Origin of the sequence: Achromobacter sp. UMC71 (assembly GCF_014170305.1) — a bacterium.
Lineage (GTDB): Bacteria > Pseudomonadota > Gammaproteobacteria > Burkholderiales > Burkholderiaceae_B > Achromobacter.
The window spans coordinates 1-57,671 of the sequence record NZ_LZZT01000050.1 but is presented as its reverse complement, the minus strand read 5'-3'; the positions used below and the strand labels follow the sequence as shown (position 1 = coordinate 57,671).

The 57,671-nt window shown below is 66.6% G+C and carries 47 protein-coding genes (1 of these 47 running past the window's edge); 14 read left to right on the top strand and 33 right to left on the bottom strand.

All coding sequences use genetic code 11. The features are described 5' to 3' along the window. From nuoL to A9974_RS25260, 13 genes are all read right to left on the bottom strand, one after another. Positions 1-1,488: the 5' portion of an NADH-quinone oxidoreductase subunit L gene (gene nuoL, locus A9974_RS25320; RefSeq protein WP_183006933.1), read on the bottom strand. It extends 534 nt beyond the left edge of the window; 1,488 of the gene's 2,022 nt are visible here — the first part of the coding sequence; the start codon lies at positions 1,486-1,488; its stop codon lies off the left edge, out of view. Between the two features lie 17 nt (positions 1,489-1,505). Beyond that, on the bottom strand, positions 1,506-1,814 hold the full coding sequence (gene nuoK / locus A9974_RS25315) for an NADH-quinone oxidoreductase subunit NuoK (protein ID WP_025137065.1): 309 nt from the start codon (positions 1,812-1,814) through the stop codon (positions 1,506-1,508). Then, entirely contained in the window at positions 1,811-2,470 is a 660-nt protein-coding gene (locus tag A9974_RS25310; RefSeq protein ID WP_183006932.1) for an NADH-quinone oxidoreductase subunit J, read from the bottom strand. Before A9974_RS25310 ends, nuoK begins: the two co-directional genes overlap by 4 nt. Before the next feature lie 17 nt (positions 2,471-2,487). Further along, positions 2,488-2,976, bottom strand: a complete 489-nt coding sequence (nuoI, locus tag A9974_RS25305; protein ID WP_025137063.1) for an NADH-quinone oxidoreductase subunit NuoI — start codon at positions 2,974-2,976, stop codon at positions 2,488-2,490. 21 nt (positions 2,977-2,997) lie between these two features. After that, entirely contained in the window at positions 2,998-4,071 is a 1,074-nt protein-coding gene (nuoH, locus tag A9974_RS25300; protein ID WP_183006931.1) for an NADH-quinone oxidoreductase subunit NuoH, read from the bottom strand. Further along, on the bottom strand, positions 4,071-6,398 hold the full coding sequence (nuoG, locus tag A9974_RS25295; protein ID WP_183006930.1) for an NADH-quinone oxidoreductase subunit NuoG: 2,328 nt from the start codon (positions 6,396-6,398) through the stop codon (positions 4,071-4,073). The genes nuoH and nuoG overlap by 1 nt, the downstream gene beginning before the upstream one ends. 15 nt (positions 6,399-6,413) lie before the next feature. Next, positions 6,414-7,781, bottom strand: a complete 1,368-nt coding sequence (gene nuoF / locus A9974_RS25290; protein ID WP_183006929.1) for an NADH-quinone oxidoreductase subunit NuoF — start codon at positions 7,779-7,781, stop codon at positions 6,414-6,416. After that, positions 7,778-8,272 carry an NADH-quinone oxidoreductase subunit NuoE gene (gene nuoE, locus A9974_RS25285; RefSeq protein ID WP_183006928.1) on the bottom strand — a complete coding sequence of 165 codons (495 nt, stop codon included), beginning with the start codon at positions 8,270-8,272 and terminating at the stop codon, positions 7,778-7,780. Before nuoE ends, nuoF begins: the two co-directional genes overlap by 4 nt. Before the next feature lie 46 nt (positions 8,273-8,318). Continuing rightward, positions 8,319-9,575: an NADH-quinone oxidoreductase subunit D gene (locus A9974_RS25280; protein ID WP_054429653.1), complete on the bottom strand. Its 1,257-nt coding sequence runs from the start codon at positions 9,573-9,575 to the stop codon at positions 8,319-8,321. A 3-nt stretch (positions 9,576-9,578) separates the two neighbouring features. After that, positions 9,579-10,205 carry an NADH-quinone oxidoreductase subunit C gene (locus A9974_RS25275; protein WP_183006927.1) on the bottom strand — a complete coding sequence of 209 codons (627 nt, stop codon included), beginning with the start codon at positions 10,203-10,205 and terminating at the stop codon, positions 9,579-9,581. A gap of 79 nt (positions 10,206-10,284) precedes the next feature. Then, on the bottom strand, positions 10,285-10,761 hold the full coding sequence (locus A9974_RS25270; protein ID WP_006217960.1) for an NADH-quinone oxidoreductase subunit B family protein: 477 nt from the start codon (positions 10,759-10,761) through the stop codon (positions 10,285-10,287). A gap of 51 nt (positions 10,762-10,812) precedes the next feature. Beyond that, on the bottom strand, positions 10,813-11,172 hold the full coding sequence (locus tag A9974_RS25265; protein WP_006217959.1) for an NADH-quinone oxidoreductase subunit A: 360 nt from the start codon (positions 11,170-11,172) through the stop codon (positions 10,813-10,815). A 314-nt stretch (positions 11,173-11,486) separates the two neighbouring features. Beyond that, on the bottom strand, positions 11,487-12,599 hold the full coding sequence (locus A9974_RS25260; RefSeq protein WP_183006926.1) for a porin: 1,113 nt from the start codon (positions 12,597-12,599) through the stop codon (positions 11,487-11,489). Positions 12,600-13,052: 453 nt separating this feature from the next. Between A9974_RS25260 and A9974_RS25255 the strand changes: the two genes are divergently transcribed. From A9974_RS25255 to A9974_RS25245, 3 genes are read left to right on the top strand one after another with little or no spacing between them, the layout of a single operon-like run. Beyond that, the gene (locus tag A9974_RS25255; protein WP_183006925.1) at positions 13,053-13,667 is read left to right on the top strand and encodes a TetR/AcrR family transcriptional regulator; all 615 of its coding nucleotides are present in this window, start codon (positions 13,053-13,055) and stop codon (positions 13,665-13,667) included. Then, positions 13,664-14,110: a PaaI family thioesterase gene (locus A9974_RS25250; protein ID WP_183006924.1), complete on the top strand. Its 447-nt coding sequence runs from the start codon at positions 13,664-13,666 to the stop codon at positions 14,108-14,110. Before A9974_RS25255 ends, A9974_RS25250 begins: the two co-directional genes overlap by 4 nt. Continuing rightward, positions 14,107-14,541, top strand: a complete 435-nt coding sequence (locus A9974_RS25245; protein ID WP_255468321.1) for an NAD(P)-binding domain-containing protein — start codon at positions 14,107-14,109, stop codon at positions 14,539-14,541. The genes A9974_RS25250 and A9974_RS25245 overlap by 4 nt, the downstream gene beginning before the upstream one ends. On the opposite strand, the gene A9974_RS25240 is transcribed toward A9974_RS25245, so the two are convergent. The 7 genes from A9974_RS25240 to axyZ all read right to left on the bottom strand — a co-directional run bounded on the left by A9974_RS25240 (position 14,512) and on the right by axyZ (position 22,430). Further along, entirely contained in the window at positions 14,512-15,279 is a 768-nt protein-coding gene (locus tag A9974_RS25240; protein ID WP_183006923.1) for a phosphatase PAP2 family protein, read from the bottom strand. The genes A9974_RS25245 and A9974_RS25240 overlap by 30 nt on opposite strands. Before the next feature lie 79 nt (positions 15,280-15,358). Beyond that, a complete protein-coding gene (locus A9974_RS25235; RefSeq protein ID WP_183006922.1) occupies positions 15,359-16,159 on the bottom strand; it encodes a metallophosphoesterase in 801 nt (266 codons plus the stop codon). Beyond that, complete coding sequence (locus A9974_RS25230) at positions 16,156-17,148, bottom strand: diacylglycerol kinase family protein (protein ID WP_255468320.1); 993 nt, start codon at positions 17,146-17,148, stop codon at positions 16,156-16,158. Before A9974_RS25230 ends, A9974_RS25235 begins: the two co-directional genes overlap by 4 nt. Before the next feature lie 58 nt (positions 17,149-17,206). Then, positions 17,207-19,006 carry a gamma-glutamyltransferase family protein gene (locus A9974_RS25225; protein WP_183006921.1) on the bottom strand — a complete coding sequence of 600 codons (1,800 nt, stop codon included), beginning with the start codon at positions 19,004-19,006 and terminating at the stop codon, positions 17,207-17,209. Positions 19,007-19,093: 87 nt separating this feature from the next. Continuing rightward, the gene (locus A9974_RS25220; RefSeq protein ID WP_183006920.1) at positions 19,094-20,596 is read right to left on the bottom strand and encodes an ABC transporter substrate-binding protein; all 1,503 of its coding nucleotides are present in this window, start codon (positions 20,594-20,596) and stop codon (positions 19,094-19,096) included. A 231-nt stretch (positions 20,597-20,827) separates the two neighbouring features. Continuing rightward, on the bottom strand, positions 20,828-21,724 hold the full coding sequence (locus A9974_RS25215; RefSeq protein WP_183006919.1) for a LysR family transcriptional regulator: 897 nt from the start codon (positions 21,722-21,724) through the stop codon (positions 20,828-20,830). 67 nt (positions 21,725-21,791) lie between these two features. Continuing rightward, complete coding sequence (axyZ, locus tag A9974_RS25210) at positions 21,792-22,430, bottom strand: multidrug efflux transcriptional repressor AxyZ (RefSeq protein WP_183006918.1); 639 nt, start codon at positions 22,428-22,430, stop codon at positions 21,792-21,794. A 230-nt stretch (positions 22,431-22,660) separates the two neighbouring features. On the opposite strand from axyZ, the gene A9974_RS25205 reads away from it, so the two are divergent. Genes A9974_RS25205 through oprZ form a run of 3 tightly spaced genes read left to right on the top strand, consistent with a single transcriptional unit; the run spans position 22,661 to position 28,365 of the window. Further along, positions 22,661-23,836, top strand: a complete 1,176-nt coding sequence (locus A9974_RS25205; RefSeq protein ID WP_183006917.1) for a MexX/AxyX family multidrug efflux RND transporter periplasmic adaptor subunit — start codon at positions 22,661-22,663, stop codon at positions 23,834-23,836. 6 nt (positions 23,837-23,842) lie between these two features. Then, entirely contained in the window at positions 23,843-26,980 is a 3,138-nt protein-coding gene (axyY, locus tag A9974_RS25200; RefSeq protein ID WP_183006916.1) for a multidrug efflux RND transporter permease subunit AxyY, read from the top strand. Beyond that, positions 26,977-28,365 carry a multidrug efflux RND transporter outer membrane subunit OprZ gene (oprZ, locus tag A9974_RS25195; RefSeq protein ID WP_183006915.1) on the top strand — a complete coding sequence of 463 codons (1,389 nt, stop codon included), beginning with the start codon at positions 26,977-26,979 and terminating at the stop codon, positions 28,363-28,365. Before axyY ends, oprZ begins: the two co-directional genes overlap by 4 nt. Positions 28,366-28,420: 55 nt before the next feature. Here oprZ and A9974_RS25190 read toward each other — a convergent pair whose 3' ends face one another. From A9974_RS25190 to A9974_RS25165, 6 genes are all read right to left on the bottom strand, one after another. Further along, positions 28,421-29,080 (bottom strand): metalloregulator ArsR/SmtB family transcription factor, encoded by a 660-nt coding sequence (locus tag A9974_RS25190; protein WP_183006914.1) that lies wholly within the window; start codon positions 29,078-29,080, stop codon positions 28,421-28,423. A gap of 53 nt (positions 29,081-29,133) precedes the next feature. Then, complete coding sequence (locus A9974_RS25185; RefSeq protein WP_183006913.1) at positions 29,134-30,603, bottom strand: efflux transporter outer membrane subunit; 1,470 nt, start codon at positions 30,601-30,603, stop codon at positions 29,134-29,136. A gap of 10 nt (positions 30,604-30,613) precedes the next feature. Then, positions 30,614-33,724, bottom strand: a complete 3,111-nt coding sequence (locus A9974_RS25180) for a MexW/MexI family multidrug efflux RND transporter permease subunit (protein WP_183006912.1) — start codon at positions 33,722-33,724, stop codon at positions 30,614-30,616. A gap of 16 nt (positions 33,725-33,740) precedes the next feature. Further along, positions 33,741-34,877: an efflux RND transporter periplasmic adaptor subunit gene (locus tag A9974_RS25175; protein WP_183006911.1), complete on the bottom strand. Its 1,137-nt coding sequence runs from the start codon at positions 34,875-34,877 to the stop codon at positions 33,741-33,743. A 169-nt stretch (positions 34,878-35,046) separates the two neighbouring features. Beyond that, positions 35,047-37,017 (bottom strand): choline BCCT transporter BetT, encoded by a 1,971-nt coding sequence (locus A9974_RS25170; RefSeq protein ID WP_183006910.1) that lies wholly within the window; start codon positions 37,015-37,017, stop codon positions 35,047-35,049. Between the two features lie 128 nt (positions 37,018-37,145). Next, the gene (locus A9974_RS25165) at positions 37,146-37,769 is read right to left on the bottom strand and encodes a TetR/AcrR family transcriptional regulator (RefSeq protein ID WP_183006909.1); all 624 of its coding nucleotides are present in this window, start codon (positions 37,767-37,769) and stop codon (positions 37,146-37,148) included. A 169-nt stretch (positions 37,770-37,938) separates the two neighbouring features. On the opposite strand from A9974_RS25165, the gene A9974_RS25160 reads away from it, so the two are divergent. The 3 genes from A9974_RS25160 to A9974_RS25150 are packed head-to-tail and all read left to right on the top strand — an operon-like array spanning position 37,939 to position 43,681. Further along, positions 37,939-39,045 (top strand): efflux RND transporter periplasmic adaptor subunit, encoded by a 1,107-nt coding sequence (locus tag A9974_RS25160; RefSeq protein ID WP_183006908.1) that lies wholly within the window; start codon positions 37,939-37,941, stop codon positions 39,043-39,045. After that, on the top strand, positions 39,042-42,215 hold the full coding sequence (locus A9974_RS25155; protein ID WP_183006907.1) for an efflux RND transporter permease subunit: 3,174 nt from the start codon (positions 39,042-39,044) through the stop codon (positions 42,213-42,215). The genes A9974_RS25160 and A9974_RS25155 overlap by 4 nt, the downstream gene beginning before the upstream one ends. 2 nt (positions 42,216-42,217) lie before the next feature. Next, positions 42,218-43,681, top strand: coding sequence for an efflux transporter outer membrane subunit (locus A9974_RS25150; RefSeq protein ID WP_183006906.1), 1,464 nt, complete (start codon positions 42,218-42,220; stop codon positions 43,679-43,681). Here A9974_RS25150 and A9974_RS25145 read toward each other — a convergent pair. Continuing rightward, complete coding sequence (locus A9974_RS25145) at positions 43,656-44,426, bottom strand: IclR family transcriptional regulator (protein ID WP_183006905.1); 771 nt, start codon at positions 44,424-44,426, stop codon at positions 43,656-43,658. The genes A9974_RS25150 and A9974_RS25145 overlap by 26 nt on opposite strands. 263 nt (positions 44,427-44,689) lie before the next feature. Here A9974_RS25145 and A9974_RS25140 point away from each other — a divergent pair, with 263 nt between their 5' ends. From A9974_RS25140 to A9974_RS25120, 5 genes are all read left to right on the top strand, one after another. Then, positions 44,690-45,703 carry a tripartite tricarboxylate transporter substrate binding protein gene (locus A9974_RS25140; protein WP_183006904.1) on the top strand — a complete coding sequence of 338 codons (1,014 nt, stop codon included), beginning with the start codon at positions 44,690-44,692 and terminating at the stop codon, positions 45,701-45,703. Next, entirely contained in the window at positions 45,703-46,593 is an 891-nt protein-coding gene (locus A9974_RS25135) for a polysaccharide deacetylase family protein (RefSeq protein ID WP_183006903.1), read from the top strand. Before A9974_RS25140 ends, A9974_RS25135 begins: the two co-directional genes overlap by 1 nt. After that, positions 46,590-47,435, top strand: coding sequence for a polysaccharide deacetylase family protein (locus A9974_RS25130; RefSeq protein ID WP_255468318.1), 846 nt, complete (start codon positions 46,590-46,592; stop codon positions 47,433-47,435). The genes A9974_RS25135 and A9974_RS25130 overlap by 4 nt, the downstream gene beginning before the upstream one ends. A 141-nt stretch (positions 47,436-47,576) precedes the next feature. After that, the gene (locus tag A9974_RS25125) at positions 47,577-48,713 is read left to right on the top strand and encodes a C45 family peptidase (RefSeq protein WP_183006902.1); all 1,137 of its coding nucleotides are present in this window, start codon (positions 47,577-47,579) and stop codon (positions 48,711-48,713) included. Between the two features lie 37 nt (positions 48,714-48,750). Further along, a complete protein-coding gene (locus A9974_RS25120) occupies positions 48,751-50,313 on the top strand; it encodes an ABC transporter substrate-binding protein (protein ID WP_183006901.1) in 1,563 nt (520 codons plus the stop codon). Between the two features lie 459 nt (positions 50,314-50,772). On the opposite strand, the gene A9974_RS25115 is transcribed toward A9974_RS25120, so the two are convergent. From A9974_RS25115 to A9974_RS25090, 6 genes are all read right to left on the bottom strand, one after another. Continuing rightward, positions 50,773-52,332 carry an ABC transporter substrate-binding protein gene (locus A9974_RS25115; RefSeq protein ID WP_183006900.1) on the bottom strand — a complete coding sequence of 520 codons (1,560 nt, stop codon included), beginning with the start codon at positions 52,330-52,332 and terminating at the stop codon, positions 50,773-50,775. A gap of 202 nt (positions 52,333-52,534) precedes the next feature. Continuing rightward, positions 52,535-53,155 carry a GntR family transcriptional regulator gene (locus A9974_RS25110; protein WP_183006899.1) on the bottom strand — a complete coding sequence of 207 codons (621 nt, stop codon included), beginning with the start codon at positions 53,153-53,155 and terminating at the stop codon, positions 52,535-52,537. Positions 53,156-53,246: 91 nt separating this feature from the next. After that, positions 53,247-54,902 (bottom strand): ABC transporter ATP-binding protein, encoded by a 1,656-nt coding sequence (locus tag A9974_RS25105; protein WP_183006898.1) that lies wholly within the window; start codon positions 54,900-54,902, stop codon positions 53,247-53,249. Then, complete coding sequence (locus A9974_RS25100) at positions 54,899-55,720, bottom strand: ABC transporter permease (RefSeq protein WP_183006897.1); 822 nt, start codon at positions 55,718-55,720, stop codon at positions 54,899-54,901. The genes A9974_RS25105 and A9974_RS25100 overlap by 4 nt, the downstream gene beginning before the upstream one ends. Continuing rightward, positions 55,717-56,661 carry an ABC transporter permease gene (locus A9974_RS25095; RefSeq protein WP_183006896.1) on the bottom strand — a complete coding sequence of 315 codons (945 nt, stop codon included), beginning with the start codon at positions 56,659-56,661 and terminating at the stop codon, positions 55,717-55,719. Before A9974_RS25095 ends, A9974_RS25100 begins: the two co-directional genes overlap by 4 nt. A gap of 61 nt (positions 56,662-56,722) precedes the next feature. Next, positions 56,723-57,583, bottom strand: a complete 861-nt coding sequence (locus A9974_RS25090) for an alpha/beta hydrolase (RefSeq protein ID WP_183006895.1) — start codon at positions 57,581-57,583, stop codon at positions 56,723-56,725. Positions 57,584-57,671 lie beyond the last annotated feature (88 nt).

Below are 57,671 nucleotides of genomic sequence, written 5' to 3'. Positions count from 1 at the left end.
CAGGATGAGCGGCAGGGTCACGACCCAGGGCGACTCATGCGGCTTACCGCCGTGATGGCCGTGGTCGTCATGACCGTGGTCGTCGTGGCCGTGGCCATGGCCGTGGTCGCTGGTGTCGAAGCGTTCCTTGCCGTGGAAGACCAGGAAGTAGACGCGGAACGAGTACAGCGAGGTCACGAACACGCCGATCAGCGTGGCGTAGTAAGCGAAGCTTGCGCCCCAGACGTGGGCGGCGCCGGCGGCCTCGATGATGTGTTCCTTCGAGTAAAAACCCGAGAAGAACGGCGTACCGACCAGGGCCAGCGTACCCAGCAGGAAGGTGATCCAGGTGATGGGCATGTACTTGCGCAGGCCGCCCATGTTGCGGATGTCCTGGTCGTGGTGCATGCCGATGATGACCGACCCGGCGCCCAGGAACAGCAGCGCCTTGAAGAACGCATGGGTCATCAGGTGGAAGATCGCCACCGAGTAGGCCGACGCGCCCAGGGCGACAGTCATGTAGCCCAGTTGCGAGAGCGTGGAATACGCGACCACGCGCTTGATGTCGGTCTGGATGATGCCTAGGATGCCCAGGAACAGCGCGCCGATGGCGCCGATCACGATGATGAAGGACAGCGCCACGTCCGACAGTTCAAACAGCGGCGAGAAACGGGCGACCATGAAGATGCCGGCCGTCACCATGGTGGCGGCGTGGATCAGCGCGGAGATCGGGGTCGGGCCTTCCATCGAGTCAGGCAGCCAGGCGTGCAGGGGAACCTGCGCCGACTTGCCCATGGCACCGATGAACAGGCAGATGCAGGCCACGGTCAGCAGCATCCAGTCCGAGCCGGGCAGCGTCAGCGTGGCCAGCTTGTCGGCCTGGGCGAAGACTTCGCCGTAGTGCATGGTGCCGGCATACGCGAACAGCAGGCCGATGCCCAGCACGAAGCCGAAGTCGCCGACACGGTTGATCAGGAACGCCTTCATGTTGGCGAAGATCGCCGTCGGGCGGGTGTACCAGAAGCCGATCAGCAAGTACGACACCAGGCCCACCGCTTCCCAGCCGAAGAACAGCTGCACCATGTTGTTCGACATCACCAGCATCAGCATGGAGAACGTGAACAGCGAGATGTACGAGAAGAAGCGCTGGTAGCCAGGATCATCCGCCATGTAGCCGATGGTGTAGATGTGCACCATCAGCGACACGGAGGTCACCACGACCATCATCATGGCCGACAGCGGATCGATCAGGAAGCCGATTTCCAGCTTGGTCTGGCCGATCAGGCTCCAGGTGTAGACCGCGCCGTCGAAGCGCAGTCCGTTGAGCACGTCGCCCAGCACCACCACCGAACCGATGGCGGAGATGAGCACGCCCAGGATGGTGATGACGTGCGAGGCGCGGCGGCCGATGGGACGGCCCAGGAAGCCGGTGCCGAAAAGGCCCGCGAGGATTGCTCCGGCCAGCGGCGCCAGCGCGATGAGCAGGTAGAGATTGGGTGAGCTAGACATTTTCTTCCAATACCCCGTCAGCCCTTCAGGCGATCGAGATCGTCAACGTTGATCGTGTTCAGGTTGCGGAATAGCAGCACCAGGATGGCCAGGCCGATCGCCGCTTCGGCGGCGGCCACGGTCAGGATGAAGAACACGAACACCTGGCCGGCGGTGTCGCCGAACCAGCTGGAGAACGCCACGAAGTTCATATTGACGGCCAGGAGCACCAGCTCGATGGACATCAGGAGAATGATCAGGTTGCGGCGGTTCAGGAAGATGCCGAAGATCCCGATGGCGAACAGGATCGCCCCGAGGATCAGATAGTGGGCCAGCGTCAGCGTCATTGTTTTTCTCCTTGGGGCGCGGAGGCGGCGGGCGCGGCAGCGGCGCCGTTCTTGGCCTGGGCGCGCTCGCTCTGGGCGGGCATGCTCACCATGCGGAAGCGATCCTTCGAGCGCACGCGGACGGCGGCAACCGGGTCGTTGTACTTGACGTCGCGGCGGCGGCGCAGAGTCAGCGCGATGGCGGCGACCATGCCGACCAGCAGCAGCGCGGCGCCGACTTCGATGGCGTAGATGTACTGCGTGTACATCGCTTCACCGAGCGCGCGGGCGTTGTTGTAGTCGCCGGCAACCGGGGCCTGCGGGCCCGAGCCGTACCAGGTCGAACCCAGCACGAAAGCCATTTCCAGCACCATGACCAGGCCGATGATCAGGCCCAGCGGCAGGTAGGTCTTCATGCCTTGGCGCAGGGCATCCATGCGGATGTCCAGCATCATGACGACGAACAGGAAGAGCACCATCACGGCGCCCACGTATACCAGCACCAGCAGCAGCGCAAGGAACTCGGCGCCCAGCAGCATCCACAGCATGGCCGCGTTGCTGAACGCCAGGATCAGGTGCAGGACCGCGGTGACCGGGCTGCGCGCGGTGATCACGCGGAACGCCGCGATCACCAGCACGGCGGCCAGTATGTAAAACAGGACAGTGGTAAAAGTCATGGATCAGGACCCTGGGCTCAACGGTAGGGAGCGTCTTCGGCCCGGCGGCGGGCGATGTCGGCTTCGTAGCGGTCGCCCACGGCGAGCAGCATGTCTTTGGTGAAATACAGGTCGCCGCGCTTTTCACCGTGGTATTCGTGGATATGGGTTTCCACGATCGAGTCCACGGGGCAGCTTTCCTCACAGAAGCCGCAGAAAATGCACTTGGTCAGGTCGATGTCGTAACGCGTGGTGCGGCGGGTGCCGTCATCGCGCTGGTCCGACTCGATGGTGATGGCCAGCGCGGGGCACACGGCTTCACACAGTTTGCACGCGATGCAGCGCTCTTCCCCGTTGGGGTAGCGACGCAGCGCGTGCAGGCCGCGGAAACGCGCCGACGTCGGCGTTTTTTCCTGCGGGTAGCGCAAGGTGACCTTGCGCTTGAAGAAGTACTTGCCCGTCAGGCGCATGCCCTTGAGCAGTTCGGCCAGCATCAAGCTGCCGAAGAAATCTTTGATCGCTTCCATATCCTGCCTCTGCCTGGCGGCTTAGCGCCAAATGTTCCAGGGCGTCTGCATCCAGATCGCCACCACGACCAGCCAAACGCCGGTCAGCGGGATGAAGATTTTCCAACCCAAACGCATGATCTGGTCGTAGCGGTAGCGCGGGAACGACGCCCGGAACCACACGAACAACGAGACCACGAAGAACGTCTTGAGACCCAGCCAGATCCAACCCGGAATCCAGGTCAGCGGCGCGATATCGATCGGCGAAGCCCAGCCGCCCAGGAACATGATCGATGCCATGCAGGACAGCAGGATCATGTTGGCGTATTCACCCAGGAAGAACAGGGCGAAGGCCATACCCGAGTATTCGACCATGTGGCCGGCCACGATTTCGGATTCGCCTTCCACCACGTCGAACGGGTGGCGGTTGGTTTCGGCCACGGCCGAAATCACGTAGATCACGAACAGCGGCAACAGCGGCAGCCAGTTCCAGGACAGGAACGTCAGGCCCTTGTCGGCGAACCAGCCGCGGTTCTGCACATGCACGATTTCGGACATGTTCAGGCTGCCGGACACCAGCAGCACCGTCACCAGCACGAAGCCGATGGCCAGTTCATACGACAGCATCTGCGCCGAAGCGCGCAGGGCGCCCAGGAACGCGTACTTGGAGTTCGAAGCCCAGCCGGCGACGATCACACCGTACACGCCGATGGACGTGATGGCCATGATGTACAACAGGCCGGCATTGACGTTGGCCAGCACGACGTCGGGACCGAAGGGCACCACGGCCCAGGCGGCCAGCGCCGGCATCAGCGTGACCACAGGGGCCACGATGAACAGCACCTTATTGGCCTGGCTGGGGACCACGACTTCCTTGGTCAGCAGCTTGAACACGTCGGCGAAAGGCTGCAGCAGCCCCTTGAAACCGACGCGGTTCGGGCCCATGCGCACGTGCATGGCGCCGATCATCTTGCGTTCCCAGTACGTCAGGTAGGCGACGCACAGGATGATCGGCACGGCGATGATCACAATCTTGATGAGGGTCCAGAGCACCATCCAGACCGTCGGGCCCAGCAATGCCGTACCCTGGCTTTCAAGAACATTGAGCCATTCCATCAGGCACGCTCCACGCTGAGTTGACCAAATGCGCCACCCAGGGCTGCGGTATTTTCAAACGCTGCGGAAATGCGCACGGCGCGATCGGCCACGGCATCGTCCTGCACGGTTTCGAGTTCGATGGCGCCCTGCCCGCCCGTCACGCGCACCTTGACGCCGGCGGTCAGGCCGAGGCTGGTGAGCGTGCGGCCGTTCATGCGCGCGGCGGGCTTCTTGGAAGCCGGCGCGGCCTGCAGCGGTTCCGAACGGCGCACCATCGCATCGCTGCGATAGATCGGCACGTCGGCGACGCGTTCCAGACCGGCCACGGCCTGGCCCAGACCCAACGGCGCCTTGACGTCGTTGGACAGGCGGCCTTCGATGCCGCCGGCCAGCGCGGCATCGCGCACGGATTCGGAGGTTTCGTCGTCGAAACCAGCCAGGTGCAGGACGTTGCCCAGCACGCGCAGGACCTTCCAGGCCGGACGGGTCTGGCCGAACGGCGCGACCGTGCCCTTGAAGCTCTGGGCCAGGCCCTGGGCGTTGACGAACGTGCCCGAGGTTTCGGTGAACGGCGCCACCGGCAGCATGACGTCGGCCCACTCGGCGGCAGCCGAACGGTAAGGCGTCAGGGCCACGGCGAACTGCGCGCCACGCAGCGCGGCGATCGCTTGCTGGCCGTTGTCGGCATCCAGCAGCGGCTCGGCGTGCAGCACGATGTAGGCCTTGAGGGGCTCGGCCAGCATGGCGGCGGCGTTCTTGCCGCCCTTGCCGGGCACGGCACCAGCCAGGTAACCGCCGACGGTGTTGCCGCCGGAGGTCAGGAAGCCGAACTTGCCACCGGCCAGGTCAGCCACGGCGCGGCCGTTGGCGGCCAGGGTCGAGGCCTGGGCGCTGGCCACGGCCAGGTTGCCCATCAGCACGGCGGTATTGGCGCCGGAAGCCAGGCTGGCGGCGATGATCTTGGCGTTTTCGCCCGGGGTGACCGAGGCGAATTCGGCCGGCACGGCCGCTTCCTTGGCTTGCGCCAGGGCCACGGCGACTTCGGCCAGCGCGCGCGGCAGTTCGGACGGCGCCACGGTGAGGCGGCCGGTGACGGGCATCAGGGGATCGTCGGCGGCGCTGTCGACCATCAGGATCTGCGTGCCACGCTTGGCGGCCTGACGCAGGCGCTGGGCCATCAGCGGGTGATCCTTGCGCAGGAACGAGCCTACGACCAAGACGCGGTCCAGGTTGTCGAGTTCGGCGATGGGCATGCCCAGCCACGGCGCGCCGGTCAGGGCGGTGTCGAAGGCGGCATCGGTCTGGCGCAGGCGGAAGTCGATGTTTTCCGACCCCAGCGCGCGCACCAGGCGGCCCAGCAGCGCATATTCTTCAGTGGTGGCGTATTCGGACGCCAGCGCACCGATCTGGCCGGCGCCGAAGCTGTCACGCACGCGCGACAGGCCTTGTGCCACGGCGGCCAGCGCGTCGGCCCAGGAGGCTTCCTGCCACTTGCCGTCGGCGCCCTTGATCATCGGGGCGGACAGGCGGTCTTCGCTGTTCAGGCCTTCGTACGAGAAGCGGTCGCGGTCGCTGATCCAGCATTCGTTGACGGCGTCGTCTTCGAACGGAACCACGCGCATCACGCGGTCGCCCTTGACCTGGACCACCAGGTTGGCGCCCAGGCTGTCGTGCGGGCTGACCGAACGGCGGCGAGCCAGTTCCCAGGTGCGGGCGCTGTAGCGGAAGGGCTTGGAGGTCAGCGCGCCCACCGGACAGATGTCGATCATGTTGCCCGAGAGCTCGGATTCGATCGAGCGGCCCACGAACGACGTGATTTCGGAATGCTCGCCACGGCCCAGCATGCCCAGTTCCATGACGCCGGCGATTTCCTGGCCGAAACGCACGCAGCGGGTGCAGTGGATGCAACGGCTCATTTCCTCGGCGGAAACCAGCGGACCGAGGTCCTTGTGGAACACCACGCGCTTTTCTTCCTGATAGCGCGAGGCGGAGCCGCCATAACCCACGGCCAGGTCTTGCAGCTGGCATTCGCCGCCCTGATCGCAGATCGGGCAGTCGAGCGGGTGATTGATGAGCAAGAATTCCATCACCGACTTCTGAGCGGCGCGCGCCTTCTCGGAGCAGGTGTGCACGACCATGCCGTTCGTCACGGGGGTGGCGCAGGCGGGCAGCGCCTTGGGCGCTTTTTCCACTTCGACCAGGCACATGCGGCAGTTGGCCGCGATGGAGAGTTTCTTGTGGTAGCAGAAATGCGGCACGTAAAGCCCGACTTTCTGGGCCGCATGCATCACCATGCTGCCCTCGGGCACTTCTACCGTATTGCCGTCGACGGTTAGTTCAACCATTGCTGTTCCTGAGACCTACAGATATTGCGGAACCACACAAGACTTATGCTCGATGTGGTGCGCGAATTCGTCGCGAAAATGCTTGAGGAAGCCACGGACGGGCATCGCGGCGGCGTCACCCAGGGCGCAGATGGTGCGACCCATGATGTTGCCTGCCACGTTGTCCAGCATGTCCAGATCTTCCGGACGGCCGTGACCGTTTTCGATGCGGTGCACCATGCGGTAGAGCCAGCCGGTGCCTTCACGGCACGGCGTGCACTGGCCGCAGCTTTCCTCGAAATAGAAGTACGACAGACGCAGCAGCGACTTCACCATGCAGCGCGTTTCGTCCATGACGATCACGGCGCCCGAACCCAGCATGGAACCCGCCTTGGCGATGGCGTCGTAGTCCATCGTGGTTTCCATCATGATGTCGGCCGGCAGCACCGGGGCGCTGGAACCGCCGGGGATCACGGCCTTGAGCTTCTTGCCGCCGCGCATGCCGCCCGCCAATTCCAGCAGCGTCGAGAACGGGGTGCCCAGCGGGATCTCGTAGTTGCCGGGACGTTCGACGTCGCCGGTGATCGAGAACAGCTTGGTGCCGCCGTTGTTCGGCTTGCCGACTTCGAGGTAGGCCTGGCCGCTGTTGCGGATGATCCAGGGCACCGCCGCGAAGGTTTCGGTGTTGTTGATGGTGGTGGGCTTGCCGTACAGGCCGAAGCTGGCGGGGAACGGCGGCTTGAAGCGCGGTTGACCCTTCTTGCCTTCCAGCGATTCGAGCAGCGCGGTTTCTTCGCCACAGATGTAGGCGCCGTAGCCGTGGAAGGCGTGCAGCTGGAAGCTGTATTCCGAACCCAGGATCTTGTCGCCCAGGAAGCCGGCGGCGCGCGCCTCTTCGAGGGCTTCTTCGAAGCGCTCGTAGACTTCGAAGATTTCACCGTGGATGTAGTTGTAGCCGACGCTGATGCCCATGGCGTAGGCGGCAATGGCCATGCCTTCGATCACGATGTGCGGGTTAAAGCGCAGGATGTCGCGATCCTTGAACGTGCCCGGTTCACCTTCGTCGGAGTTGCAGACGAGGTATTTCTGGCCCGGGAAGGCGCGCGGCATGAAGCTCCACTTCAGGCCGGTCGGGAAGCCCGCGCCGCCACGGCCGCGCAGACCCGAGGCCTTGACTTCGGCGATCACGTCTTCCGGCTTCATGCCAGTGGTGAGGATCTTTTTCAGGGCTTCGTAGCCGCCACGCTTGACGTAGTCGGCCAGGCGCCAGTTGGCGCCGTCGACGTCGGCCATGATCTGGGGCTTGATATGCCGGCCGTGCAGGCACATCGAATTGGCCAGGTCGTTCAGCGGGTTGGGCTCCAGCCCTTGCGCGAACTGCTTGTAGATGTCGGGCGCGTTCATGCCGACTCTCCTTGCGCCTTGAGGGTCGCGACCAGCGCGTCCAGCTTCTCTTCGGTCATGCGCACGCACATATGCTTGTTGTTCACGATCAGCACGGGGGAATCGCCGCAAGCGCCCATGCATTCGCCTTCGACCAGGGTGAACTGGCCGTCAGCGGTGGTTTCGCGATAGTCCACGCCCAGCTTGCGCTTGAGGTAGTCGCCAGCGCGCTCGCCGTCGCGCAAGGCACAGGGCAAGTTCGTGCAGACGGCGATCTTGTTCTTGCCGACGGGCTTGACGTCGAACATGTTGTAGAAGGTGGCGACTTCCTGGACCGCGATGGGCGGGACGCCGATGTAGTTGGCCACATCTTCAATAATGTCGGTAGCCAACCAGCCCTTCTCTTCTTGCGCGATCGCAAGAGAGGCCATGATGGCGGACTGCCGCTGGTCGCCCGGGAACTTCGCAAGTTCTCGGTCGATTTTCTGGTAGGCCTGTTCGGAAAGCAGCATAGTTTGAATCCGGGTTATGCGGGCGTGCTCGTGACTGTCTGGCGGATCAGCGATCGATCTCGCCGAAAACGATGTCCTGCGTACCAATGATGGTGACGGCGTCGGCGATCATGTGACCGCGCGACATTTCATCCAGCGACTGCAGGTGGACAAAGCCGGGGGCCCGAATCTTCAGGCGGTAAGGCTTGTTGGCGCCGTCCGACACCAGATAGATGCCGAACTCGCCCTTCGGGTGTTCCACCGAAGCGAACGCTTCACCGGGAGGAACGTGGAAACCTTCGGTGAAGAGCTTGAAGTGGTGAATCAGCTCTTCCATGTTGGTCTTCATGGCGGTGCGCTTGGGCGGGGCGATCTTGTGATTCTCGATCATGACCGGACCCGGGTTGTTGCGCAGCCATTCCACGCACTGGCGGATGATGCGGTTGCTTTCACGCATTTCGGCGATACGGACCAGGTAGCGGTCGTAGCAGTCGCCGTTGACACCCACGGGGATGTCGAAATCGAGCAGGTCGTAGACTTCGTAGGGCTGCATCTTGCGCAGGTCCCAGGCCACGCCCGAACCACGCAGCATCGGGCCGGTGAAGCCCAGCGCCTTGGCGCGTTCGGGGTCGACCACGCCGATGCCCACCAGACGCTGCTTCCAGATACGATTGTCGGTGAGCAGGGTTTCGTACTCGTCGACGCAAGCCGGGAAGCGGTTGGTGAAGTCTTCGATGAAGTCCAGCAGCGAACCCGAACGCGCGTCGTTCATGACGCGCATTTCCTTTTCGCCGCGGTATTTGCTGGTATCGCCGTATTGCGGCATCGTGTCGGGCAGGTCGCGGTAAACGCCGCCCGGACGGTAGTAGGCCGCGTGCATGCGCGCGCCCGAGACCGCTTCGTAGCAGTCCATCAGGTCTTCGCGCTCGCGGAAGGCATACAGGAACACCGCCATGGCACCCACGTCCAGCGCGTGCGAGCCCAGCGACATCAGGTGGTTCAGGAGACGGGTGATCTCGTCGAACATCACGCGGATGTACTGCGCGCGCAGCGGGGCTTCGACACCCAGCAGCTTTTCGATGGCCATGACATAGGCGTGCTCGTTGCACATCATGGACACGTAGTCCAGGCGGTCCATGTAGGGCAGCGCCTGGATGTAGGTCTTGTGCTCGGCCAGCTTTTCGGTGGCGCGGTGCAACAGGCCGATGTGCGGGTCGGCGCGCTGGATGACTTCGCCATCGAGCTCGAGCACCAGGCGCAGCACACCGTGCGCAGCCGGGTGCTGCGGGCCGAAGTTAAGCGTGTAGTTCTTGATTTCTGCCATGATTTAACGCCCCAAGCCGTAGGTGTCTTCGCGGACCACGCGCGGCGTGATCTCGCGCGGATCGATCGTGACGGGCTGGTAAATGACGCGCCGCTGTTCCGGGTCGTAACGCATTTCGACGGTGCCGGAAAGCGGGAAGTCCTTGCGGAACGGGTGGCCGATGAAGCCGTAGTCGGTCAGGATGCGGCGCAGGTCGGGATGGCCTTCGAATACGATGCCGTACAGGTCGAACGCTTCGCGTTCGAACCAACCGACCGCGGGCCAGCATTCCATCAGCGACGCGACGATGGGGAATTCATCGTCGGCGGCCCAGGTGCGCACGCGCAGGCGCCAGTTGTTCTCGATGGACAAGAGGTGCACGACGACCGCGAAGCGGGCGCGGTGAATCTTGGCGTTGGCTTCCTCGGGCAGCTCGCGCGTGCCGTTGCCCCAGGTCAGGTAGTCGACGCCACAGAGGTCGATACAGGTTTCAAAGCGCAGACCGGCTTCGGTGCGCAGCTTGTTGCAGACGGAGAACCACTGCTCCGCGGGCACTTCGAGCGTCAGCTCGCCCAACGCCTCGGTCAGCGCGATATCCGCGCCGAGGGTGGTCTGCAAATTGTTTTTCAGGGTTTCGAGCCTGGTCATCATCTTGTACGCTTAGGTGAACCGATACGCTGTTTCGGAAGGGCCTGCGGAAGCTTTGCAGCGACCGCGGCGGCATGACGAATCAGCGCGCAATCGTGTTGGTCAGGCGGATCTTGTTCTGCATCTGCAGCAAGCCGTAGACCAGCGCCTCGGCCGTGGGCGGGCAGCCCGGCACGTAGACGTCTACCGGTACGATGCGATCGCAGCCGCGCACCACGGAATACGAGTAGTGGTAGTAACCACCGCCATTGGCACAGGAGCCCATGGACACCACCCAACGCGGCTCGGGCATCTGGTCGTAGACCTTGCGCAGCGCCGGCGCCATCTTGTTGCACAGCGTGCCAGCGACGATCATCAGATCGGACTGGCGCGGGCTGGGGCGGAAGATGATGCCGAACTGGTCCAGGTCGTAGCGGGCCGCGCCCGCGTGCATCATCTCGACCGCGCAACAGGCCAGGCCGAAGGTCATGGGCCACATGGAGCCGGTCTTCGCCCAGTTAAGGAACTTGTCGGCGCTGGTAGTGATGAACCCTTGCTTGAGAATGCCGTCTATAGCCATATTCGTCTCTGATAGCGTGCAGTGAAGTGCAGTGAACAACCCGTCGGCGGGTTATTCCCAGTCCAGCGCGCCCTTTTTCCATTCGTAGATGAAGCCGACGGTCAACACGGCGAGGAAAACCATGACCGTCCAGAAGCCGACGAGCCCGACCGTGCCTTGGGCAATGGCCCAGGGGAACAGGAACGCGATTTCCAGGTCGAAAAGAATGAACAGGATCGCCACCAGGTAGTAGCGCACGTCAAACTTCATGCGAGCGTCTTCGAAGGCTTCGAAGCCGCACTCATAGGGGGATAGCTTCTCGGCGTAAGGACGCCGCGGGCCAAGGAGGGAGCCGGCCGTCAGAAGCGCGAACCCGATAAGGGTGGCCACTACGATAAACAGCAGGACGGGAAAATACTGTTGCAGGTTCATTCAGGCGTCCGTCAAATGCGCAAACCTTAGGATTGTAGCATTCGCGCGGTTACTTCTGGCTGAACTCTGTAGCGTGAACAGCGGGTGAAAGACTGCATTCCTCTGATGGAACAATGGCAGTTTTCGGCGGAAGAAAACAAGCTTAACGCATGCATTGCGCACATATCGCCGACCGGCGGAAAAACGCCCGCACAGTGGTCGCCAAATACTCATGACAAACAAAAAAAAGCCACCCCGCAGGGTGGCTTTATATGAGCGGGCCGAAGCCCGCTCATGTGCTGTAAATCTAGGCAGGACTTGCGCCCTGCTTTCGATTAGAAGCGGTGACGCAGGCCCACGCCGACGGCGGTCGACTTCAGACCGTCGATGAAGGCGTAGTTCTTGGCGTACGAACCGTAGGCGTACAGGTTGGTACGCTTGGACAGGTCGTAGGTGTAGCCCAGGTTGAACACGTTCATCGTAGCGTCGTCGCCGGTCAGCTTGTCGTTGCTGGCCGAAACGCGCTGCCACGAACCGAACAGGCTCGAAGCGCCGCCGATCGGGGCCGACAGACCAACCAGGTACGAGTTCGACTTGAAGCCATCAGCGAAGGCGTTCGAGCCGAAGCCGACGGTGCCGGCCGAGGTCTTGACGTCTTGGCTACCGAACCAGCCGTCGGTCGTGCGAGCGTAGGCCAGAGCCAGCTTCACAACTTCGAAGTCGTACGAACCGCCGACGGTGTATTGACGCGGGGTGGCGTCAACTTGACCTTGGGTCAGCTTGTTCGAAGCGTTCAGTTGGTCGAACGTCAGGGCGACGTTCAGGGGGCCGTTGACGTAACGCAGGCCGGTCGTGATGGCGCGGGTGTTGTCGGCGGTCTTGAAGCCGGTTTGAGCAGCGTTGACGTCGTTGGCGTTGAACGAGTAGCCGACGCCGAACTGGAAGCCGCTGAACGACGGGGTCTGGTACATGACCATGTTGTCGTAGCGAACGGTGTTCGTGGCGCTCAGGCCCATACCGATGTTAGCTTGGCCGAAACCAGCGCCGAACGGGTCGATCGAGCCGAAGTACTTCGACGCGATGTTGGTTTGGCGACCGAAGTCCAGTTGACCCCAGCTGTCGCTGGCCAGACCGACGGTGGCTTGACGACCGAACAGACGGCCACCTTGGGCCGACGTGCCGTTACCCGAATCAAAGCCCGATTCCAGTTGGAAGACAGCGCGCAGGCCGTCACCCAGATCTTCCGAACCACGCAGACCCCAGCGCGAACCGTTCTGGACGCCGTTGATCATGCCGAACTTGCTACCGTTCTGAGCGTCGGTACCACCGCTGATCTTGTTGTAGCCGAGGCCCGTGTCGATGATGCCGTACAGGGTGACAGACGTTTCTGCCTGGGCGACACCGGCGAAACCGGCGAGCAGGGCGGCAGCGAGCAGAGTCTTTTTCATTTAAGAAATCTCCGTTGATTTGAGTGACAAGAGCAGCAATCCAGCAAACCAGCCTGCCGCCCCCCTAACTCCGCGAAGGGAAGTTGACGCTATTGCATCAAAAATCAGGGGGGCTGGCTATGGTCGGCGTCAGAAAAGTGCAGGTTTGCGACAGCCCTGTTGGGATATTGCAACATCGCCTCTATGGCGTTAGGGCTAACCCGGCAATTTTCAAACGACCCCGTATCCATGCGACTTTCAGCCCTGGCCCCAATAATTTGGACTCCCCCCGGTGGTTTCTTTCAGCCGCCTTTCCATGCCCGGATGGGTCGTTTCACGCATTCCCGGGCGAGGCTCCGGTGACGGCACGTCCCATCCCTCGCGTCAGGTTTAATAACGTTGTTATATAAATAAATCATCGATATTATTTCCGAACGATGAGATATCCGGCGTTGCCCCGCCGCCCAGAACGACATGCCCATCCCCACCCCGCGCGCCGACCGCAATGAACGCCTGAGCGCCCTGCGCCGCCAGATGATCCTGGACGCCGCGCAGCGCGTGTTCGAGCGTGACGGCCTGGAAAAGACCACGCTGCGCGCCATCGCCAAGGAAGCCGGCTGCACCACGGGCGCGATCTATCCCTGGTTCGCGGGCAAGGAGATCCTGTATGGCGCCCTGCTCGACGAATCGCTGCAGCGCCTGCATGCGCATCTGGTGGCGGCCACCACCGGCGGCGAGGCGGCCGCGGCCGCCCGCCGGGCGATCCAGGCCTTCTTCGGCTACTACGCCGAACGCCGCACCGACTTTTCGCTCGGCCTGTACCTCTTCCAGGGCCTGGGGCCGCGCGGCCTGGGCCGGGAAATGGACGAGCAGTTGAACCTGAGACTGCGGCAATGCGTCGACCTGCTGGGCCACGCGCTGGCACGCACCAAGGCCTGGAGCCAGGAAACGGTGCAAACCGAGCAGATGAATGTCTTTACCTATCTGATCGGCCTGCTGCTGCTGCTGCATACCCATCGCCTGAAATCCCTGGGCCAGCGGGCCGATGTCCTGCTGGATCACTACTGCAACGCGCTGGAACAACGATGACCGCCACTACCCTGCCCTGCGCCGATTCCGAGGCGCCGCTGATCAGCCTGGCCGACTTTCGCCTGCTGCTGGCCGAACAACATCCCTTTTCGCTGCTGCTGGGCACCGAGGTGCTGCAGATCGGCCGCGGCACCGCGCTGGCCGCCCTGCCCGCGCGCGACACGCACCAGCGGCTGGGCGGCATCGTCGCCGGCCCGATGCTGATGGGACTGGCGGACCTGGCCATGTACGCCGCGGTGGTCGGCGCCACGGGGCAGGCCCATGCCGTGACAGCCAGCCTGACCATCAATTTCCTGCGCAAGAGCCCGGCCGGCGCGGTCCATGCCGCCGCGCGGCTGCTGAAGGTGGGCCGGCTGTCGGCCGGCGAGGTCATCCTGACCGCCGCCGGGTCGGACGAACCGCTGGCGCACATCGTCAGCACCTGGTCGGTACCCAAGCCATGAGCCCGCGCATCAGCATTGTCGGCATGGGGCGCACCGGCACGCTGGCGGCGCGGCGGCTGCTGGCGGCCGAGCCCGACATCGCCCTGACGATCTATGACATCGACCCGGACCGCTGCGAGGACTTTCGCGGCAGCGCGACGCTGGCGACCTCGGCCCGCGAGGCGCTGGCCGAGTCCGACACCATCGTGCTGGCGCTGCCACGCGAACGCGAGATCGACCGCACGCTGGAGCGCTTCAGCGACGGCGAGGTGACGGCGCAGGTGGCGGGCAAGCTGATCGTGGATCTGGAACCGCCCCCGCCCGAACGCGCGCGCCGGCTGGACCTGGCGATCACGACGGCGGGCGGGCGCTACGCCTGCGCGCCGCTGCGGCCGGCGGGCGCCAGCGAGCCGCAGGCGCGGCTACTGAATGCCCTGATCCTGCCGCGCTGAACGGCCCAGGCGCTCGGCCACGGCGGCGCAGACGGCCAGCCAGGCGAAGCTGATGGCAAACCCCGCGGCCACGTCGCTGGCGAAGTGCACCTGCAACAGGATGCGGCTCAGGCCGATCGCCATCACCAGCCCCGCGGCCAGGGCCACGCCGGGCAGACGCCACGACGCGGGCGCCAGGCGCCACGCCAGGTAGCAGGCGGCGCCGTACACGGCCATGGCGGCCGATGCGTGGCCGCTGGGAAAGCTCCAGCCGACAGCCAAGGCAAAGCCGTGGTCGTGTTCGGGGCGGACGCGCTCGAAGCCGTGCTTGAGCAGCCAGTTCAGCGCCCCGCCGCCCCCGGTGGCGGCCGCATAGAACAGCGCCAGCCGCAGTTGCTTGCGCAGCAACAGCGCCAGGGTGACCAGCACCGCGAGCAGGGTCAGGAAATCGCGGTCGCCCAGCGTCGTGAACCAGGACAGCAGCCACAGCAACGAGTCGGACATCGACAGGCTGAGCGCGCCAGCCAAGGCGCTGTCGAACTCCACCACGCCGCCAGGCCGCGTGATGGCGGCGGCCAGGGACAGGAACGCCGCGCAGGCCAGGCCCACCGCGCCGATAAAGCCCGCCAGCCGGGCCGACGGGCTCGCCTGGACATAGGCGCGCGCCAGCGCCACCGCCAGGGCGGCCGCGGCGAGGGGCAACACGAGAAACAGCAGCAGCGCGTGGGCTGCGACCCAGGCGGCGTAGTCGCCGGTCATTCCGGCCTCCCGGGTAAACCGGTGGGGCGCGGCGGCCGCGCTTCCAGCGTCGGGCGCTTGGCCGGCCGGGGCAAGCGCCTCATAGCGGACCCGCCACCAGCGTCTTGTCGACCGGGGCGAAGGCATGAGTGGCGGCCGCGTAGTCCCAGCGCTCGACGTGGCAGACCAGACCGTCGCCAGCGGTTTCGCGCGTGATGAGGTTGACCGAATTGGGGATATTGCCCCGCACGCGGCGCGAGCAGGTGGTGCCCGCCTGCACCACCCAGCCCGCGGCGACCGCCGGATTGGCGCTGGCGGGCAGCACGTAGGGCAAATGAATGTGACCGCCCAGGATCAGGTCGATGCCGGCCTGTGCCCAGGCGGCCAGCGCGCGTTCGCGGCCGAACAGCAGATTATGGCGGTCGGACTCGACCTTGGCGCGCACCGGATGGTGCGCGACCACGACCCGCAATTGGCCGGGCTTGGCCTGGCGCAGGCGCTGGGCCACCCGCGCGATCTGCGCGTCGGAGATCTCGCCATCCTTGCGCCGCCGGGGCCTCGTGGTGTTGACGCCGATGGCCAGCAGGCCCGCCGATTCATAGACCGGTTCGAGCACCGCACCCAGCGCGCGCTTGTAGTTGCCGTAGGGAGTGAGCGCCCGCGCGAAGACGTTGAACAGCGGAATGTCGTGGTTGCCCGGCACGGCCAGCACCGGCAGCGACAGGCGTTCGATGAATTTGCGCGCGGCGGCAAATTGGCCGCGGCGCGCGCGCTGGGTGATGTCGCCGCTGATGACGACCAATTCCGGGACCAGCGAGCGGGCCAGGTCCAGCGCGGCCTCGACCACAGGCTTGCGCTCGGTGCCGAAGTGGGTGTCGGAGAACTGCAGGATGCGCGTCATGGGCGCTCCTGGGCCGTCGCGTCCGCGGGCACCACCAGCGGCAGCGGCGTATCGGACACCTTGAATTCCAGCGGGTTATCCATCCAGGATATTTCGCCGTCCATCGCGACCTTGATCCGATGGCGCCCCCGAATGGCGACCGTCAGGCGGTCGAACGCGAAGCTGATGACGTGCTCGGCGTCGCCCAGGCGACTGAACAGGCCGCGCAGCAGCAAGCCGTACAGCGCCAGCGTGCCGACGGGCCTGGACGCCATCGCCACCAGACGGTGGCGGTCCAGTTCGGTAGCGTCGATGCCGATGTGTTCCAGTTGCAGGCGGTTGTTGCCCACCACCAGCGTCGGCGACCGCAGGTCGCGCGCGCGACCCTCGTACTCGAGCCGCAGGCTGAGCTGGCGCGGCGCGCGCAGCAGCGTGACCAGTCCGGACCACAGCGCCACCAGGCGGCTGCGGCCAAAGCGTTGCTTATAGGCTTCGCGGTCTTCGAGCAGTTGCGGATACAGGCCCAGGCTGGCGTTGACCAGGAACAGGCGGCCATTGAGCAGCCCCACCTGCACCGGCCGCAGTTCGCCGCCCAGGAGGCTGCGCAGCGCGGGCTCGGTGTCCTGGGAAATGCCGTAACGGCGGCCGAAGTAATTGAAGGTGCCTTGCGGCAGGATGCCGAAGGGCACGCCCTGCCCCAGCACCTGGCTGGCAACCGCATTGAGCGTGCCGTCGCCGCCGGCGGCCACCACGATGCCCTGCGCCTGCTGCGCCTGGGCCACTGCGGCGCGCGCGGTCTCGGTGAGTTGCGAGGGGTCGTCGACCGGCATCAGCTGGTAGCGCCGGCCAGCTTCGTCGAGGACGCGGCGGATGGTGTCCTGCAGCGCTTGCGCGTCGCCGCGCCCGGAGCCGGTGTTCAGGACGATGAAGAGAGGTTCTTGTCCCGTCAGGGGACGAGCCCCTGTTGCCGGGCTCTGCTGGATAGGCGTCATGGACAAAAGATAGCCCATGGCGGCAAATCGCCGCAACCGTGCCGCCGCGTGGCGATGACGCGCGGCGGCACCCGGTTCAGCGGCCGACGGCGTAGGCCTGCATGAGGCGCGGCGTGGCCGCGGCATGCAACAGGCCGTCGGCGTCGCGCGAGGCGGCAGTCAGGCGGCCGACCGACCACTGCGGCACTTCCTCGATCTGGTGCCCGCGCGCGCGCAGGTTGTCGATCGTCTCGGCACCGAAGCCGCTTTCAACGGCCAGGTGGCCCGGTTTGCGGTCGCGCGGATAAAACGAGGACGGAAAGTGCATGGTGTGCGACATGGGCAGGTCGATGGCTTCCTGCAGGTTCAGGCCGTGATGCACGTGGCGCAGGAAGAACAGCAACTGCCACTGCTCTTGCTGATCGCCGCCCGGCGTGCCGAACGCCAGGTAGGGCCGGCCGTCGCGCAGCGCCAGCGACGGGGTCAGCGTGGTGCGCGGGCGCTTGCCGGGCGCCAGCGTGCCAGGCAGGCCCTCTTCCAGCCAGAACATCTGGGCGCGGGTATTGAGCCCAAAGCCGAGTTCCGGAATGACGGGCGAGGACTGGAACCAGCCGCCCGAGGGCGTGGCCGAGATCATGTTGCCCCAGCGGTCGATGACGTCCACGTGGGTGGTGTCGCCGCGCTTGACCGAGGCGCGCATGTCGGCCAGCGTGGGCTCGTTGGTGACGCTGCCCGGCGCCGAGACCTTGGACAGGCGCTGCAGCGTGTCCATGACGCGGGCCACCTGGGCCTCGAAGCCCGGAATGCTGCCGGGCTGCAGGTCCTGCGAGGCCTGCTCGCCGATCAGGGCGCGGCGCGCGGCGTTGTAGCCGTCGGAAAGCAGCCGGTCCAGCGGCACGTCGACAAAGGCGGGGTCGCCGTAGTAGGCCTCGCGATCGGCGAAGGCCAGTTTCATGGCTTCGGTGACCCGGTGCACGAATTCGGCGCTGGTCGGGCCGACACCGGCCAGGTCCATGTCCTTGAGCAGCGCGAGCGTCTGCAGGAACACGGGGCCCTGGCTCCACGCGCCCGCCTTGGCCACGGTATAGCCGTGGTAGTCGTAGGTGGCCGGCTTGTCGTAGCTGGCCGACCAGCCCGCCAGGTCGTCGGCGGTGATGACGCCGCGATGGCGCTCGCCGCTTTCGTCCATGACTTCGTTGCCGCGGGCGAACTGGTCGATGGCTTCGGCCACGAAGCCGCGGTAGAAGGCATCGCGCGCCGCTTCGATCTGGCGGTCGCGGTCGCCGCCGGCCTGTTCGGCAGCCTGCAGCACACGCGTCCAGGTGCGGGCCAGCGCGGGGTTGCGGAACAGTTTGCGGGCTTCGGGCACATTGCCGCCGGGCAGGTAGATTTCGGCGGTGGTGGGCCAGTGGGTCTGGAAGAAGTCTTTCAGGCCAGCAATGGTGTTGGAGATGCGCGGCATCAGCGCATGGCCGTGCTCGGCGTAATAGATGGCCGGCTCCAGCACGTCGCGCACGCGCATCGTGCCGTGGTCGCGCAAGAGCTGCATCCAGGCGTCGAAGGCGCCGGGAATGACGGTGGCCAGCAGGCCGTTGCCGGGAATGAGCTTCAGGCCTTCGGCGCGATAGCGCTCGAGCGTGGCGCCGGCCGGGGTGGTGCCCTGGCCGCACAGCACCTCCAGGCGCTTGGTGCGGGCGGAATAGAACACCGCGGGCACTTCGCCGGCCGGGCCGACCAGGTGGGGTTCGACCACCTGCAGCACGAAGGCGGACGCGACACAGGCGTCGAAGGCGTTGCCGCCGCGTTCCAGCAGCGACATGCCGGCCGAGCTGGCCAGCCAGTGGGTGGAGGTCACGACACCGAAGGTGCCGAGGATTTCCGGACGAGTCGTAAACATGGTGCGATCCTGTTGCGGACGGCGGGAAGCCGGTGACCGCAGCAATAAGTAAAACGGGACCCGTACACCGGGTCCCGCGATCAGGGCTTATTTCTTGGCGAGGCTGACGCCCTTCAGGCGAATCAGGCCGTCGGGGTACGGCACGAAGCCGTCCAGCTTCTTCTGTGCGCCGAAGGTCCAGGGCAGGTAGAACAGGTAGACGATGGGACGCTGGTCCTGCATGACGGACAGCACCTTGTCATACATGGCGCGGCGCTTGGCCGTGTCCGGTTCAGCGCGGGCATCATTGAGCAGCTTGTCGGTTTCCGCGTCGCAGAACTTGCCGTCGTTCAGGTTGCCCTTGCAGCTCAGGTACTGATGGATGTTGCCGCTGGGATCGACCCGGCCGGACCAGCCGCTTTGACCGACTTCGAAGTCGCCGCGGGCCAGCGACGATTGCAGCGAAGCGAATTCGACCGGACGCAAGGTGATGTCGAAACCGGCTTCGGCGCCCATGGCCTGCACCAGCTCGAACACCTGCTGCATGGTGGTGTTGTTGCCGAAGGTGATCTCGAACTTGACGCGGTCAAAGCCGGCTTCCTTCAAGAGCGCCTGGGCCTTTTTGGGATCGCGGCCGCTGTGCTCGAACGACTTGTTGTAGGCAAAGCTGGCCGGCGGGAACGGCTGGTAGGCCGGCTGGTACTGGCCTTCGCCGATGACCTGGTTGAGCACGTCGCGGTCGATGGCGAGGTCCAGCGCCTGGCGTACGCGCTTGTCCTTGGCCAGCGGGTTATTGGCGCGCGCGCCGTTGCCCAGGTTCACGGAGATCGACTGGAAACCCAGGCCGGTGACCGGCGCCAGGCGCAGGTTGGGATCATCCTTGACCGCCTTGGCGTCGCTGGGCGCCACGCGTTCGATGATGTCCAGGTCGCCGGCACGCAGGTTGTTCAGCCGCACGGTGTTGTCGGGGATCGGCGTGAAGACGACGCGGTCGAAGTGGTAATTGCCGGCATCCCAGTACTTGGGAAACTTCTCGAGCACGATGCGGTCGTTCTGGACGCGTTCCTTGAATTGGTACGGGCCCGAGCACACCGGCTTGCCGCCCGGGTCCTTGTCGAACGAGGCGGGCGAAATCATCATGCCGGCGCGGTCGGACAGCTGCGACAGCAGCGAGGCGTCGGGTTCGGCCAAGTGCACCACCACGGTCTCGGCATCCGGCGCGTCGATGCTGGCGACGGTGGCCAGCTCGCTCTTGCGGTTACTGTCGGGCAGCGTGCGGGCGCGATCCAGGTTGGCCTTGACCGCGGCGGCGTTGACCGGCGTGCCGTCATGGAACACCGCATCGGTGCGCAACTTGAAGGTCAGCGTCTTGTTGTCCGGGCTGGTGGACCAGGACTGGGCCAACTGCGGCACGAACTTCAGGTCGGGGGTGATGTCGACCAGCTTGTCGCACAGCGAGGCAAACACGATGCGGCCGACGAAAGTGCGGGCGCGCGCGGGATCGAGCACGTCCGGGTCGTCCTGCAGACCGATACGCAGGGTGGACTGGGCTTGCGCCAGCCCGCTGGCCAGCATTCCCGCCATGGCCATGGCGAGGCAAAGTTTACGCATGAATGATCTCCGTCGATTCAGGTGGTCGGCTTCCCAGCGTGCCGGCGGCGCGCCGCCCGGCAATGTGGGAACAGACCCCGAGCCGTGCTGCATCGCCGGGCCCATCCCCCCGTTGCGCACGTTCTTGTTGGATTCTGCGCCAGGCGCGCGGCGATTGTATAGAGCGGCGGCTGTCGATAGCCCAAATCGGCGCCCGGTGGCCGCCTTGCGGACAAGCGCGGGCTAACCCCATCACGGCAAGCGGCAAGGCGCCGAAAAATCCACGGCTGTCCGCACCGATTCGCGCAGCCGGGTCACCAACGGCCGGGTATCGTCGCGCCGGTGCTGGAAGGAATACGGCAGCGCGGCCGGCTCCGGCTCGCCGCGCAACACCCGCAGGCTGCCTTCGGCCTGCAGCGCGTGGGCCCAATGGCTGGGCAGCAGCCCGACCCCGGTGCCTTCGATCAGCAGGCCGGCGATGGCGCCCCAGTTGTTGCAGCACAGCCGCTGGCCGCCGATATCGCGCCCGGCCAGCCAGTCGTCGATGATGCGCGTGGTGCCGGCACCTTCGGGCAGCGTTACCAGCGGCAAGCGCGCCAGCAGTTCGGGCGACATGCGGGTTTCCCCGTCCAGCACGGCCGGCGCAGCGGCCCACGAGAATGCGGCCTCGCCGATCGGCGAAGACGCGATGTTCGGGCGCGAGGAGCGTCCGGCGATGACGGCGAAATCCAGCTCGCCATCGGCGACGCGCCGCTCCAGCACCTGGCCGATGTCGACATAGGGTTCCAGCACCAGGCCGGGATAGGCGGCGCGCACCACGCCGATCAGGCGCGGCAGCCAGGTCAAGGCGGTCAGCTCGCCGACGCCGAAGCGGCAACGGCCGCGCAGGCCCGACGTTTCGGCCAGGGACGCGCGGATCTGGTCGGCCGCGGCCAGCAGGTCGCGCGCCTGCGGCACCAGCCGCTGGCCCGCGTCGGTGAGCACGGCCTTGTGGCCGCTGCGGTCGAACAGGGCTTGGCCCAGCGTTTCCTCGAGCTCGGTGATGCGCTTGGACAGCGACGAGAGCGACAGGTGCAGGCGCTCGGCCGCCACGGCGAAACTGGCGCAGGTGGCGGCCCAGTAGAAGGCTTCGAGTTGCTTGAGGGTCATGCCCGGATTGTAGGGGCGCGGCCCCGGGGCGAGCCAGGGGCCGGCCGAGAGCGGGCAGCCCCGGCGGCTAGGCGGCCTGGGGCAGTTGCAGCTGCGGCGACAGGCGCAGCGTATCGATGGCGGCGCGGAGCATGCGCTCGACGCGCGGCCAGATGTCGCCTTTCAGGCGATCAGACCAACAGATCGTGCCGAACACCCCCTCGATCAGGGAGTGCAGATAGACATTGGACAGGCGCACATCCAGGGCGCGCGGCAGGTCGTCGCGGCTGACGGCCACGCGCAGGAGCTTTTCGGAGGTGCGCAGGGCGTGGCGCTCCCAGAGGTCGCGGCGGCGCAGGAGCGGCGCGTTCTCGTCGCTGCGCTCGCATTTGAGATACAGGATTTCCAGCACGCGTTGCACCGAGCCTTCTTCGGCGTAGATCTGCACGTACTGGCGCATCGACGCGTACAGCGATTCCAGCGCCTCGCCCTCGGTACAGACGCGGGTCAGCGATGCCGCTTCGCCCAGCGCCCGGTCGCACATGGCGATACAGACATCGATCTTGTTCTTGTAATGGCCGTAGACGGCGCCCCGGGACACGCCCGCGAAGTCAGCGATATCGCTCATGGTGGTGCTGGCCACCCCCTTGGACAGGAACACATGCTCGGCGGCGTCCAGGATGCGGTCGCGGGTGCGTTGGGATTCTTCTTTCGTCTTGCGGGCCATACAAAGATCTCCTTGAAAAAGGTTGAGGGAAAGACTGCGGGACAACAAGCAAACGGCGGCCTCGGGCCGCCGTTTGCACACTGTAAATATGTATGCAGATGCCAGCATACTTTTGAACAAAACAATTAATCAAGCATGACGGATTAAATGATAGACTGCGAGCCCCACAGGGAAAACTCGCGCACTTTCCCTCTCTCGCCCGCTCCGGGCGCACCACAATAATTTTTAAAATGATGCACCGAGTCCCCCTGAGAACGCTCGCCCTTGCTTCCGTATTGGTTCTTGTTTCCGCCTGCTCCCAAAAGGAAACGCCCGCAGCCGCCAAGGCGCCCGCCGAAGTCGGCGTCATCGTGGCCAAGCCCACGCCCACCGCCGTCGCCAGCGAACTGCCCGGCCGGCTGGAGCCCTACCGCGAGGCCGAGGTCCGCGCCCGCGTGGCCGGCATCGTGGTCCGCCGCCTGTATGAAGAAGGCCAGGAAGTCACACGCGGCGCGCCGCTGTTCCAGATCGACCCGGCGCCGCTGCAGGCCGCCTACGATTCCGAGGCCGCCTCGCTGGCGCGCGCCCAGGCCAACCTGTCGGCCGCCGCCGACAAGCTGCGCCGCTACGCCGACCTGGTGTCCGACCGCGCCATCAGCGAACGCGACCACGCCGAAAGCGTGGCCCAGGAACGCCTGGCCCGCGCCGAAGTGGCGCTGGCCCGCGCCAACCTGCAAAGCGCCAAGCTGCGCCTGGACTACGCCCGCGTCACCTCGCCGATCGACGGCCGGGCGCGGCGGGCGCTGGTGACCGAAGGCGCGCTGGTGGGCGAAGGCCAGGCCACGCCCCTGACGGTGGTGCAGCAGCTGGACCCGATCTACGTCAACTTCGCGCAGCCCGCCGCCGAGGTCATGCAACTGCAGAAGCAGATCCGCGCCGGCAGCGTGCAAAGCGTCGCGCCCGACCAGGTGCGCGTGCGCCTGTTGCTGCCGGACGGCTCGGAATACGGGCGCGGCGGCACGCTGTCGTTCTCGGACCTGGCAGTGGACCCTGGCACGGACAACGTGACCATGCGCGCCCTGTTCGACAACCCGGGCCGCGAGCTGCTGCCGGGCATGTACGTGCGGGTGCGGCTGGAGCAGGCCGTCAACCGCGACACCTACCTGGTGCCGCGCGACGCCCTGCTGCGCGGCGCCGATGGCGCGCACCTGCTGGTCGCCGGCGACGACGGCGCATTGCGCCGCATCCCGGTGAGCACGCACCGCCTGCTGGGCCCGAACTGGGTCATCACCGAAGGGTTGTCGGGCGGCGAGCGCGTGGTCGTGGAAAACGTCACGCAGCTCGCGCCGGGCCAGAAGATCAAGCCGGTCGAGCGGGCGGCGCCCCAAGCGCCTGCCCCGGCCGCAGGAAACCAGAAAAAAGGGTAAACCGCCATGGCGCGTTTCTTTATCGATCGCCCCGTCTTCGCTTGGGTGATCTCGCTGCTGATCGCGCTGGTCGGCTTGTTGTCGATCCGCGCGTTGCCGGTGGCGCAGTACCCGGACATCGCGCCGCCCGTCGTGAACATCGGCGCCAGCTACGCCGGCGCCTCGGCCAAGGTGGTCGAAGAGGCCGTCACCGCCATCATCGAACGCGAGATGAACGGCGCCCCGGGCCTGATGTACACCTCGTCCAGCAGCGACTCGACCGGCTGGGCCAGTATCAACCTGACCTTCAAGCAAGGCACCGATCCCGACATCGCGGCGGTGGAAGTGCAGAACCGACTCAAGGCGGTGGAGCCGCGCCTGCCAGAATCGGTGCGCCGCGACGGCGTGCGGGTGGAAAAGGCCGCTGACAACATCCAGCTGGTGGTATCGCTGAAATCCGACGGCAGCCTGGACGACATGCAGTTGGGCGAACTGGCCGCATCCAACGTGCTGCAGGCGCTGCGGCGCGTGGAAGGCGTGGGCAAGGTGCAGTCGTTCGGCGCGGAAGCCGCGATGCGCATCTGGCCCGATCCGGCCAAGCTGACCGCCTTGGCATTGACGCCGGGCGACATCGTGACCGCCCTGCGCAGCCACAACGCGCGCGTCACCATCGGCGAGCTGGGCAACCAGGCCGTGCCCAAGGACGCGCCGCTGAACGCCAGCATCGTGGCAGGCGAATCGCTGCAGACGCCCGAGCAGTTCGGCAACATCCCGCTGCGGGCGCAGCCGGGCGGCGCCACGCTGCGCCTGAAGGACGTGGCGCGGGTCGAGCTGGGCGGCACCGACTATATGTACCTGTCGCGCGTGAACGGCCTGACCGGCACCGGCCTGGGCATCAAGCTGGCGCCGGGCTCGAACGCGGTCGAAACCACCCGCCGTATCCGCGACACGATGCGCGCGCTGGCACAGTATTTCCCGCCGGGCGTCACCTGGGACATCCCCTACGAGACTTCGACCTTCGTCGAAATTTCGATCCAGAAAGTGCTGATGACGCTGCTGGAGGCCGTGGCCCTGGTGTTCTGCGTGATGTACCTGTTCATGCAGAACCTGCGCGCCACGCTGATCCCGACACTGGTGGTGCCGGTGGCGCTGCTGGGCACGCTGGGGGTGATGCTGGCGCTGGGCTATTCCATCAACGTGCTGACGATGTTCGGCATGGTGCTGGCCATCGGCATCCTGGTGGACGACGCCATTGTGGTGGTCGAGAACGTCGAGCGCATCATGGCCGAGGAAGGCCTGTCGCCGCACGACGCCACCGTCAAGGCCATGGGCCAGATCAGCGGCGCCATCGTCGGCATCACCGTGGTGCTGGTGTCGGTGTTCGTGCCGATGGCGTTCTTTGACGGCGCAGTGGGCAACATCTACCGCCAGTTCGCCGTGACGCTGGCCGTGTCGATCGCCTTTTCGGCGTTCCTGGCGCTGTCGCTGACGCCGGCGCTGTGCGCCAGCCTGCTCAAGCCGATTCCGGCCGGCCACCACGAGAAGCGCGGCTTCTTCGGCTGGTTCAACCGCGCCTTCTCGCGCCTGACGGTGCGCTACACGACGCGCGTGGCGGGCGTGCTGGCCCGGCCGGTGCGCTTCGGCCTGGCCTACCTCGCCGTGATCGGCGTGGCGGCGCTGCTGTTCGCGCGCCTGCCGTCGTCGTTTCTGCCGGACGAGGACCAGGGCAGCTTCATGGCCATGGTCATCCTGCCGCAGGGCGCGCCCCAGGCCGAGACGATGGCGGTGGTCAAGGACGTGGAACGCTACATGATGGAGCACGAGCCGGTGCAGTACGTGTATTCGGTCAACGGCTTCAGCCAGTACGGCAGCGGCCCGAATTCGGCCATGTTCTTCGTGACGCTGAAAGACTGGAAGCTGCGCCGCGACGCGTCCCAGCACGTGGACGCGGTGGTCAAGCGCATCAACGAGGCCTTTGGCGACCGCAAGAACCTGATGGTGTTCGCGCTGAACTCGCCGCCGCTGCCGGACCTGGGCTCGACCTCGGGCTTTGACTTCCGGCTGCAGGACCGCGGCGGCCTGGGCTACCAGGCCCTGACCGAGGCGCGCCAGAAGCTGCTGGCCGCGGCGGCCAAGCATCCGGCGCTGGCGGACGTGGTGTTCGCCGGCCAGGAAGAGGCGCCGCAGCTGCAACTGCGCGTGGACCGCGACAAGGCGCAGGCGATGGGGGTGCCGCTGGACGAGATCAACACCGCCCTGGCGGTGATGTACGGCTCGGACTACATCGGCGACTTCATGCTCAATGGCCAGGTGCGGCGCGTGATGGTGCAGGCCGACGGCAAGCGCCGCGTGGACGTGGATGACATTTCACGGCTGCACGTGCGCAACCTGCAGGGCCAGATGGTGCCGCTGTCGGCGTTCGCCACGCTGAAGTGGGCCATGGGGCCGCCGCAGCTGAACCGCTACAACGGCTTTCCGTCGTTCACGATCAACGGCTCGGCCGCGCCGGGCCACAGCAGCGGCGAGGCCATGCGCGCCATGGAATCGCTGGCGGGCGAACTGCCGCGCGGCATCGGCTTTGACTGGTCGGGGCAGTCGTACGAAGAGCGCCTGTCCGGCAACCAGGCGCCGGTGCTGTTCGCGCTATCGGTGCTGATCGTGTTCCTGGCGCTCGCGGCGCTCTACGAGAGCTGGTCCATTCCGCTGGCGGTGATCCTGGTGGTGCCGTTGGGCGTGATCGGCGCGTTGCTGGGCGTGACGCTGCGCGGCATGCCCAACGACATCTACTTCAAGGTCGGCCTGATCGCCACCATCGGCCTGTCGGCCAAGAACGCGATCCTGATCGTGGAAGTCGCCAAGGACCTGGTGCGCGACGGCCAGGGCGTCCTGTCGGCAACGCTGGAAGCGGCCCGCTTGCGGTTGCGCCCGATCGTGATGACCTCGCTGGCGTTCGGCGTGGGCGTGCTGCCGCTGGCGCTGGCCACCGGCGCCGCGTCCGGCGCGCAGGCCGCCATCGGCACCGGCGTGCTGGGCGGCATCATCACCGCGACAGTGCTGGCCGTATTCCTGGTGCCGCTGTTCTTCCTTATCGTGGGGCGCATGGTTGGCATGCGCGCCCGCCCCGCGCGCCCCGAGGGCCGTGAATCGCTGGAGACGACGCCATGAAGCCGATGGCAATGACCCTGCTGACGCTGGCCTTGTCCGGCTGCTCGCTGGCACCGACCTACGAGCGCCCTGCGGCGCCCGTGCCGGCTCAGTACGACACGCCGGCACAGGCCGGCCAGGCCGCGCCGCAGGATTGGCGTGCCTATTTCAACGACCCGGCGCTGCAAGCCTGGATCGAGGCCGCCCTGGCCAACAACCGCGACCTGCGCGTGGCAGCGCTGCGCATCGAGGAAGCCCGCGCGCTGTACGGCGTGCAGCAGTCGGAACGCCTGCCTTCCATTGACGCCAGCGGCGAGTTCAGCCGCGGCCGCGCCGTCGAACCCGGCCAGCCGCGCATGCCGGTGGCCAACCGCTACCGCGCGGCGGTGGGCATCACCGCGTTCGAGTTGGATTTCTTCGGCCGCGTGAAAAGCCTGTCCGACGCGGCGCTGTCGCGCTACCTGGCCAGCGCAGAGGCGCATCGCGCCGCGACGCTGGCGCTGGTGGCCGAGACCGCCACGGCCTACTTCAATCAGCGCTCGCTGGCCGACCAGCTGCGCCTGACCGACAGCACGCTGGCGCTGCGCGAGACGACCCTGAAGCTGACCCAGCGCCGCTTTGACGCCGGACTGGAAACCGCCATCGGCCTGCGCACCGCGCAGATGCTGGTGGAAACCTCAAGGGCCACGCGCGCCGAACTGACCCGCGAGGCCAGCCTGGCGCGGCATGCGCTGGGTTTGCTGGCGGGGGATTTCTCGATGGCGGCCGGCATCGACCCCGCTCCGCTGGAAAGCCAGACCCTGACGCCCCTGGCGGCAGGCCTGCCGTCCGACCTGCTGGCACGCCGCCCCGACCTGCGCCAGGCCGAGAACGCGCTCCGGGCCGCCAACGCCGACATCGGCGCGGCGCGCGCGGCCTTTTTCCCGTCGGTGCAGCTGACCACCGACATTGGCACGACCGCGGGCAGCTTTTCGGACCTGTTCAGCGCGGGCACGGGCAACTGGACCTTCGCGCCGCGGCTGACGCTGCCGATCTTCAACGCCGGCCGCAACCGCGCCAACCTGTCGCTGGCCGAGACCCGCAAGCACATCGCGGTGGCGCAGTACGAGGGCAGCATCCAGGCCGCGTTTCGCGACGTCGCCGATGCGCTGGCGGCACGCGACGCGCTGCGCGACCAGATCGAGGCCCAGCGCAAGGTGCGCGACGCCGACCGCGAGCGCCAGCGGCTGGCCGAGAGACGCTATGCGCGCGGCGTGACGGACTATCTGGAAATGCTGGAGGCCCAGCGCAGCCTGTTCGAGTCCGAACAGGAATATATCCGGCTGCAGCAGCGCCGGCTGGTCAATGCGGTGGATCTGTACAAGGCGCTGGGCGGCTGGGACGACGGCCGCGATCCGGCGTCCTAGGGCCTGTTCCCACTGGAAGGCGCCTTCCAGTGGGAACAGGCCCTAGCGCCCCCCATCAGGAGCGTGCGCTGACCCGATAGGCGCAGCGGCGTGCCCCGAGCAGTATGTGTTCTTCACGCTCGATGCGCACGCCCTCGCCCAGCGCCTGGCGGAACAACTCTAGTTCGCTGCGGCAAAAGCCCATACAGGCCTGGGCCGCCGCACAGATGGGGCAGTGGTTTTCGATGAACAGAAAATCAGCGCCGTCTCGTTGCATTTCGGCCATGTAGCCTTCGGCAGAACGCTGCTGCACCAATCGCTGCAACTGTTCTTCGAGCGTGGCGGCTCCGGCCAGCGCCTGGCGGTAGCTGCCCAGCATGGCGGCTTCGCGCACCGAAATCAGCTTGTCGACCCCGTCTTCGCCAAACACCTGGCGCACGGCGTTGATCATCTGCACCGTCATGTCGGCGTGGGTGTCGGGAAAACGGCGATGGCCGGCGTCGGTCAAGAACCAGATCTGGGTCGGCCGGCCCCGGCCGGCGCCGCGGCTTTCGGAATCCACCAGACCGTCGGCGTGCAGGCGCGTCATCTGCTGACGCACGGCTTCCGCCGTGACGTCCATCAGGCTGGCGATGGCCGCGACGGACTGCGGGCCGCGCATCTTCAGGGTCATGAGTACGCGGTCCGCGGGCTGGTGCGGTTGCCAGGTGACGGGTTTGGACAGGCTGTCGGACATGGAATGCAGGATTGGCGATAAGCCCCTATGGTGCCACGAACCGCGTCGCCGGGTCAGCCCGCGGGCGCGGCGCCGGCCCCGCCCCGTGGCGTCGCGGCATCGGCTGCGGGCGCTTCCCAGCCCCCGCCCAGCGCCTTGTACAGCGCGATCAGGCTGGTATAGGACTCGGTTTCGGCCACGGCCACGGCATCCTGGGCCCGCAGCAAGGTGCGCTGCGCGTCCAGCACGGTCAGGTAGGGGGTACTGCCCTCGCGATACCGCAATTGCGCCAGGTCGGCCGCGCGACGGCTATGCCCGGCGGCCTGCGCCAGGTTGCCCAGGCGCTGCTGGGTCTGGCCGTATTGCGTCAGCGCCCCCTCCAGCTCCTCGACGGCCTGCAGCACGGTCTGCTCGTAGCGCGCCGCCTCGCCCTGCGAGCGGGCTTGCGCCGCCCGCTTGCGGGCCAGCGCGGTGGGCAGGTTGAAGGCGGGCCAGTTCACCCCCGGCGTCACGCTGAACGCGCGGCTGGCCGCCGACCCGAAATCCCCGCCGCGCAAGGCCACGAAGCCCAGGAAGCCGCCCAGGTCGATGCGCGGATACAGCTCGGCGGTAGCCACGCCCACGTCGGCGTTGGCCGCGGCGCGGTTGCGCTCGGCCGCCAGGACGTCCGGCCGACGCGACAGCAGGGCTGCCACGTCGCCAATGGGCAGACGCGCCGCCAGCGGCGCTTGCGGCGCGGCCGCATCCAGCTCGCCCAATTCCACCGGCCGCAGGCCCGCCAGCACGGCCAAGCGATAGCGCGCCAGGCGCCTTGCGGTTTCCTGCAAGGGCACGCTGGCCTGGACCGTGTCCAGTTCGGCACGGGCGCTGGCCAGGTCGCCTTCGTCACCGCGGCCGGCCGACACCATCGCCTGGATCACCCGCAGGCTGTCGCGCTGGCTGTCCAGGTTGGCGCGCGCCACCGCCAGGCGCTGCTCGGCGCCGCGCAGCTCGAAATAATTGCGCGCCACCTCGGCCGCCACCACGATGCGCGCCTGGGCCAGATCCGCCTCTTGGGCCTCGCTGCGCGCCGCGGCGCCTTCGGCCGCGCGCCGCAGACGGCCGAACAGATCGATTTCCCAGGTGGCATCGAAGCCCGCGCGGTAGCTCTCGGCCAGGGCGCGCTGGCCCGGCACGCCCGAGTTGACTTGCGACAGGCTGCGTTCGAAACGCCCGCCCAGCGTCACCGTGGGCAGCTGGTCGAGCTCTTTTTCGTCCAGCACCGCGCGCGACTCGGCCAGCCGGGCCTGGGCAATGCGGATGTCGTGGTTGCGCTGCAGCGCCAGGGCGATCAGACGGTCCAGCTGCGGATCCTGCAGTTGCTTCCACCAATCGGCTTGCACCCGGTCAGTGGAGAACAGCGCTTGCTCGGGACTGGCCAGCGTCACCGGCGCCTCTTGCGGCTTACGGTAGTCCGGGCCCACCGCGCAGCCAACGGCGGCCAACGCGGCCAGCAAGATCACCGCGCCGCGGCGCAGGCGCATGAACAGGTAAGGATGTTTCATCATCGGTTCCTCAAATCGACTCGGCCGGACGCGGCAACGGCGCGTCTTCGGCCTGCGCCTGCGCCAGCTCGCGAGCACGCGGCGTATCGTTGGCGGCGCGGTGGTCGCGCGCCAGCACGGTGTAGACGGTGGGCAGGATGAACAGGGTGAACAGCGTGCCCACCAGCATGCCCACCACGATCACCAGGCCCAGGCTGTAACGGCTGTGCGCCCCCGCCCCGCTGGCGAACAGCAGCGGAATCAGGCCCACTACCATTGCGGCGGTGGTCATCAGGATGGGGCGCAGGCGGATGCGCGCGGCCTGCTCCATGGCGCTGCGGCGGTCCAGCCCGTGACTGACCTGCATCTCGTTGGCGAACTCCACCATCAGGATGCCGTGCTTGCTGATCAGCCCGATCAGCGTCACCAGCCCGATCTGGGTATAGATATTGATGGTCGCCATGCCCAGCGCCAACGGTATCAGCGCCCCGCAGATCGACAGCGGCACGCTCACCAGGATGATGAACGGGTCGCGCAGGCTTTCGTACTGCGCCGCCAGCACCAGGTAGATGACGATGATGGCGAAGATGAAGGTGATCATCAGCGCCGAACCTTCCTGGCTGAACTGGCGCGCATCGGACTGCCAGTCGTAGCTGAAGCCGGCCGGCAGCGCCTGGGCCTGGCGCGTCAGGAACTGCACCGCGTCGCCCATGGTCACGCCAGGCATCGGGATGGCCTGGAAGGTGGCGGCGTTGAGCTGGTTGAACTGGGTCAACTTGTTGGGTTCGACGCCCATCGACACCGACACGATGTTGGACAACGGCACCTGCACGCCGCTGGCGCTCTTGACGTAGTACTGCGCCAGCGATTCAGGCGAAATGCGCTGCTGCCGCAGGCTCTGCGGAATCACGTCGTACGAGCGGCCGTCCATGCCGAAGCGGTTGACGTAGTTTTCGCCCACCAGCACGGCCAGCGTGTCGCCCACGGCCTTCATGGTGACGCCCAGGCTGTTGGCCTTGGCGCGGTCCACCTTCAGCTGCACCACCGGGTTGTTGTAGTCCAGGTCGCTGTCGACCACCATGAACAGGCCGCTTTCGCGCGCCGCCTGCTTCAGGGTTTCCATGGCTTCATACACGACGGGATAGTCGGCCGCGCTCATGATGACCATTTGCACCGGCAGGCCGCCGGTAGACCCCGGCAGCGGCGGCAGCTGGAAGGCGAAGATGTTGCTGCCTTCGATCTGGTTCACCATCGACTGCATGTCGGCCTGGATCTGGTCGGCCGAGCGCTTGCGGTCCTGCCAATCCACAAAGTCGACGCCGCCGATGCTGTTGGACACGCCGTCCGAGCCGTTGATCAGCCAGCGGCCCTTCTGCTCGGGCAGCGTTGCCATGACGTCGTCCCACTTCTTGCCGAACTTCTCGACGTAGTCGATGTTGGCCTGCTGCGGCGACTTGATGGCCGTGAGCACGGTGGACTGGTCTTCGACCGGCGCCAGTTCGCGCTGCGCGGCGTTGTACAGGAACGGCAGGCTGGCCAGCACCACCGCCGCCACCAGGCCGGTGGCCCAGCGATGGTGCAGCGACACATCCAGCAGGCGGCCATAGGCGTCGCCCAGCCGGTTGAAGAAGTGCTCGGCGCGGCGCGCCATCCAGCCTTCGGAAACGTGGCTGTTGAGCATGAACGAACTCATCACGGGCGACAACGTCAACGCAATGACGCCTGACACCACCACCGCCCCCGCCAAGGTAAAGGCGAATTCTTTGAACAGCGACCCCGTCAGTCCGCCCATCAGGCCGATCGGCGCGTACACCGCCGCCAGCGTGATGGTCATGGCGATGACCGGCCCGGCCACTTCGCGCGCCCCGATCAGGGCGGCGCGCACCGGCGACTTGCCTTCTTCGATATGGCGGTGCACGTTCTCGACCACCACGATGGCGTCGTCTACCACCAGGCCGATGGCCAGCACCATGGCCAGCAGGGTCAACAGGTTCACGCTGAAGCCGAACAGCGCCATGATGGCAGCGCCGCCCAGCATCGACAGCGGAATCGTCACCACCGGGATCAACACGGCGCGCAACGACCCCAGGCACAGGAAGATCACCGCCACGACGATGATGATGGCTTCCATCAGCGTGTGCACCACGCCGTCGATGGAGGCGCTGATGAAGCGCGCCAGCTCGAACGGCACCTGCACGCTGGTGCCTGGCGGCAAGTTCTGCTTGATGTTGGGCAGCAACGCATTGAGCCGCTTGACGATCACCAGCGGGTTGCCCACCGGCGTGGCGTTCAGACCGAAGTACACCGCGGGTTCACCGTCCATCAGGCCGCTGGAGTCGGTCGAAGCCGCGCCCAGTTCCACAGTCGCCACGTCGCCCAGCCGCACGATCGCATCGCCGTCGCGCTTGATGACCATGTCGCGGAATTCCGCCACGTTGACCAGATCGGTGTTGACCTTGATGTTGGACGCCACATACAGGCCCTTGACCTGGCCGGGCGCGGCCTGCACGTTGTTCTGGCGCAGGGCGTCGTCCAGGTCGCTGGCCGAGATGCCGCGCGCCGCCATGCGGCTGGGGTCCAGCCAGAGCCGCATCGCCAGTTTCTGGCCGCCGTAGAGTTCCACGCTGGCCACTCCCTCGATGGACGAGAGCTGCGGCTGCACCACGCGCGACAGATAGTCGGTCAGGGCCGGCAGCGCCATGGTGGTGCTGGAAAAACCGACATAGGCCACCGCCGTCGCCTCGCCAGCCGACTTCACCAGCACGGGGTCGTAGGCATCTTGCGGCAAACGGTATTTGACTTCGTTGACCTTGGCCATGACCTCGGTCATGGCCTTGTTGGAATCGGCGTTGAGCTTCATGCGCACTGTGATCACGCTGCGCCCCTGAGTCGAAGACGACGACAGGTAGTCGATGCCTTCCACGGTCGCGACGGACTGCGCGATGGGCTGTGTGACAAAGCCCTGCATCAGATCGGGCGACGCGCCCGGATATTGGGTCGTAATGGTGATGGTGGTGCTTTCGGTCAACGGGTACTGGCGTATCGGCAGGCCGCTCAGGGCGCGCAGCCCCATCAGCAGCAACAGGGTGCTGACCACCAGCGCCAGCACGGGCCGGCGCACGAACAGATCGGTGAATGTCATGTCAGGCTCCGTGCGCTCACTCGGCTTGCGCCACGGACCGGGCCGCGGCGCCGGCATCCAGCGCCACGGTGTCCTGGGCGCTGATCTCGACGGCCGCGCCGTTGTGCAGGCGCAGCTGGCCCGAGGTCACGACCCGGTCGCCCGGCTTCAGGCCCTTGGTCACCACGACCCGACCGCGGGTGCGTTCCGCGGTCTGCACATAGGCCTGGGTCACGGTCGGCGGAGCCGAGGCGTCGCCAGCCTTGGGCGGCATCACCACATAGACCGAATCGCCGTATGCGCTGTAGCTGACGGCGGTTTCGGGTACCGTGATCACGCCCTGGCGCGGCGGCAGCACCACCTGCCCATGAGCGAACATGCCGGCGGCCAGCGCGCCGTCGGCGTTGGCCAGCGTGGCCTGCACCCGGACCGTGCGCGAGCCCGGATCGACCTGCGGCTCGATGGTGGTGACGGTGCCTTCGAATACCCGCCCCGCATGGGCATCGACCGTCACCGCCACCGGCTGGCCGGCGCGCAGCGCACCCAGCGCCTGCTCCGGCAAGATGATGTTGGCGTAAACGCTGGCCGCGTCGGTCAGCGACACCAGCGGATCGCCGGCGCGGGCAAACTGCCCCAGGTTCACGCGGCGCACGCCCAGCACGCCATCGAACGGCGCCTTGATGCGCTTTTGTTCGATCAGCGCCTGGATGCGCTTGATCTCGCCCGCGGCCTGGTCATAGTCGGCCTGGGCCTGGTCCAGCTGTTCGCGGGTGGCTGCTTGCAACGGCACCAGGCGGCGGGTGCGTTCCAGCAGCGCCCGCGCATTCTTGGCCTGGGCCTGCAAGCGGGCCAGCTCGCCCTGTTCGGGCGCGTCATTCAACTGCACCAGCAACTGGCCGGCGCGGACCCGTTCCCCGGCGGTGAACAGAATCTGCGCCACCCGGCCGTCCACTTCGGCCGGCACCAGCACCTGGCGGGTCGCCTCCAGCGAGGCGATGCCTGACAGCGCCACGGGGAAATCCGCCTCGACCGCTGACGCCACGGCCACCTTGGCCGGTGCCATCGCCCACCCGCCCTTGTGCGATGCGCCGCCGAATTTCCAGTACAGGCCCCCGCCCGCAACCACCGCCAGGGCCAGCACTCCTGCTGCCCACGCGCCAGATCTTGCCTTCATGATTCGCTCACTATTTATCAAAGGAATTGCTTGGATAATCCGCGAAAACGATCGGGAAGTCAAAATACCTAAAGTAATGTTGAGGATTGATAAATCCTATTGACGAAATAAAGCCGCCGGCAAAAGCCGGCGGCGGGGATGCCAGAAGGGGTTGGACGGCGGCTGGCGCCTAGGTACGCACCATGTGCAGGTAGTGCCGATGGCGTTCGTACTGGTCCAGGATGTCGCCGATCACCGCGTCGCGGCTCCAGCCCATGATGTCGTAGTCCTGCCCGCCTTCGCGCAGGTGGACCTCGGCGCGGAAATACTTGCGTTCTTCTTCGTCGGCCGCCTCTTCGGGCGTGAGGCTGGGCCGCACGAAGGCCAGCGGCTGCACGGAATAGAAGAAATCCAGGTGCTCGCCGTGGTTCACTTCGAGCACGGCACTGCCCAGGTCGGCGTCTTCCTTGACCTTGACGTCGTAGCCCTGCTTGCGCAATTCGTCGGCCACGTCTTCCAGGGCCGGCGTGACCACGTCCGCGATGAAGCGCACGACGTGCGCACGCCGCGGCATCATGACCATGTTGCGCAGCCGGCGTTCCCAGGACTGGCCGCCCCGCGCGGGTCGCGACAGGGTCAGCGACTGGTAGCGGATGCCGCGTTTGGTGGCATCCAGCTTCAGCGCCTTGAACAAGCCCCACAGCGACAGCAGCAGAATGATCGAGAACGGCAAGGCACTGGCGATGGTGGCTGTCTGCAGTGCAGTCAGGCCGTCGGCCAGCAGCAAGGCAATGGCCACCGCCCCCATCGACAGCGACCAGAAGATGCGTTGCCAGACCGGCGTGCGGTCCGCGCCGCCCGAGGCCAGCAGGTCCACTACCAGCGCGCCAGAGTCGGCCGAGGTGACGAAGAACACTGCCACCATCGCGATCGCGAAGATCGACATCACGCTGCTCCAGGGCAGCAGTTCAAAAAACGCGAACAGCGCCAGCGCGTTGTCGTTCTTGACCGTTTCGGCGAAGCCCTTGACCCCGTCGACCAGGATGAAGTGGATGGCCGTGTCGCCGAATACCGTCATCCAGAACAGCGTGAAGCCGGCGGGCACCAGCAGCACGCCGCTGACGAATTCACGGATGGTGCGGCCACGCGAGATGCGGGCGATGAACAGGCCCACGAACGGCGACCACGCGATCCACCAGCCCCAATAGAACAGCGTCCAGCCGCCGATCCAGTCGGACGGCTCGTAGGCGTACAGGTTGAAGGTCTTGTTGACGATGTCGGACAGGTAGGCGCCGGTGTTCTGTACGAAGGTCTGCAGCAGGAACACGGTGGGGCCAGCCACCAGCACGAACAGCAGCAGGATCACCGCCAGCACCATATTGGCTTCGGACAGGATGCGGATGCCCTTGTCCAGGCCGCTGGCGACCGACAGCGTGGCCAGGCCGCAGGTGATGACGATCAGGATGATCTGCGGGATCACACCCACCGGGATGCCGAACAGGTGGTTCAGGCCGCTGTTCATCTGCGCCACCCCCAGCCCCAGCGAGGTGGCCACGCCCAGCACAGTGCCGATGATGGCGAAGACGTCGACCGCGTGCCCGATCGGGCCGTGGATGCGGTTGCCGATCAGCGGATACAGCGCCGACCGCAGCGTCAGCGGCAGGCCGTGGCGAAAGCTGAAAAACGCCAGGGTCAGCGCCACCACCGCGTAGATGGCCCAGGCATGCAAGCCCCAGTGGAAAAACGTGATCTTCATGGCTTCGCGCGCCGCGGCAGCGGTGGCGCCCTCGCCCACCGGCGGCGACATGAAGTGCATGACCGGCTCTGCCACGCCGAAGAACATCAGCCCGATGCCCATGCCGGCAGAGAACAGCATGGCGAACCAGGTGAAATTGCGGTAGTCGGGCTCGCTGTGGTCGGGCCCCAGCTTGATGTCGCCATAGCGGCTGATGGCCAGGAAGGCCACCGACAACAGGATAATGGCGACCACCAGGATGTAGAACCAGCTGGCGTTGCCCAGGATCCAGCGCTGGATCGATTCGAACAGGTTCTGCGCGGTCTTGGGCGCCGTGATGGCAAAGCCCACCAAGAGCAGGGTGAACAACGCCGCCGAGAAAAACACCGGGCGGTTGATCGTGGATGGTCGGGTTTCTGAAGACATGCTGCCGCTCCTTTCGCCCGAGGGATGCGGGGCTGCGGCGCTGGCCCCCTCAGTCCAGCCGGCGCGCCGCCGTTATTACTATCACGCAGCCGGCCCGCCTGACAAACCGGCGGACGGGCTGTTCGGCCCTAGCCTTTTTCGGGTTCGCCGAACACGACGCGGCGGAAAAACCCGGCCAGCACCGATTCGGTGGTCTCGGCCGTGACGCCCTGCGGGTCGAAGGCGAAACTGAAGTGCATGCCGTCGGACAGCGCCAGCAGGCCGATGGCCAGTTCCCGCGCGGGCATCGGCAACGGCGTGCCGACACGCTCGGAAAACTGGCTGACGTATTCAGTGGTGGCTTCGCGCAACTCGCGCAGACAGGCCGTGAAGCCGACCCGGAATTCCGGGTCGCGGGCGGCCTGCAGCTTACCTTCCATCCAGAGCAGGAAGCATTCGTTGTCGCGGAAATGCGTGCTGTAGTAGTGCAGCACACTGGCTTCCATCTGCTGGCGGGTTTCGCCGGCGTCGAAGATGGCGCGCATGTCGGCCATGACGTTTTCATGGTCGCGCTTGAGCAACTGCAGGAACAGTTCGGATTTGCTGGCGAAATTGGAATAGAACGCGCCGCGGGTATAGCCGGCGAGCTCGGCGATGTCTTCGACGCTGGCGGCGACGAACCCCTTGGTCAGGAAGATCGATTGCGCGGCATCGAACAGGCGCTGGCGCGTCTGGTCGCGGCTTTGCTCTCGGGTAAGGCGGACTTTTGACATGGGGCGATTCTAGCATCGCCACTGATTTCAGATCCACCCTTGTATCTGAATACACTACTGGATTAGAATCCATGCCGTATCGGATTGCCAGGACGCGGCGCCGGCCGGAAACGGCCCGCCAGCACGGCCTCGCACTCATCTCTCTCCTGCCCGCGTCGCGAGGTGTTTCGTGAATTTTCCTGTTCCTGGCGCGATTGCCGCGCTGACTTTGGCGTTGACCCTGGCGGGCTGCGGCAGCAAAGAGCCCGAGGCGCCCGCCCCGCGCCCGGTGGTGGCAATGCCCGCCAAGGCCGACGCCAGCCTGCCGGCCTGGACCCTGCCCGGTGAAGTGCAGGCGCGCTACAGCACGCCGCTGTCGTTCCGCGTGGGCGGCAAGATCGTCGAACGCCTGGTCCGCCTGGGCGACACGGTCAAGCCCGGCCAGGTCGTCGCCAAGCTGGATCCGGCCGACGCCACCAAGAACGCGGCCAGCGCCCGCGCCCAGCTGTCGGCGGCCCAGCATCAGCTGGACTACGCCAAGCAGCAACTGGACCGCGACCGCGCCCAGGCCAAGGAAAACCTGATCGCCGCCAACCAGCTGGAACAGACCCGCAACGCCTACGCGTCGGCCCTGGCCCAGCGCGACCAAGCCGCGCAGCAGGCCGCGCTGTCGGCCGATCAGCTCAAATACACCACGCTGGCCGCCGACCACGCCGGCGTGATCACGGCCGAACAGGCCGATACCGGCCAGAACGTGACGGCTGGCCAGGCGGTCTATAACCTGGCCTGGTCCGGCGACGTCGATGCGCTGTGCGACGTGCCCGAAAGCGTGTTGGCCGGGTTGACCATCGGCCAGCGCGCCATCGTCACGCTGGCGCCGCTGCCCGGCCAGACCTTCACCGCCGTGCTGCGCGAAATCGCGCCGGCGGCCGACCCGCAAAGCCGCACCTATCGCGCCAAGCTGACCCTGGAGTCGCCCCCGCCCGAGGTGCGGCTGGGCATGACGGCCAACATCAGCTTCGACAATCGCCAGGCCAACGGCGCCGTCACCTACACCGTGCCGGCCACCGCGCTGTTCCACGACGGCACCGAACCCGCCGTGTGGGTGGTCGAGCCGCAGCAAGACACGCTGGAACTGCGCCGGGTGCAGGTGCTGCGCTATGACGCGCGCACCGTCACGCTGTCGCAGGGCGTGCAGGCGGGCGAACGCGTGGTCTGGCAAGGCGTGCATGCCGTGTCGGCGGGCCAGAAGGTCCGCGCGGTGCCGCCGCTGCATCCCGAGGACTTCGCATCATGAGCGCCCCGGTTCCCGATAGCCAGGAAGCCTCGCACCGCCACGAAGAAGGCAAGTTCAACCTGTCCGCCTGGGCCCTGCGGCACCAGCCGCTGGTGATCTTCATCATCACGCTGGTCACGCTGTTCGGCGTGCTGTCGTATTCGCGGCTGGCGCAGTCGGAAGACCCGCCCTTCACGTTCCGCGTGATGGTCATCAAGACCCTGTGGCCCGGCGCCACCGCGCACCAGGTGCAGGAACAGGTCACCGACCGCATCGCCAAGAAGCTGCAGGAAACACCCTCCACCGACTTCATGCGCAGCTACTCGCGCCCCGGCGAATCGCTGATCTTCTTCACCATGAAAGACTCGGCGCCGGCCAGCGAGGTGGCCAACGAGTGGTACCAGGTGCGCAAGAAGGTCGGCGACATCGGCGCGACCCTGCCGCAGGGCGTGCAGGGGCCGTTCTTCAACGATGAATTCGGCGACGTCTACACCAACATCTACACCCTGGCGGGCGACGGCTTTTCGCCGGCCCAGCTGCGCGACTACGCCGACAACCTGCGCACCGTGCTGCTGCGGGTGCCGGGCGTGGCCAAGGTGGACTACTTCGGCGACCAGCCCGAGCACGTCTACATCGAGATCAGCAACACGCAGCTGACGCGCCTGGGCGTGTCGCCGCAGCAGATCGCCGAGGCCATCAACAACCAGAACGCGGTGGCCAGCGCCGGCACGCTCACGACCGCCGACGACCGCATCTTCGTGCGGCCCAGCGGCCAGTTCAGCGACACCCGCGCCCTGGCCGAGACGCTGATCCGCGTGAACGGCAAGTCGATCCGGCTGGGCGACATCGCCACCATCCACCGCGGCTACGACGACCCGCCGGCCGAGCAGATGCGGACCAAAGGCCAGCCGGTGCTGGGCATCGGCATCACGATGCAGCCGGGCCAGGACGTGGTGCACCTGGGCCGCGCGCTGGACGCCAAGTTCGGCGAACTCAAGGCGCGCCTGCCCGCCGGCCTGACGCTGTCTGAAGTGTCGAGCATGCCCAAGGCGGTGTCGTTCTCGGTGGACGAATTCCTGCGGTCGGTGGCCGAGGCCGTGGCCATCGTGCTGATCGTGAGTCTGGTGTCGCTGGGCCTGCGCACCGGCATGGTGGTGGTGATATCCATCCCCGTGGTGCTGGCCGTCACGGCGCTGTTCATGGATATGTTCGGCATCGGCCTGCACAAAGTGTCGCTGGGCACGCTGGTGCTGGCGCTGGGCCTGCTGGTGGACGATGCCATCATCGCGGTCGAGATGATGGCGGTGAAGCTGGAACAGGGCTGGAGCCGCGCGCGCGCCGCCGCCTATGCCTACACCAGCACCGCCTTCCCGATGCTGACCGGCACGCTGGTGACGGTAGCGGGCTTTCTGCCGATCGCGCTGGCCAAATCCAGCACCGGCGAATACACCCGTTCCATCTTCCAGGTGTCGGCGATCGCGCTGATCACGTCCTGGTTCGCGGCGGTGGTGCTGATTCCGCTGCTGGGTTATCGCATGCTGCCCGAGCGCAAGCGCGAGGCGCATCTGCCCAACGATCACGAACACGACATCTACAACACCCGGTTCTACCAGCGCCTGCGCGGCTGGGTGGCGTGGTGCGTGGACCGCCGCTGGCGCGTGCTGCTGGCCACCATCGTGATCTTCGTCGTGTCGATGGCCGGCTTCAGCCTGGTGCCGCAGCAGTTCTTCCCCAGTTCGGACCGCACCGAATTACTGGTGGACGTGCGGCTGCAGGAAGGCGCCTCGTTCGCGGCCACGCTGCGGCAAGTGGAGCGGCTGGAAAAGGCGCTGGACGGCCGCCCCGAGATCGACCATTCGGTGAGCTTCGTCGGCACCGGCGCGCCGCGCTTCTATCTGCCGCTGGACCAGCAACTGGCCACGCCCAATTTCGCCCAGATCGTCATCACCGCCAACTCGGTGCAAGACCGCGAAAAGCTGGCGCGCTGGCTGGAACCCATGCTGCATGAGCAATTCCCGGCGATCCGCAGCCGCCTGTCGCGGCTGGAGAACGGGCCGCCCGTGGGCTTCCAGGTGCAGTTCCGCGTCAGCGGCGACAAAATCCCCGACGTGCGCCAGGTGGCCGAAAAAGTCGCCGCCGAGGTCCGCGCCGACAGCCGCTCGACCAATGTGCAGTTCGACTGGGACGAACCGTCCGAGCGTTCGGTGCGGTTCGACATCGACCAGCAGAAGGCTCGCGAGGTCGGCGTCAGTTCCAATGACATTTCCAGCTTCCTGGCGATGACGCTGTCGGGCTACACGGTGACGCAATACCGTGAACGCGACAAGCTGATCAACGTCAGTCTGCGCGCACCCAACGATGAGCGCATCGACCCGGCCCGCCTGGCCACGCTGGCCATGCCCACGCCCAACGGTCCCGTGCCGCTGGGCAGCCTGGGCCACGTGCGCTACGGCCTGGAATACGGCGTGATCTGGGAGCGCGACCGCCAGCCCACCATCACGGTGCAAGCCGACGTCAAGAGCGGCGCCCAGGGCATCGACGTCACCCACGCCATCGACAAGAAGCTCAATGCGCTGCGGGCCGAGCTGCCCGTCGGCTACCGCATCGAGGTCGGCGGCCCGGTCGAGGAAAGCGGCAAGGGCCAGTCGTCGATCAATGCGCAGATGCCGATCATGGTCGTGGCGGTGCTGACGCTGCTGATGGTGCAGCTGCAAAGCTTTGCCCGTGTGCTGATGGTGGTGCTGACCGCGCCGCTGGGCTTGATCGGCGTGGTTGCCGCGCTGCTGCTGTTCGGCAAGCCGTTCGGTTTCGTCGCCATGCTGGGGGTGATCGCGATGTTCGGCATCATCATGCGCAACTCGGTCATCCTGGTCGACCAGATCGAACAGGACATCGGCGCCGGCCACAAGCGGGTGGATGCCATTGTCGGGGCGACCGTGCGGCGCTTCCGCCCCATCACGCTGACGGCCGCGGCCGCCGTGCTGGCGCTGATCCCGCTGTTGCGCAGCAACTTCTTCGGCCCCATGGCCACCGCCCTGATGGGCGGCATCACCAGCGCCACCGTGCTGACGCTGTTCTTCCTGCCCGCCCTGTACGCGGCCTGGTTCCGCGTGCGCCACGACGAGCGCGACGAACCCGAAGGCGTGCCGCCCGGCGCCAATGCCGGCGATACGGCCACACGAGGAGCCTGACGATGCAACACCGTCACCCCACCCCGACCTGGCGCCTGGCCGCGCTGCCGCTGCTGCTGGCGCTGGGCGCTTGCGCCTTCGCGCCGGACAGCAAACCGCCGGCGCTGGCCCAGCCCGCGCAATACGGCGTGGAACCGCTGCCCGCCGCCGGCGCCCCCGCCCAAGGCGTGGCGCAGCGCTATGCCCAGGGCGCCCGCCCGGTGCCCGAATGGTGGAAGCGCTACGGCTCGGACGCGCTGAACGCCATGGTGGAAGAAGGCCTGGCCAACAGTCCCGATCTGGCCGCGGCCGAACGCAACCTGGCCAGCGCCCGCGAGCAATTGCGCGGGCAGGTCAATTCGTCGCTGCTGCCGTCGGTGGACGCGGGCGGCGACGTCACGCGCAAACGCGCGCTGACCATGCCCAACCTGCCCGAGCCCACGGCGCTCTACAACGTCTTCACCGGGCAGATCCAGGCCAAGTACGACCTGGACCTGTTCGGCGCGGCGCGCTTCGAAAACGCGTCTCGCGCGGCCAAGGTCGAGCAACAGGCCTTCCAGCTGGAATCGGCCCGCCGCTCGCTGGCGGGCAATATCGTCACGGGCGCCATCACGTCTGCCTCGCTGGCCGAACGCGTGGCGCTGACCGAAAAGCAGGTGGTGCTGTCGCGCCAGGTCGCGCACGACACGCAGCGGCGCTACGAACTGGGATCGGCCTCGCAGAACGACGCCTTGCAGGCCGATCAGGACGCAGCCACGCTGGAAGCCTCTTTGCCCGGTTTGCGGGCGCAATGGCAGACCACGCGCCATGCACTGGCCGTGCTGATGGGCCGCAGCCCCGATCAGGCGCCGCCCGATCTGGCCTTCGGCATGCTGACCGTGCCCGGGGAAGTGCCGGTGCTGGTGCCGTCGGACCTGCTGGCCGCGCGGCCCGACATCCACATCGCCGAAGCCGTGCTGCAGGCGGCGGCCGCCGACGTCGGCGTGGCCACGGCGCAGCTGTTCCCCAGCCTGTCCTTGTCGGCCTCGATGGGCAAGGGCGGCTTCAGCTGGCCCGCCGCGCTGTCCGGCGCGGGCTCGATCTGGGCGGTGGGCGCGTCGCTGACGCAACCCATCTTCCATGGCGGCGCCCTGCTGGCCGAACGCAGCGCCGCCAAGGAGCGCTTTGACGCCGCGGTGCTGCAATACAAGCAGACCGTCCTGACGGCGTTCCGCGACGTGGCCGATACGCTGGCGCAGCTGGAAGCGGACGGCCAGGCGCTGGCCTCGGCCGAAGCCTCGCGCCGGTCCGCCGAACAGGCACACCGCAACACCGCCAACCAGGTGCGCCTGGGCGCGCTAGCGCCGTACACGGCTTACGCCAGCGAGCAGCATTACGTTGCCGCGCGGGTGCGCGAAGTGGAATATGCCAGCGCCCGGCTGACGGAAACGGCGGCGCTGTTCCAGGCGATGGGCTCGCCGGTCAAGGCGCCGGCGCCTGCTCCTTGATGCGCGAGGCTAGCGCCAGCGATTCGATCCGCCGCGCCGTCGCCTGCAGCAGCGCGGTGGTCTTGTCCTGCGCGATGGTATTGAGCCGCGTCGCCAGGAACGTGACGGTCAGCGCGCCGAAGACGCGGCGGTCTTCCTGGAACACCGGCACCGCGATGCCCGCGCGCTCGGGCGACATTTCGCCCACGCCCAGGTAGAAACCCCGCACCCGGATCTCGTCCAGGCGGCGGATGAATTCCGCCTGCGTCGGGCCCAGGCCCGCGGCCTCGACGTCGGCGGGATGGGCCTCGTATAGCTTGCGCTGGTCCTTGCGCGGCAGGAACGCAATGATGGTCTTGGCCGTGGCGCCGCGAAACAGCGGATGGGCGCGGCCGCGGCCGTGCGCGATGCCCAGGTCTTCCGGGCCGCGCTCGTGATGGATGTTCAGGATCCGCAAGCCGTGGATCACGCTGAGCAGCACATCGCCGCCCACCTGGTCCACCACCTCTCGCATGATCGGCCGCGCCGCGCCCAGCACGGGATCGCCGTCGATGATGAGATGGTCCAGCTCGATGATGCGCGGCCCCAGCTTGTAGCCGCCGCCCGTCATGCGCAGCAGATACCCCAGGTCCGACAGATCGCGGATGTAGCGATACCCCGTGGGCGCCGAATAGGACAGCTTCGAGATGATTTCTTCGGCCGTCAGCACCGGCGTGGCCAGGCTGAAGAGGTCAAGAATCGCTAGGGCTCGCTTCAGGGTGGACATGAGGGGCTAGGACAAGGCGACGCGGAACCGGCGCAGCGTATCACAGGGCGATCGCCGCGCCGCCAGCCCATAAAGCGACGCTATCGCTGCCGGCAGCGCCCCTTATTTTCGACTATCAACTCCCCATTTTTTATCATTTATAGATAAAAACTAATTGGTTAGGATTGTTTTTTATCGAATAATGATACTTAAGTACTGGGCCAGCAAGCACCCACAAGCTTGCGGCCAGCACGGTCAGGCATGCACATCCAAGGGGAAATCGCATGAAGCAGTCCGAGAACGAAAGGGGCGGCATCAGCCGCCGGCAATTCATGGCGGCGTCGGCCGCGTCACTGGCGGGCGCCGCACTGGCCCGCCCCGGCCGGGCCCGCGCGGCCGGCTATCCGGCCGAACATCCGATCCAGTTCATCGTGCCGTTCCCCGCGGGCGGCGGCACGGACCTGGTGGCGCGCCCGCTGGCCCAGGGCATCGGCGAAGCGCTCAAGCAAAGCGTGGTGGTCATCAACAAGGGCGGCGCGGCCGGCATCATCGGCACGCAGCAGGCGGCGCGCTCGACGCCCGACGGCTACACGGTCGCGCTCGGCTCCACCGGCACCCACACGGTGAACCAGAGCCTGTACGAGAACATCGCGTACGACCCGATCAAGGACTTCGACCCGGTATCGATGGTCTGCTACTACAACAACGTGCTGGTGGTGCATCCGTCGTTTCCGGCCAAGACCCTGCAGGAATTCGTGGCCCTGATCAAGGCCAACCCTGGCAAGTACTTCTATGGCATCACGCAGAACGGCAGTTCCGCCCACCTGGCCATGGAATTGCTCAAGGCCACCGCGGGCCTGGACCTGCCCGGCGTGCCGTACAAGGGCGCCGCCGCCGCAGTCAACGATTTCCTGGGCGGCCAGTTCCCGGTGCTGATGGACGTGGTGATCAACCAGCAGCAATTCATCCAGGGCGGCAAGTCCCGCCCGCTGGCCGTCACGTCGACGGCGCGGGCGCCGGCCCTGCCGGACGTGCCTACCGTGGCCGAGTCCGGCTTTCCCGGCTACCAGGCGATCGGCTGGAACGGCGTGTTCGTGCCGGCCGGCACCCCGCCCGCCATCATCCAGACGCTCAATGCCGCCGTGCAAAGCGCGCTCAAGCAGCCCGCCCTGGCGCAACTGACCCAGAACGGGCTGGAACTGCACGGCGGCACCCCTGAAGCACTGCGCCGCTTCGTCGCCACCGAAAGCGAGAAGTGGCGCACCCTGATCAAGAACGCCAACATCAAGGCCACCTGATGCAAGCCATTCCCTATGGCGTCCCGCTGGACGCCGTCGCCAACCCCTGGCTGACGCTGGATCGCGAGCTGCGCGCCCAGGGCCTGCGCGCAGATTCGGCGCCGCCGGTGCGCGCCGTCGTCTGCGTGACCGTGCACGTGGACGGACCCGCCGTCGAAGTGGGCCGCAAGCAGTTTCCCGCCGGGCTGTACACCGCTGGCCGCTACGCCATCCGCCGCGGCGTGCCGCGGCACCTGGATATCCTGGCGCGCCACGCCATGCCCGCCACCTTCTTTGCCTGCGGCTACGACGTGGAGCACTACCCCGAGACCTTCCGCGCCATCCTGGCGGCCGGCCACGAGATCGCCGCGCACGGCTATCTGCACGAAGCCTGGGACCTGGGCGAGGACGAGCCCGCGCTGCTCGAGAAGACCCACGCCTTGATCCAGCAGCAGTTGGGCGTGACGCCGGTAGGCTGGTGTTCGCCTTCGGGTCGCAAAAGCCACCGCACCCTGCCCGTGCTGCGCCGGCTGGGCTATTGCTACGACGCCAGCGAAAAAGACCGCGACCGCCCCTACCTGCCGGCGGACTCGGCCGCCGACGATTTCGTCATGCTGCCCAACAACACCGTGTCGCTGGACGACTACCCGTTCTACTTCACCGGCCACAGCCTGGCAGCGGAAGCCTGCGACAACTGGATCGAGGAATTCGAGGCCCTGCGCCAGGCCGAGGGCTACATCCACCTGACTGTGCATCCCAAGGCCGCGGGCGGATCCGGCACGCCGGCCCGCGCCGCCGCCATGGACCGCTTCCTGGCCCACGTGGCCGCCCAGCCCGACGTGCACTGCATGACGCTCGCAGCCCTGGCCCGCCATTGCCTGGCCCACCCCGACGCCTGGAGAACCGAATGAGCGCCGCCCCCACCGCCATCGACGCAATCCCTGGCGCGACCACCCGGATGGCCGCCACCGCCGCCGCCAAGTCCGCTACCAAAACGGTGCTGGTCACCATCAACGTGCAAGGCATCGGCCCCGAGGCCGCCACTCGCCCCGAGCACGAACTACACGGCCGCGACGGCCACGGCCGCTATGCCTATGGCGGCGGCCTGGCGCGCCTGCTGGACATGCTGCGCCGCCAGGACATCCGCGCCACCCTCTTCTGGCCTGCGTTCGAGGCGGAACGCTGCCGCGGCCTGCTGGAACAAAGCCTGCGCGACGGCCACGAGGCCGCCTCGCAAGGCAACGCCTTCGAAGACCTGGCCGCGCTGGGCGAACGCGAAGCCGAGGTGCTGCAACGCGGCCGCGACCGCCTGGCCACGTTCACCGGCCAGGCGCCGGAAGGGTTTCGCTGGACCGGCGGCGGCTTCAGCGCCCGCACCCTGCCGCTGCTGCGCGAGCTGGGCTACCGCTACGACAGCAGCGCCCTGGACGACGACGCGCCCTATGCGCTGGACGCCGACGGCGCGCCCGGCATGGTCGAGCTGCCCTGGAGCGAAGGCCTGTGCGACGCCACCCACTTCAGCCGCCGCGTCACCCAGGACCGGGCCTACGCCCACCTGGCCGAGCAGGGCGACGCCCTGCTGGCCGCCGACGGCTATGCCTGCCTGACCCTGCACCCGCGCGCCGACCATGGCGTGGGCCGCGCGGCGCGGCTGTTGATGATTGAAAAGCTGCTCGACCGGTTGCGCGCCGACGGCGCCCGGTATGCGGTGTGTGGCGACGTGGCGCGGCGGTATGCGATGCGATCGGACTAGGCGCCCTCGGCTCGGCGCCCCCAGCTAGGCGCCCCCCCGGGCAAACCCTCGGTATTTTTGGCGCCAAAATAAGATAATATTTTTGCAACATCCCGTCTTATCACTCCCGACCCCACGGCGTTCCCGCGCCGCTATCCGTCCATGACCCAGATCACCCAATTCCCCTTCGTATCGGTTTCCGGTACCCCCGAGGCACGTGGCCGCGCCTATGGCCAACAGGCCGCCGACCGCGTGCGCAAAAGCGCCGCGATGTACGGCCAGACCCTGGTCGACCTGGGCTACGACGCCATGGCGCGCACCCAGCTCATCGAGAGCTTCGCGCGCGAAATCGAGAACTTCGCGCCGCACTACCTGGAAGAAATGCGCGGCATCGCCGCGGGCGCCAACGTGCCGTTCGAAGACATCGTGATGGTCAACGCCCGCACCGAAGTCATCGCCAAAGCCCGCGCCGAAAAGAAAAAGGCCGCCGAACTCGAACCCGGCGACGGCTGCACCGGCGCCCTGATCCTGCCCACCCGCTCGGCCAACGGCCGCCTGATCCACGGCCAGAACTGGGACTGGCGCGCCGAATGCGTCGACACCGCCATCGTGCTGCGCGTGCGCAACGATAACGGCCCCGACATCCTGACCTTCGTCGAAGCCGGCGGCCTGGCCCGCAGCGGCCTGAACAGCGCCGGCGTGTCCATCACCGCCAACTATCTGGAATCCGACCGCGACTTCCGCCAGCTCGGCGTGCCGCTGTCGCTGATCCGCCGCAAGGTGCTGGAACAGGAACACTTCGCCCTGGCGATCAAGGCGGTCAGCACCACGCCCAAGTCCTGCTCGAACAACATCATGATCGGCATGGCCGCCGGCTTCGGCGTCGATTACGAATGCACCACCGATGAGGCCTTCCCGATCTACCCGGGCAGCGACGACCTGATCGTGCACGCCAACCACTGGGTCAGCGAAGTCGCCCTGGGCAAGCTGCGCGACACCGGCCGCGCCAGCACCCCGGAAAGCGCCTACCGCGACTGGCGCGTGCGCCGCCTGCTGAACGAAAAGGACAGGCTGACCCGCGAAGACCTCAAGCGCGCGCTGTTCGACGACTTCGGCGCCCCATACTCGGTCTGCCGCCCGCCGCGCCCCGGCAGCCACGACAACCTGTCGGCCACCGTGTCCATGGTCATCATGGAACCGGCCGCCGGTCTGATGGAAGTGGCCCCGCTGCCCGCGCTGAACCGCACGTTCACCCGCTACAGCCTGACGGCCGAACCCGAACTGCTGACCGCCGCCTGATCCCCCGGCCGCCCGTGCAACCCCTGGAACAACATCAATGAAAACAAAACTCCTGAACACCGCGGTTGCGCTGGCGCTGGGCGCGCTGGCCGGATCGGCCTGGGCCCAGGCCCAACCGCCGCTGCGCATATCGTTCACCGCCGACATCCGCTCGACCGAGCCCGGCGTGAACCGCGACAGCAATAGCGACGCAGTCGTGCTGCACATCGTCGAAGGTCTGGTGGCCTATGGCGAAGACGCCGAAGTGCGCCCGCTGCTGGCCGAATCCATCGACATCAGCCCGGACGGCAAGACCTACACCTTCAAGCTGCGCCAGGGCGTCAAGTTCCACAACGGCGCCCCGCTCACCTCCGCCGACGTGCTCTGGACCTGGCAGCACTACACCGCCGCCAACTCGGGCTGGCGCTGTTCCAGCGAATTCGACGGCCGCGGCACCGTCAAGGTCACCGGCGTCGAAGCCTCCGACGCCCAGACCGTCGTCTATCACCTGGAAAAACCCAGCAGCCTGTTCCTGGCCTCGCTGGCGCGCGCCGACTGCGGCGGCACCGGCATCCTGCAAAAGGCCTCGGTCAAGCCCGACGGCACCTGGGACAAGCCCATCGGCACCGGCCCATTTGAATTGGCCGAATGGAAACGCGGCGAATACATCCGCCTGACCAAATTTGCCGACTACGCCAACCGCGGCGGCAAGCTCGACGGCTACACCGGTTCCAAGCGCCCCCTGGTCGACGAAGTGCGCTTCATGATCGTGCCCGACGACTCCACCGCCAAGGCCGCCCTCCAACGCGGCAACATCGACATCATCGAAGACGTCTCCAACAACGACGTCCCGGTCCTGCAGGCCACGCCCAACGTCAAGGTCGCCTATGCGCCCGTCATGAGCATGACCGCCCTGCTGCTGCAAACCAAAGACCCGCTCCTGTCCAACCCCAAGATGCGCCAGGCCCTGGCCCACGCCATCGACTACGAACAACTGGCCGCCGCCGTCACCGAAGGCCTGGCCAAGCCCAACAACTCCATCGTCCCCCTGGTCTCGCCCTACCACGACGCCGCCCAGAAAGAAGGCTGGAAATACGACGTCGCCCTGTCCCAGAAGCTGCTGAAGGAAGCCGGCTACAAGGGCCAGGAACTGGAGCTGATGACCACCAAGCGCTACCCCCAGTCCTACAACTCCGCCGTCATCATCCAGGCCATGCTGCAAGCCGCCGGCATCAACGCCAAGCTGTCCGTCGCCGAATGGGCCACCCAGCTCGACCGCTACAACGCCGGCACCTACCAGATGATGACCTTCCCCTACTCGGCCCGCCTGGACGCCGCCCTGAACTACGAAATGGTCACCGGCGAAAAAACCAAGCAACCCCGCAAGGTCTGGGACAACCCCGAGGCCCAGAAACTCCTGGACGCCGCCTCGGTAGACACCGACCACGCCAAGCGCCAGACATCCTTCGACCAGCTGCACAAACTGTTCCTGGCCGACGTCCCCAGCATCCCCCTCTACAACGGCCTGGACATCGGCGCCTACCGCGCCGACGTCAAGGGCTACACCCCCTGGGCCGTGAAAAAACCGCGCGCCTGGGAAGTAGAACGCGTAGCGAAGTAACTCAATGCAAAGAGGCCGCGAAAGCGGCCTCGTTGCATTGCAGGACAAGAATCTCCAACAGCGCGAAGCGCCACCGCCCCGCCGCAAGACACCGCGTAAGCTCGACAAGGCCGCCCGCGCGGCCGGCATCGAGCGGGCCCCGCAAGACCCGCCCCCCCCCACTCGGACGCGGAGCAAAACGCCAAGCAAACAACTCGCCCCAAAGCCCGTCAAGATACGGACAGTGGAGCCTGACGCGTCGGTGGCCTGCGGTGAGGGCGGGGCGTGTAGATGCGCCCGAGGGAATCTGAAGGAACCGCCGAAGGCGGTGACGAAGATGACGAAGGGAACGTCCGGAGCGAAGGCTCCGGACCGCAATCGTAGCCCCGCACACCGCAGGCCACCGACGCGTCAGGCGGCCCCAGCAGCACCCGCGCCGCCAGCAACCGCCGCAAAAACCACCTACAAAAAAACCCCCACCTACTTACCCACGATCTTGGTCTCCCAAGCCCGAGGCTTCCCTTCCCATACTGAAAACCCCTCGACCCGCTTATTAGTCGCCCAAGCATCCGCCCCGTTATAAAGCACCAAGAGCGGCGTCTGCTCAAGCATCAACGTATGCAGCTGGTCAAACAGCTTCTGCCGCTTGGCCGGATCCGACTCCAGAAAACTCTCGTCAATCAGCTTCTGCGCCTGAGGATCATCCCAAACCTTGCGCGGCTGCTTCGACTTGTCCCCCGCGAACTGCTCAAAGCTCAACGAAGGATCGATCCGCGACGAGAACGTGAACGAACTGATCTGGTATTTGCCCGTGTTGTAGCGATCCAGCTGCGTCGCCCACTCCAGCACCTCGATCTGCGCATTGATCCCCACCGACTGCATCATCGCCTGCGCGATCACCGCCACCTGGTAGCTCGGCACGTGCGCCCGCTTGTTCGCGTAGATGACGATCGGCTCGCCCTTGTAGCCCGCTTCCTTCAGCAGCTGCTGCGCGCGCGCCGGATCGTACTTGTAGGTGCGCTTCTCGGTTTCCTGGTAATAGGCCGAACCGGCATACACCGCCGAATTGTTCAGTTGCCCCAACCCCTCGGACGCCGCCGCCACCACCTGCGGAATATCCAGCGCCGCCGCGATCGCCTGGCGCAGCTTCACGTTCTTGAGCACCGGATCCTGCGTCTGGAACAGCAGCGTGTGCTTGGTCGCGTCGTGCGGGCTCATCACCGACACCGTCGGGCTCTTCTTCAGTTCAGCCACGTCCGTGATCGTGATCTGGCTCGCGTCGATCGCGCCCGACACCAGGCCGGCCTTGGCGGTCGAGGGGTCCGGCACCACCAGGAACTTGACCTCGTCGGCCAGCGGACGCTTGGCGCCCACATAGCCGTCCGGCTTGTCGCCGGCCGAGGGCGACACATAGTCCTTGAAGGCCGACAGCATCACGTATTCGCCGCGCTTCCATTCCTTGAACTGGTACGGGCCCGTGCCCACCGGCTTGTTCCACGACCCGTCGGCATTGACCGAGTCCTTGCTCAGGATGGCCGTCATGCCGCAATCGGTGCGCGCCAGCGAATCCAGGAACACCGCCGACTTGCGGTCGATCTTGATGATCACCGTCTGCGCGTCGGGCGCCGACACTTCGGTCACTTTCAGGCCGTTGCGGCCGTCGAAGTCGCTGCGGCAGCGCCAATCGGTCTTGGCGTCCATGTAGCGTTCCCAGCTCCAGATGACGTCGGCCGATGTCAGCGGGGCGCCGTTGTGGAACTTGACGCCCTCGCGCAGCTTGAAGGTGTAGGTCAGGCCGTCTTCGGACAGATCGACAGATTTGGCCAGCAGCGGCGCCACCGTGCCGTTCTCCCGGTAGCCGACCAGCCCTTCGACGATGTTCAACACCACGCCGTCGGTGGTGTTGTCCCGATTGACGCCCGGATTGGTCGAACGGATGTCGGCCGGCTGCGCGATCGTCAGGGTGGCGGCGTGGGCCGTGCCTGCGGCGGCCAGGGCCACGCTGAGCGCAAGCGCTCGGGAAACAGATTGGTGGTGCATTGCGGAAACTCCCCCGGGGCATACGGCGCCTGATTCATGACTATATTGGCGCCAAAAATAGCTGCTCATTATGAAGGTTCAACCTCCATCCGGCATCAGGGGTATCCCTGCAAATCGCATAGATCGGACACACAGAAATGACTTGCGGCGGCCCCTCGTCAGGATGGCCGCCGCAAAAGCCGGGCAAGGCGCCCGGAATCGCTCAGGAAATGTCCTGGCCGACGTGCTGGGCGATGATTTTCTGTAGCCGCTTGACGTCGCGCGCCTCCAGGGCCTCGACCATGTCGAAGTGCTCGCGGGCCGAGATCTCGATGCGCGAACGCGTCACCCATTCCTTGGCCGGCGCCGCCGGGCCCCGCGCCCGGGTTTCCAGGATCAGGGCCGCCAGTTCGCGGTTGGAGCACATGTCGTACATCCCGGCGTGGAACGCCAGGTTGACCTCGTACTGCTCCAGCAGCGTGCCGTCCTGCAAGAGCTTGGCGAACCGTTCGGCCAGCGTGCGCAAAGCGCGCACCTTGGCCGCGGTGACGTTGGGCATCAAGTCGGCGGCAGCACCGGTTTCCAGCAGCACGCGGATGTCGCGGATCTGCAAATGCTGGTCCGGATCCATGGTGTAGACGTGGTAGCCCCGGTTGGGGATGTGCGAAATCAGCCGCTTGGCGGCCAATTGGTCAAGCGCCCGCCGGACGTCCAGACGCTTGGCGTCGTAACGCTCCTGCAGGTCGATCTGTTTCAGCCACGCGCCGGGACCGTACACACCCGACTGAATATCATGGGCAATACGGTCAACCAGGCCCGGCTGTGTCGCCGCCGCTTTCGGCATGGGCCACTCCCGTGAATCAAATGCAAACCGCGTATTTTATGCATAAGTCCGCGCCAGGCCGGAACCCCCGCCCCGGCGCGGATCCGTCCCTTCAAGCCGTGGCCCGGGACGGTTCCTGCTGATCCAGGCGCCAGCGCAGGCGCACGCCGCCGGTATCGGTGGACTCCAGCGCGGGAATCGCCGACAGCAGGCTGCGGGTGTATTCCTCGCGCGGATGGTCGAATACCTCGTCGCGGGTGCCCTGCTCGACGATGCCGCCGTCCCGCATGACCACCACCCGGTCGGCCACCTGCTCGACCACGCCCAGGTCGTGGCTGATGAACAGGCAGGAAAAGCCGTGGCGCTCCTGCAGGTCGGCGAACAGGTCCAGCACCTGCGCCCGCACCGTGACATCCAGCGCGGACACCGGTTCGTCGGCGATGACGAACGCCGGCCGCCGCACCACCGCCCGGGCGATGGCCACGCGCTGGCGCTGGCCGCCGGACAATTCATGCGGAAAGCGCTTGGCGTATTCCGAGCCCAGGCCCACTTCGGCCAGCACCTCGTCGACGCGGCGGCGCTTGTCGGCCGACGGCATGTCGGTCAGCATGCGCAGGCCCTCGCCCACCAGCTCGCCGATGGTCATGCGCGGGTCCAGCGACGAATACGGATCCTGGAACACCATCTGGCAGTTCAGGCGGTAGTCGCGCCAGGCGGCAGAACGGCGGCTGACCGGCTGATTGCGGAACAGGATCTGGCCGGACGTGGGCGCCAACAGGCCCGCGATGGCGCGGCCAAGCGTGGTCTTGCCCGAGCCCGAGCCGCCCACCACCGCCACCACTTCGCGCGGCTTGACGTGCAGGTCGATGCCGCCGAGCGCGCGCTTGGCGCCGGTGCGCGAGAACAGGCGCTGGTGGCCGGCGTAGTCCACCACCAGGTTCTTGACCTCGACGATGGGCGCCTCCTGCGTCACGGGCCGGGCCGGCAGGCGGCGCGGCATCGCGTCCAGCAGCTTGCGGGTGTAGGGATGCTGCGGGCGTTCGAGGATGCCGGCGGTGGTGCCGGTTTCCAGGACCTTGCCGTGCTGCATCACCACCATACGCTCGGTGTAGCGCGCCACCATCGGCAGGTCGTGGCTGATCATCAGCACGGCCGTGTTGTGCTCGCGCGTCAAGTCCACCATCAGTTCCAGCACGTCGCGCTGCACCACCGCGTCCAGCGCGGTGGTGGGTTCGTCGGCGATCAGCAGCGCCGGCTCCAGCAACATGACCGAGGCCAGCATCATGCGCTGGCGCATGCCGCCCGAAAACTCGTGCGGCCAGGCCTCCATCGCGGCCTTCGGATCGCGGATGCCCACGCGGCGCAGCATTTCCAGAATGCGCTCGCGGCGCTGCGCGGTCGACAGGTCGCGGCGGTGCAGCTTCAGGCCTTCGTCCAGCTGGCGCCCGATGGGCATGGACGGGTTGAGCGAGGTCATGGGTTCCTGGAACACCATGCCGATGCGCGCGCCGCGCAGCTTGCGCAGTTCGGGCGCGCTGGCCTGCGTGACTTCCACGCCCTCGAAACGGATGGAGCCGCCCGCCACCACCAGCGGCGGCGGCGTCAGGCCCATGATGGCGCGCGCCGCCTGGGTCTTGCCGCTGCCGGACTCGCCGACGATGCCGACCATTTCGCCCGGCGCCACCTCGAAGGACACGCCGCCGACGATCTCGCGGCCGCCGCGGCCGACGGTCAGCGACAGATTCGATACGGTTACCAGTGCGCTCATTGCACGCCCCTCATGCGGGGATCGAAGCGGTCTCGCACCGCGTCGCCCAGCAGGTTGATCCCCAGCAGCGCGAGCGCGATGGCCAAGCCGGGAAGAATGGAAAGATAGGAAGCCTGCGCCATGAACGGCCGGGCGGCGGCCAGCATGTTGCCCCAGGTCGGGGCGGGCGGCGGCACGCCCAGGCCCAGGAACGACAGCGCGCTTTCGGCCAGGATGACCCAGCCGAACATCGACGTGGCCAACACGGTCAGCGGCGCCACGCAGTTGGGCAGCACGTGGCGGAACATGGTGTAGAGCTCGGAATTGCCCAGCACGCGGGACGATTCGATGAACTCTTTTTCCCGCAGCGACAGCACCGTGCCGCGCACAATGCGAGTCACCGACGGCGTGTAGGCCAAACCCAGCGCCAGGATGATGCCGTACTTGTTGGCGCCCACCACGGCCAGAAGGCCCAGCGCCAGCAGCAGGCCCGGAAAGGCCAGCAAAGCGTTGTTGAAGGCCATGATGACGCGGTCGGTCCAGCCGCGCACGAAACCGGTCAGGGTGCCAATGGCCGTACCCGCCACGATGGCGAAGCTGACGGTCAGGAAGCTGATCCAGACGCTGCTGGATGCGCCGGCCAACAGGCGCGACAGCTCGTCGCGGCCGAATTCGTCGGTGCCCAGCAGGAAGTCGCCGCCCGGCGGCTTGAGCCGGGCCACGAAGTTGATCTTCAGCGGATCGTGGGGCGTCCAGACGGCGCCCATGATCGCCGCGACGATCATCGCCGCCACGATCACGCCGCCTATCAGCGCGTTAGCTGCAATTCGCTTTTTCATTCGGCGGTCACTCTTGGGTCGAAGATGGGATAGCAAAGGTCGATCAGCAGGTTCACGATCACGTAGACCACGCCGACGAACAGCAGGCAGCCCTGGATGACGGGGTAGTCGCGGGCGAAGATCGAATCCACCAGCAGCCGGCCCAGGCCGGGAATGGTGAATACGGTTTCGACCACGGCGATGCCGCCCAGCAGGTTGCCCAGCACCAGGCCGATCAGCGTCCAGGTCGGGCCGAAGGCGTTGCGGAAAGCATGGCGCATCAGCACCGCCGATTCGGACAGGCCCTTGGCGCGCGCGTGGGTGATGTAGTCCAGCCGCAGCACTTCCAGGGTGCTGGCGCGCGCCATGCGCATCAGCACGCCGATCTCGTGCAGGAACAGCGTCAGGATCGGCATGGCCAGGTACAGCAGACCGGCCTTCCAGTCTTCGCCAATGGACACATAGCCCACCACGGGCAGCCATTGCAGCTTCAAGCCGAAGAAGATCAGCAGCAGCAGGCCAAGCCAGAAGGTGGGAATGGACACCAGCAAGGTGGCGGTGCCGACCAGGATCAGGTCGGGCGCCTTGTTCTGCTTCCAGGCGGCGATCATGCCCGCGGGCACGGCCACCATGGCCGCGAACAGCACGGCCACCAGCACCACGCGGCCGCTGATCAGGAAGCGGTCCCACACCAGCGGCAGCACGGGCTGGCCGGTGTTGATGGACGAACCCAGGTCGCCGTGCAGCATGTTGCCGAACCAGATACCGAACTGGGTGGACCAGCTCTGGTCCAGGCCCAGGCGGGCGCGCAGGTCGGCCAGCGCGGCCGGCGTGGCCAGGTCGCCCAGCAGCAATTGCGCCGGGTCGCCCGGGATGAGACGGATCATGACGAATACCGCCACCGCCACGATCAGCAGCGTGGGGATGGCCATGACGATACGGGATAGCGCGAAACGCAGCATGGCCCTCTCCTAGTGCGGCTGGCAGGCGCTTGCGCGCCCGCCGCCCATCTTGTATCCGGTGTTATTCATTTCGCAGCTTGCGCAGTTCGGCGGCCAGGAAGTCCTGCACTTGGCCGACGCATTTCAGGCCGTCGTGCGGCACGTTGTCGACCACGTCCAGCACGGCCTTGACGCCGGCGGCCTCGAACGAACGGCGCAGCGATTCCAGGCGCTCGGGGCGGGTGGAACCAGCCGAGTTGGCCCCGGGCATGAAGAACTTGCCGCCTTCGCGGTGGGTGATTTCCCAGGTTTCCAGGTCGGCCTTGCCGACGATCATGTGCACGGCGACCTGGCGCAGGGCGTCCACGTCCACGGCCTTGCCGAAGCGGGCTTCGGCATCGCGCACGCCGACCCACCAGTCCTGGCTCGGGTCCAGCAGCGTGACCGAGCCGGGCGCACCGATGGACACGGCCCACAGGGTTTCGGGGTGCAGCAGGGCGTAACGGTTCACGAACTGGCCGCCGCCGGAGTAGCCGAACAAGGCGAAGCGCGAGAAGTCGCAGCCGAATTTCTCGCCGACTTCGGCGACCATGTCCTGCAGGATGTGGTCGTAGCGGATGTCGCCTTCGCGCAGTTGCTTGAAGCCGTCGCGGTTGCCGTCGCCCAAGGGGCTCACGGGGAACAGCGGGCACAGCACGATGCAGTCGTTCCAGCGGGCGAATTCGGCGAAGGCGTCGCGGTATTCGACGAAGGCGCGGCCGGTGCCGTGCATGATCACCACCAGTTGCATCGGGTGCCTGGCCTGGTCGATGTGCGGGGGCACGTACATGCAGTACGAGAAGCGCGGGTCGACGCGGGCGGAGAAGACGGTGCTGTGGCCGAGGTCGTAGATGGCGCGGGCGCGGGCGGCTTCGGGGGTGAGGGCGGGTGCTGCGGTGGGCATTGCGGTTCCTTGAATCCTGGGAGGCTGAGGTCCCTAGGGGTGCTGGCGGTAGGTGTTTGTTTGCATAAATTGGCGCCAATTTTAGGAG

Excerpts from the sequence above, each read along its gene's own strand:
- nuoK (WP_025137065.1), bottom strand. The coding sequence starts at position 1,814 with ATGACGCTGACGCTGGCCCACTATCTGATCCTCGGGGCGATCCTGTTC.
- A9974_RS25310 (WP_183006932.1), bottom strand. The coding sequence starts at position 2,470 with ATGACTTTTACCACTGTCCTGTTTTACATACTGGCCGCCGTGCTGGTG.
- nuoI (WP_025137063.1), bottom strand. The coding sequence starts at position 2,976 with ATGGAAGCGATCAAAGATTTCTTCGGCAGCTTGATGCTGGCCGAACTG.
- nuoH (WP_183006931.1), bottom strand. The coding sequence starts at position 4,071 with ATGGAATGGCTCAATGTTCTTGAAAGCCAGGGTACGGCATTGCTGGGC.
- nuoG (WP_183006930.1), bottom strand. The coding sequence starts at position 6,398 with ATGGTTGAACTAACCGTCGACGGCAATACGGTAGAAGTGCCCGAGGGC.
- nuoF (WP_183006929.1), bottom strand. The coding sequence starts at position 7,781 with ATGAACGCGCCCGACATCTACAAGCAGTTCGCGCAAGGGCTGGAGCCC.
- nuoE (WP_183006928.1), bottom strand. The coding sequence starts at position 8,272 with ATGCTGCTTTCCGAACAGGCCTACCAGAAAATCGACCGAGAACTTGCG.
- A9974_RS25280 (WP_054429653.1), bottom strand. The coding sequence starts at position 9,575 with ATGGCAGAAATCAAGAACTACACGCTTAACTTCGGCCCGCAGCACCCG.
- A9974_RS25275 (WP_183006927.1), bottom strand. The coding sequence starts at position 10,205 with ATGATGACCAGGCTCGAAACCCTGAAAAACAATTTGCAGACCACCCTC.
- A9974_RS25270 (WP_006217960.1), bottom strand. The coding sequence starts at position 10,761 with ATGGCTATAGACGGCATTCTCAAGCAAGGGTTCATCACTACCAGCGCC.
- A9974_RS25265 (WP_006217959.1), bottom strand. The coding sequence starts at position 11,172 with ATGAACCTGCAACAGTATTTTCCCGTCCTGCTGTTTATCGTAGTGGCC.
- A9974_RS25260 (WP_183006926.1), bottom strand. The coding sequence starts at position 12,599 with ATGAAAAAGACTCTGCTCGCTGCCGCCCTGCTCGCCGGTTTCGCCGGT.
- A9974_RS25255 (WP_183006925.1), top strand. The coding sequence starts at position 13,053 with ATGCCCATCCCCACCCCGCGCGCCGACCGCAATGAACGCCTGAGCGCC.
- A9974_RS25250 (WP_183006924.1), top strand. The coding sequence starts at position 13,664 with ATGACCGCCACTACCCTGCCCTGCGCCGATTCCGAGGCGCCGCTGATC.
- A9974_RS25245 (WP_255468321.1), top strand. The coding sequence starts at position 14,107 with ATGAGCCCGCGCATCAGCATTGTCGGCATGGGGCGCACCGGCACGCTG.
- A9974_RS25240 (WP_183006923.1), bottom strand. The coding sequence starts at position 15,279 with ATGACCGGCGACTACGCCGCCTGGGTCGCAGCCCACGCGCTGCTGCTG.
- A9974_RS25235 (WP_183006922.1), bottom strand. The coding sequence starts at position 16,159 with ATGACGCGCATCCTGCAGTTCTCCGACACCCACTTCGGCACCGAGCGC.
- A9974_RS25230 (WP_255468320.1), bottom strand. The coding sequence starts at position 17,148 with ATGGGCTATCTTTTGTCCATGACGCCTATCCAGCAGAGCCCGGCAACA.
- A9974_RS25225 (WP_183006921.1), bottom strand. The coding sequence starts at position 19,006 with ATGTTTACGACTCGTCCGGAAATCCTCGGCACCTTCGGTGTCGTGACC.
- A9974_RS25220 (WP_183006920.1), bottom strand. The coding sequence starts at position 20,596 with ATGCGTAAACTTTGCCTCGCCATGGCCATGGCGGGAATGCTGGCCAGC.
- A9974_RS25215 (WP_183006919.1), bottom strand. The coding sequence starts at position 21,724 with ATGACCCTCAAGCAACTCGAAGCCTTCTACTGGGCCGCCACCTGCGCC.
- axyZ (WP_183006918.1), bottom strand. The coding sequence starts at position 22,430 with ATGGCCCGCAAGACGAAAGAAGAATCCCAACGCACCCGCGACCGCATC.
- A9974_RS25205 (WP_183006917.1), top strand. The coding sequence starts at position 22,661 with ATGATGCACCGAGTCCCCCTGAGAACGCTCGCCCTTGCTTCCGTATTG.
- axyY (WP_183006916.1), top strand. The coding sequence starts at position 23,843 with ATGGCGCGTTTCTTTATCGATCGCCCCGTCTTCGCTTGGGTGATCTCG.
- oprZ (WP_183006915.1), top strand. The coding sequence starts at position 26,977 with ATGAAGCCGATGGCAATGACCCTGCTGACGCTGGCCTTGTCCGGCTGC.
- A9974_RS25190 (WP_183006914.1), bottom strand. The coding sequence starts at position 29,080 with ATGTCCGACAGCCTGTCCAAACCCGTCACCTGGCAACCGCACCAGCCC.
- A9974_RS25185 (WP_183006913.1), bottom strand. The coding sequence starts at position 30,603 with ATGAAACATCCTTACCTGTTCATGCGCCTGCGCCGCGGCGCGGTGATC.
- A9974_RS25180 (WP_183006912.1), bottom strand. The coding sequence starts at position 33,724 with ATGACATTCACCGATCTGTTCGTGCGCCGGCCCGTGCTGGCGCTGGTG.
- A9974_RS25175 (WP_183006911.1), bottom strand. The coding sequence starts at position 34,877 with ATGAAGGCAAGATCTGGCGCGTGGGCAGCAGGAGTGCTGGCCCTGGCG.
- A9974_RS25170 (WP_183006910.1), bottom strand. The coding sequence starts at position 37,017 with ATGTCTTCAGAAACCCGACCATCCACGATCAACCGCCCGGTGTTTTTC.
- A9974_RS25165 (WP_183006909.1), bottom strand. The coding sequence starts at position 37,769 with ATGTCAAAAGTCCGCCTTACCCGAGAGCAAAGCCGCGACCAGACGCGC.
- A9974_RS25155 (WP_183006907.1), top strand. The coding sequence starts at position 39,042 with ATGAGCGCCCCGGTTCCCGATAGCCAGGAAGCCTCGCACCGCCACGAA.
- A9974_RS25150 (WP_183006906.1), top strand. The coding sequence starts at position 42,218 with ATGCAACACCGTCACCCCACCCCGACCTGGCGCCTGGCCGCGCTGCCG.
- A9974_RS25145 (WP_183006905.1), bottom strand. The coding sequence starts at position 44,426 with ATGTCCACCCTGAAGCGAGCCCTAGCGATTCTTGACCTCTTCAGCCTG.
- A9974_RS25140 (WP_183006904.1), top strand. The coding sequence starts at position 44,690 with ATGAAGCAGTCCGAGAACGAAAGGGGCGGCATCAGCCGCCGGCAATTC.
- A9974_RS25135 (WP_183006903.1), top strand. The coding sequence starts at position 45,703 with ATGCAAGCCATTCCCTATGGCGTCCCGCTGGACGCCGTCGCCAACCCC.
- A9974_RS25130 (WP_255468318.1), top strand. The coding sequence starts at position 46,590 with ATGAGCGCCGCCCCCACCGCCATCGACGCAATCCCTGGCGCGACCACC.
- A9974_RS25125 (WP_183006902.1), top strand. The coding sequence starts at position 47,577 with ATGACCCAGATCACCCAATTCCCCTTCGTATCGGTTTCCGGTACCCCC.
- A9974_RS25120 (WP_183006901.1), top strand. The coding sequence starts at position 48,751 with ATGAAAACAAAACTCCTGAACACCGCGGTTGCGCTGGCGCTGGGCGCG.
- A9974_RS25115 (WP_183006900.1), bottom strand. The coding sequence starts at position 52,332 with ATGCACCACCAATCTGTTTCCCGAGCGCTTGCGCTCAGCGTGGCCCTG.
- A9974_RS25110 (WP_183006899.1), bottom strand. The coding sequence starts at position 53,155 with ATGCCGAAAGCGGCGGCGACACAGCCGGGCCTGGTTGACCGTATTGCC.
- A9974_RS25105 (WP_183006898.1), bottom strand. The coding sequence starts at position 54,902 with ATGAGCGCACTGGTAACCGTATCGAATCTGTCGCTGACCGTCGGCCGC.
- A9974_RS25100 (WP_183006897.1), bottom strand. The coding sequence starts at position 55,720 with ATGAAAAAGCGAATTGCAGCTAACGCGCTGATAGGCGGCGTGATCGTG.
- A9974_RS25095 (WP_183006896.1), bottom strand. The coding sequence starts at position 56,661 with ATGCTGCGTTTCGCGCTATCCCGTATCGTCATGGCCATCCCCACGCTG.
- A9974_RS25090 (WP_183006895.1), bottom strand. The coding sequence starts at position 57,583 with ATGCCCACCGCAGCACCCGCCCTCACCCCCGAAGCCGCCCGCGCCCGC.